Here is a 56,032-nt window from a genome sequence, read left to right on the forward strand (position 1 = left end):
GTGATGAACACCGACAACATGACGATTTCGGGCGAGACCATCGATTTTGGGCCTTGCGCCTTTCTCGACGAATACGACCCGATGAAGGTGTTTTCCTCGATAGACCAGGGCGGCCGTTACGCCTATCGCAACCAGCCGGGCATCGGCCAATGGAACATCGCGCGGCTGGCGGAATGCCTGCTGCCGCTATTGGACGAGGACGAGGAAAAGGCCGTGGAAGCGGCAAATGCCGTGCTGAAGGCGTTCGGCGAGCGGTTCCAGAAAGAGTGGATCGGCGTTTTCCGGGCAAAGATCGGCCTTGCAACCGAGGCTGACGGCGATGGCGACCTGATCCAGGCGCTGCTGGCGACCATGCACGAGGGGCAGGCGGATTTCACGCTGGCTTTCCGGCGGCTTGCCGATGCGGCGGAGGGCGGGGAAGAGGCGTTCCTCAAGTGTTTTGCCGATGCCGACAAGGCGCAGGTCTGGCTTGCGGACTGGCGCAAGCGGTTGACCACGGAGGCACGGCCGGCCGGCGAATTGGCTGCCGCCCTGCGCTCGGTCAACCCGGCGGTCATTCCCCGCAACCACAAGGTCCAGGAAGCCCTTTCGGCCGCCAATTACGGCGACTTCAGTTTCTTCGAACGGTTGCTGGAGGCCCTGGAAAAGCCATTCGAGGAGCGGCCGGAATTCTTGGGCTACATGCAGCCGCCGAAGCCTGAGGAGCGGGTGACGCAGACGTTCTGCGGGACGTGATCCGCCCGTAAATTAACTTTTGCTAATTAGGAAAATAGTCCTTGACGGCGTGACGGTTGTTTGGTAGGTTCTAGGCACAGTCGAAGAATTGCGCCGGTGGATAGCCGGTGGCAAGGCTTCCAGTCAAATTGGCCCGGTCCCAAAGCCGGGCCTTCTTTTTATCTCGACAATCGGCAGCGGGGACGCGCAGCGACCAGAAACGGACGCGGCGGGATTTTCTGCGCCGAATTTTTGGCCCTCATTTGGCTCCTGTTTTGGCCCCCGGGGATATCCCAGATGGATGAATTCGAGACGTTCGATCCGGCGCTTTTCGGGCTCTGGACGGAGGCGCCCGTCTATGGCGACGCGGTCGTTATGGACGATTCGGCGTTGGTCGACGCGGTGCGCGGCGTGCTGCTGGAGATCAAGTCGGCCGAGGGCGCATTCTCTCCCGGCGAGGAACTGCGGCGGCTCTTGAACGAGATGACCGTCGAGATGCGCGACCAGTTTTCAACCTTTCGGCGGATGCGCACCTCGGCGGAGGTGGCGCTCACAGATGGCGACGACGCCGCCCAGAAACTGGCGCGTGCCGATGTGAAGGCCGCGACCGACGCCATGTCTCTGATCGTCCGCACGCTCGAAAAGGTCGACAGCCTGCAGCGCCAGCTCGCCCGCGACCGCGACGAGGCCGCCGAGCGCGATGCGGATGAGGGTGGGTATGAGGAGGCCAAGGTCCGCTTCCTGAAAATGATCGAGGATCGCGCCAATGAAAACGCCTATCGGCTTTTCGAAGCATGGAAGCGGGATGGACCGCCGCCCCTCGTCTTGGAGAGGTTTGGACATGCGTCCTCCGAGCCAACGGACCTTGCTGCGAGCGCAGGAGAAGATCGCGGTCAAGGCCTCGAAGGGGGCGTCGGGGTTGAACCGGGGCTTGTGGACAATCACGGCTGCGCGTGAGGAATATCGCGAAGCCATTACGAAAAGCACGGCCTTGAGCAATGCGATTGGGCAAGGGAACGCCGGGCGCGGCAAACGCCCTCTGATCTCCCCCCTTGAGGGGGAGATGTCACCAAAGGTGACAGAGGGGGGTGGCGCCGCGAACTCAACTGCCGAAGAGTGTGCCGCAGCACCCCCCTCTGCCCTGCCGGGCATCTCCCCCTCAAGGGGGGAGATCGGTATGCCGCACGGGTCTGCTCCTGTAAGCGAGCACGCTCCGGAGCGGAATGACGATTCAGACACCTCTCTGATCGGCTTTACACCCGCTCATGAACGCGACTGGGATATAAAGGGCCGTCCCGACCAAAAGCCGCCGGCTGGCGACTGGCGCACCTGGCTGATCATGGGTGGACGCGGCTCGGGCAAGACGCGAGCAGGCGCGGAATGGATCCATGGGCTCGCCTCGGTCGGCAGCAGGTCGGATCTCAGGATCGCGCTGGTGGCGGAAACGCTGGGCGATGCCCGCGAGGTGATGATCGACGGGGTGTCCGGCATCTGCCAGATTGCACGAAAGAACCGGCCGGATTTCGAGATTTCGCGCCGGAGGCTGGTCTGGCCGAACGGAGCGATCGCGCAGATCTTTTCCTCGGAAGATCCGGAGAGCCTGCGCGGCCCACAGTTTCATTTCGCCTGGTGCGACGAGCTCGCCAAATGGCGGCATGCGGAGGAAACCTTCGACATGCTGCAGTTCGGGCTCCGGCTCGGGGCCGATCCGCGCCAGCTGGTGACGACGACGCCGCGGCCGGTGCCGATCCTGAAACGGCTGATCGCCGATCCCGGCACGCAGCTGGTCCGGATCTCGACCCAGGCCAATGCCGGCAATCTTTCTCCCGGCTTCATTTCGGCGCTGGAGGCACGTTACGGAGGAACGAGGCTCGGACGGCAGGAACTGGCCGGCGAGCTGATCGAGGACCGCGAGGACGCGCTGTGGAAACGGGTCGACCTCGAAGCCTTCACGATCCGCTTTACCGGAGCGCTCAGGCGCATCGTGGTCGCCGTCGATCCCCCTTCGGGTTCGGGCGAACATTCCTGCTGCGGCATCGTCGTGGCCGGCCTGGAGGCGAGCGGCCGGGCGGTGGTGCTGGCCGATTGTTCGGTCGAAGGCAAAACCCCGGCGGGCTGGGCGAACGCGGTGGCGCGCGCCTATGCGCGCTTCCAGGCGGACCGGGTGGTGGCCGAGGTGAACCAGGGCGGCGAGATGGTGACGGCGATGCTGAAAAGCGTCGACGCAGGCCTGCCGGTGACGATGGTACGGGCAACGCGCGGAAAATTCCTGCGCGCCGAGCCGGTGGCTGCCCTCTACGAACAGGGGCGGGTGGCGCATGCCGGCCGGTTTGCCGAACTCGAAGACCAGATGTGCGATTTCGGTCCGGACGGCCTGTCTTCAGGCCGCTCGCCCGACCGGCTCGATGCGCTGGTCTGGGCGCTGACGGCGCTGATGCTGGAAGGTCATGGAGAGCCGCGCGTGCGCGGTGTTTGAGCGCGGCTCGCGCTTCAGGTGATGATGATCAGCGCGGGGTAACCGGCTTCGGCTGGGCGCTTTCGCGCATCTGCTTCCACTCGGATTCGATCCGCTCGACGACATGCTGCGGGATCGGCTTGGAAGGGGCGGCCGGTGCGGGCTGCTGCATCATCATGATCTCCTGTTGTTTAGAAAGCCGACAAGAACGTCGTGTGGAGCCGTTGGTTCCACATCATTAGAAAAAAGTAAACTGCCGCCTAAGGGCTTAAAACGATTTAGTTTTTCTAAACCGATTGAAACCCGGTAGCGCGGTATGGGAGTAGGCTCCAGATGGCTCACAACCGGCATGCTTTCTTTGATTTGGTACGCACGAAGCTCTTCAAGGGCCGGCTGGTCACCGGTCAGGTGGAGGGGCTGACAGTGATTCTCGACGCTTGGCAGGCAAGGGTCGGCCAGGGGGAGGCGCAGCCGCTCTCCTATGTGCTGGCGACCGCCTTTCACGAGACGGCCGCCACGATGCAGCCCGTTCGCGAGACCCTGGCTTCCAGCGACAGGTCGGCGATTGCGCGGCTGGACGAGGCTTTTGCCGCGGGCCGGCTCGGGTCGGTGAAGACGCCCTACTGGCGGCCGGACGCGGAAGGAAAAAGCTGGCTCGGCCGCGGACTGGTGCAACTCACCCACAGGCGGAACTACGAGGCGATGTCCGCTGTGACCGGGATCGACCTGGTGGCCGATCCGGGCCGGGCGATGGAAATGCCGGTCTCGGTGGCGATCCTGATCGAGGGCATGCGGCGCGGCAGTTTCACCGGCCGCAAGCTCGGCGATTATTTCGGGCAAGGGCGAGCCGACTGGGTGGGCGCCAGGAAAATCATCAACGGCAACGACCGGGCGGACCTGGTGGCGCGGCATGCGCGGGTGTTCGCCGAAGCGCTGCAATAGGCCGCGCAATAGGCCGCATTGTCGCCGGTGGCAGCCCGTGATAGCGAGGCCTCCGCTTTGCTGGAGGTTCCATGATACGCCACATCGTATTTTTCACGGCGCAAACGGGCGAGATCGAACGGGTACGGGCAGGTCTTTCCCTGCTGACCGGCAACCCGCATGCGCTGACCCTGGAGATCGGCACCAACGTGAAGAGCGACCAGCTCGGCAACGAGGTCGACCTGGTGGTCTACGGCGAATTCGAGGATGCGGCGGCGCTTGCCGCCTACAAGGCACATCCGGTCTATCAGGCCTCGATCGATATCGTCCGCCCGATCCGCGAAATGCGCATTGCGGCCGATTTCAACAGTCAAAGTGCGGTGAAATCGCCCCTGCCGCTTCCCTGAAGCGGGCCCTGGCGCCCGCGAGCGAAAAGGACAGTCACGATGAAATCTCCATTCCGGCGCCCGTGGTTTTCCACGGGTGGGCGACAGGCCGTGCCCGAAATCCAGGGAGCCGACACCCGAAGGGCCGAGACCAAGACGGCCTCCGGTTTCGCGATCGTGTCTGGCGAGGGAGCGGCGCAGTGGTCGGGGCGGTCCTATGCGGCGCTGGCGCGGGCAGGCTTCATGAAGAACCCGGTTGCCTATCGGGCGGTGCGGATGATCGCCGAAGCCGCCGCAGCCGTGCCGTGGCTTGCCTATGACGGGGCGACGGAGCTTGCCGAACATCCGGCGCTGGCGCTGTTGGCGCGGCCGAACGGCCGGCAGGGCGGGCCTGACTTTTTCGAGGCGCTCTACGGGCACCTGGCGCTTTCCGGCAATGCCTATGTCGAGCCGCTGTCGATCGGCGGGAGCTTACGCGAACTGCATCTGCTCCGGCCCGACCGGGTGAGCGTGGTCGAGGGCCGCGACGGCTGGGTGGCGGGTTACGATTATCGCGCCGGCGGCACCACGCGGCGGCTGCCGGCCGAGAGCGATGGTCTGGCGCTGCTGCATCTGAAACTGTTTCATCCGCTCGACGACCATTGCGGCTTTCCGCCGCTCGGGGCGGCGGGTGCGGCGCTCGACCTGCACAATGCGGCGGCGAGCTGGAACAAGGCGCTGCTCGACAATTCCGCAAGACCTTCCGGCGCGCTGGTCTACCAGCCGAAGGACGGCGGCAACTTGTCCGCCGACCAGTACGAGCGGCTGAAGGACGAGCTGGAGGCGGGTTATTCAGGCGCCGTCAATGCCGGGCGGCCGCTGCTGCTCGAAGGTGGGCTCGACTGGAAGGCGATGGGCCTGTCGCCAAAGGACATGGATTTCATCGAGGCCAAGAACGGCGCCGCCCGCGACATAGCGCTCGCCTTCGGCGTGCCGCCGATGCTGATCGGCATTCCCGGCGACAATACCTATGCCAATTACCAGGAAGCCAACCGCGCCTTCTACCGGCTCACCGTGCTGCCCTTGATTGCGCGAACGGCCGCGAGCTTTTCCGCCTGGTTGTCTGAAGCTTATGGGGGCAGGCTGCGGCTGGAACCGGACCTCGACCGGATCGCCGGCCTTTCCGCCGAGCGCGAGGCGCTGTGGGCGAGGGTCGGTGCGGCGGCGTTCCTGAGCGACGAAGAGAAGCGCGAGGCGGTGGGGTATTAATCCGTAAGCAACGGGTGTAGATTGTAATACGTCGTATTACAAATGGAGGCTCTGATGGCCAAGCCCGTTCTTTCAGACCCGATCACGCTGCGCCTGCCGCTCGACATCCTTGAGGACATCGAGAAGATCGCTGAGACAGCGGACAGAAGCCGATCCTGGGTGATCGTCCGGGCGCTGAAAGCCTACCTGACCACGGAGGGAAGCGAGCTTTTGGAAATTGCCGCGGCACGCCAGGACGTGCGCGACGGCAAGGTCATGGATATGGACGATCTTCTCGACGAACTGGATGGCTTGAATGCTGCGGATGAAAAATCCAGGACCGATGCCGCATGAAGAAAGTCCGCATCTCCACGATGGCTGCGGACTACATCAGGTCCGAGCGGACCTACCTCGGCAGGTTCAGCGCTCCGGCGGCGCGGGAACTGAACAGGAAATTGCGGAATGCCCGGTCGCTTCTGTCGCAGCATCCGGAGGTCGGCAAGGTCAAGCCGGGCTCCAATGGCGTCAGGGTCCTGGTCATTGCGCCCTATCTCATCGAGTACGAAGTCGATTCCGACGGCGTGCTGATCCTGATCGTCAGGCACGGCAGGCAGGATGATCGGCCCGATGAGGACGAGGACGTCTACGCGGAATAGACGGGCGGCTTGGCGTTTGCTCAACGCGTCTGTTGCCACTCACTCAACTTGCGAAGTGCCGGACTCAACTTGCCAGCAGGTAGCGCCAAGCGATTCTGAACATTCATGGAAACTGGATCCGCCGACCCTGGGTCGAGCACGGAACGGCTGGTGCATGGCTGCAGCGCCGTTCGGTCCATATGCGTGCATCATAAACAAGAGAGATTAAAAATGGCTGACCTCGGAAACGATCCGGGCGCCCTGGCCGGTATCTGGGCCGCCAAGGCGGTGGGAGCTACGGCGGGAGCCGGCGTGTCGCTGATCTATCTGTTGCCGAAGAGCCGCCGCGAGGCAGCGAGCCGGTTTCTGACGGGCTTGAGCTGCGGAATGATCTTCGGCGGGCCGACCGGGCTTTGGCTGGTAGAAAGGCTGGGGATCGGCGGGGAGCTTTCCGGCGCGGAAGTGATGCTGACGGGGTCGGCGGCGGCCAGTCTTTGTGCCTGGTGGGTGCTCGGCGCGCTAGCGAGGATCGCCGTCAGATATGGGGGACGGGGCGGCGGGACTTAACTTCGGTCTTCGCCCGGAGCCCCTCATCCGCCTGCCGGCACCTTCTCCCCGCATGCGGGGAGAAGGAAGTACGACGCGCCCGTTTCCCTCGTCTCTGACGCCGTTGGCATGCCAGGGCGTCACCGCGTGTTCCTTCTCCCCGTGACAACGGGGAGAAGGTGCTGGCAGGCGGATGAGGGGCTGGCTCCAATTCAATCGCTAGGAGAATACCGATGCACGCTTATCGCGGGCCGCGCCCGAACGCGCGCAAATTTGCCAATCTGGAACTCGCAGGCATTACCGGCGACGGGGTGTTTTCCGGTTATGCCAGCGTCTTCGGCGAGGTCGATCTCGGCAAGGATACGATCGAGCGCGGCGCCTTCCGCAATTGCCTCGTCGAGCGCGGGGCGATGGGGGTGCGGATGCTCTACCAGCACGATCCTTCCGAGCCGATCGGCGCCTGGCGGACGATCCGCGAGGATGCCCGCGGGCTTTATGTCGAAGGCATGCTGTCGCCGGGCGTCGCCCGCTCCCGCGAGGTGCTGGCGCTGATGAAATCGGGCGCGCTCGACGGGCTGTCGATCGGATTCCGTACGGTCAAGGCCCGCACGGACGCCAAGACGGGCGTGCGCAAAATTCTCGAGGCAGACCTTTGGGAAATCTCGGTGGTGACCTTTCCGATGCTGCCATCGGCTCGGGTCTCCAACGTCAAGCATGCGCGGTTCTTCCGCGACAGGGAAACCGAACTCGTCCGCCAGATGCGGCGGGCGGCGAAGATGATGATGAAATCAACCTTCAAAGGAAAAGCGATATGACGGAGCAGGCGAGAACGATGGCAAGCGTAGCGCCCGAAGTAAAAGCCGTGCCGGAAACGGTGACGGCGGCCTTCGACGAATTCATGGAGGCGTTCGAGGCCTTCAAGGAGGTCAACGACCGGCGCCTCGGCGAGATCGAGCAGAAGCTGACCGCCGACGTCGTGACCCGCGACAAGATGGACCGCATCAACCGTGCCGTCGACGACCAGAAGAAGGTGCTCGACCAGCTGGTGCTGAAGAAGGCGAGGCCGCAACTCGGCCGCGGCGGTTCGGAGCTTTCGGCAGAGGCCGTGGAGCACAAGACGGCTTTCGACGCCTATGTGCGGCGCGGCGAGGAAAACGGTCTGCGCGAACTGGAGGCCAAGGCGTTTTCGGCTGGCAGCGGTGCCGACGGCGGTTATCTCGTGCCGCCGGAAACCGACACGGAAATCGGCCGGCGGATTTCGGCGGTCTCGCCGATGCGGGCGCTCTCGACCGTGCGCACGGTATCTTCCGCCGTGCTGAAAAAGCCGTTTGCGGCGGCCGGCCTTTCCACCGGCTGGGTGGCGGAGACCACGGCGCGGCCGCAGACCAATACGCCGCAGCTCACCGAACTCTCGTTCCCGACCATGGAGCTCTACGCCATGCCGGCGGCGACGCAGTCGCTGCTGGACGACTCGGCGGTCGATATCGAGGCCTGGATCGCCGGCGAGGTGGACATCGTATTTGCCGAGCAGGAGGGCGACGCCTTCATCCGCGGCGACGGCACCAACAAGCCGAAAGGATTTCTGTCCTATCCGACGGTGGCGGAAGGCTCCTGGAGCTGGGGCAATATCGGCCATATCGCCACCGGCGTTGCGGGCGGCTGGAAAACGACAGGTCCTTCGGACACGCTGATCGAGCTCGTTTATGCGCTGAAGGCCGGCCATCGCCAGAACGGCACGTTCATGATGAACCGCAAGGCGCAGGGCGATATCCGCAAGTTCAAGGACGGCGACGGCAACTATCTCTGGCACCCGCCGGTATCGGCCGGCCAGCCGGCCTCGCTGATGGGCTTTCCGATCGCCGAGGCCGAAGAGATGCCCGACGTGGCGGAGAATTCGCTCTCGATCGCGTTCGGCGATTTCCGCTCCGGTTATCTCGTCGTCGACCGGGCGGGCGTGCGCATCCTGCGCGATCCCTATTCGGCGAAACCCTATGTGCTCTTCTACACCACCAAGCGCGTCGGCGGCGGCGTGCAGAATTTCGAGGCGATCAAGGTGGTGAAGTTTGCGGCGGCATAATTCTGCCTCCGTCATCCTCGGGCTTGACCCGAGGATCCCTCCTTTCTAGCGTGGCGCCTCTCCGCATTGATACCCATCGGGCTCGGCCTGGATCCTCGGGTCGAGCCCGAGGATGACGGAGTATGCGGAGCCGGCGTCGGCCAAGCTCACCCCGGGATCCCCATGACCTACGCCCAAACCACTCCGCCTTCCGCGGAGCCGCTGACGCTTGCCGAGGTGAAGGCGCATCTGCGTCTCGATGGAAGCGATGAGGATGCGCTGCTGGCCTCGCTGATCAGCACCGCCCGCGAACACCTGGAGCGGGAGACCGGGCTTTGCCTGATCTCTCAAGCCTGGCGGCTCTATCTTGACCGCTGGCCAGCGGACGGGGTGATCCGGATTTCGAGATCGCCGGTGCAAGAGATTCAGAACGTTACGGTTTACAACGCTGACGGCACGGCGCTTGAAGTTCCACTGGAAGATCATCTGCTCGATGGCAAGGGCCGGCCGGCGCGACTGTGGCTGAGGCACCCGCCGGCGCCGGGCAGGTCGGTCAACGGCATCGAGATCGACTTTTCGGCCGGTTTCGGCGAGGCGGGCACCGATGTGCCGGACACGCTGAAACGGGCGATGTCGATCCATATCGGCCACATGTTCGCCTTCCGCGGCGTCGTTTCGCCGGAGAACCAGCCGGCCGGCATTCCCGACGGCTACGAGCGGCTGATCGCACCCTTTCGGATGCGGAGGCTCTGATGGTCCTGTTCTTCGATCCCGGGCTGATGACCGCAAGGCTCGACCTCGAGGCGCCGCAGGCGGTGCCGGACGGGCAGGGCGGCGCGACGGTGGCCTGGGAGGTGACGCTCTCGCTGTGGGCACGGATCGAGCCGGTTTCGTTCGTGGTAGCCGAACAGGCGGCCGCAGAGACCGGCACCATCAGCCACCGCATCTGGGTGCGGTTTCGCGATGGCATTTCAGCCGGGCAGCGGTTTCGCAAGGGCGCGCGGACCTTCCTGGTGAAGCTGGTGCACGATCCGGACGAGACGCGGCGTTATCTCGTCTGCCAATGCGAGGAGGAAACGCGATGACGGCGGGAAACGCGCTTCTGCAGGCGATCCATCAGACGCTTGCCAATGATGCGGCGCTGACCGCGATCGTCGGTGCCGACGGCATCCGCGACCGGCTGCTGCCGCGGGCAAAGCTGCCCTGCGTGGTGTTCGGCGAGATGGAGACACAGGATTTTTCGACCGCCAGCGAGGCCGGCGAGGAACATCTTCTGGTTCTGGAAATCTGGTCGGATGGCGAGGGACGGCGGCAGGCACAGGAGATCGCCGGCCTGCTGCACGCCCTGCTGCACGATGCGGCGCTGGCGCTGGAGGGCGCGGTGCTGGTGAACCTGCTGCAAGTGGGCACGAGGACGCGGCGAGAGCCGAAGACGAAGTTCTATCTGGCGGAGATGCGGTTTCGCGCGGTGACGGAATAATGAAAGCCTGATCATTGAATATTTCGCCGGAGATGTATATACAATGTATGTGCATTGAGGTGATGGCAATGGTAGCCCTTCGGAAAAGCGAAACGATCAATTTGAGGATTGATGCCGGCACGCGGGACGTGATTGCCCGGGCCGCCGAGATTTCCGGCAAGTCGCTGACCGCATTCATGACCGAAGCGGCCTTTGCAACAGCCCAAAAGGAGCTTTTGGATCAGCGGTTCATTGGTGTCGACGCGACTGTCTTCGATGCCGTCGAGGATCTGCTTGGCGAGCCTGCTCAGGTCAATGAGAAGCTCTCGGCTCTGCTGAAATCGAACCGGAAATGGCTCGACTGAGCCCATGTATCGCAAACCGGCCCCGCTGAGTGAACAGCATCAGCTTGGAGAGTTCGATAGCGGCAAGCCGGTTCTCGATGTTTTCCTGAAGGAGATGGCGCTTCACAATCAGGCGAAGGGTTACACACGGACCTTTGTGATTGCCGACGCCGATTTTCGGATGGTCGGTTATCACTCGCTTTGCGCCGGCATGATTTCGCGTGAAAAAGCGCCCCCTCAGGTAAAGGGCCATCAGGCGCCAGGCGAAATTCCGGTGGCATTGCTGGCCTGGCTTGCCGTGGATCGGCGGCACCATGGGCAGGGGCTGGGTGGCGAACTACTGAAGAACGCTCTTCTGGCGGTGGTCGCGACCTCCGAAGTGGTGGCGTTCCGGGCAGTGATGGTTCATGCGCTCGACGATGAGGCAACAAGGTTTTACCTCAGATACGGTTTCCGCCAGGCCAAGGGGCTGGATCGGACCTTGCTGTTGCCGGTCAAGGATATCATCGCGTCAATCAGCGATTAAGCGGCCGCCCGCGCATTCGCCCGCCGCACCAGCCCCACCAGCATCAGCACCAATACCAGCGAGATTGCCGAGAGCACGGCGCCGGTCACCAGCGCCGCGGTGACGCCGGCACGGTCGAGGATGGCGGTGAAGATGACCGGCGCGGCGGCAGTGGCAAGGTTCTGCGGCAGCGACAGGCGGGCCGATTGCAGGCCGAATTCGCGCGGTGAGAAGAGCGACAGCGGCAGGAGTGCACGGGCGACTGCAAGCACGCCGGTGCCAAAGCTGTAGAGCAGCATGAAGACCACCAAGACCGGGGCAGAGGACGTGACGGTCGCGGTAAGCAGGAAGCTGAAGAGGATCAGGCCGGTGCCGACAAGCGAGGTGAGCAGCGCATTGCCGCGTCTGCCGAGAGCCATGTCGACGAAGCGGGCGGAAACGCCGATCGCGCCCCGCGCCGAGCCGAGCTGCAGCGCAAGCGCCGGCGAGGCGCCGGCCTGTTGCAGCAGGGCCAGCAGCGAGGGCGACAGGCCGAAACTGATGAACGAACTGATCGCGGTTGCCGCCGCCACCAGGAAAAAGGCGCGACGGCGTTCCGGCGGCGTGAAATCGACAGGGGCCGTATCCGTGGCTTGGGTCTGCTCGTTGCGGTCGATCGGTTCGGGAAGGCCGAACAGATAGAGCGGCAGGCAGATGAAGAGCTGCAGCATGGCTGAAAATACGAACGTCATCCGCCAGCCGACGAGATCGTTCATCAGCGCCAGGAGTGGCCAGAAAATGGTCGCCGAAAGCCCCGTGAACAGCATCAGGATGGCGATGATGCGCTTGCCGTCCAGCCCCTCCCGCTCGACGACCGCCGTATAGGCCGGCGCCGACAGGCCGAGCGCACCGCCGATGCCGATGACGATCCAGGCGAGGCCGTATACCAGGATTTCGTGGGCGCTCGCGAGCAGCAGCAGGCCGATCGCGAAGATGACGGATGCGCCGGCCATGACTTTTGCGGCACCATGGCGGCCGAGCAGCCGCCCGGTCGCGGGACCGGCAAGCGCACTCACCAGCATCATGATCGACAGGCCGAAGAAGACGACCTCGTTCGGAAGGTCAAGTTCCGGTGCGACGATGCGGCCCATGACCCCGAGCATATCGAAGGTCGTGCCCCAGGAAATGATCTGGGTGACGGCGAGCACGGCGATCGTCTGCGCCGAGCGCAGCGGGAGAATTTTGGGCATGGCGGCGGAAGGCATTCGCGAAAGGGATGGTTGAGCGCCCGATGCTCTAGCACCGCTTTTTACGGTGCGGAAGCGACAAACGGATAACAGCGGAAAGGACTTCCACATGGTGGCGCAGAAGGGCAAGGCCCTGCTCTTGAAGATCGACAATGACGGCGCGTTCCTGACGGTGGCGGGGTTGCGCTCGAAGCGGCTCGCCTTCAATGCCGAGACCGTCGATATCACCGATGCCGAAAGCGCCGGACGCTGGCGTGAGCTTCTGGGCGGCGCCGGCGTGCAGCGCGCTTCTCTGACCGGCGCCGGCATTTTCAAGGACCAGGAAAGCGATGCGCTGGTACGGGCTGCGTTTTTTGCCGGCGGCATTCTGGCCTGGCAGATCCTGATCCCCGCCTTCGGCACGTTGACCGGACCATTCCAGGTGACGGCGCTCGAATATTCCGGCGAGCACAACGGCGAGATCCGCTTTGAACTGGCCCTGGAATCGGCCGGCAGCCTGACCTTCGGAGTGCTGTGATGGCGGGCGGACACGCAAACCGCAGGCGCGGCGAGGTGGAGGCGGTGATCGATGGCGACCGCCGCATTCTCTGCCTGACGCTCGGCGCATTGGCGGAACTGGAAACGGCGTTTTCCGTCAGCGACCTCAACGGGCTGGCGGACCGGTTTTCCTCCGGGCGGCTGAAGGCGGCGGACATGATCCGGCTGATCGGTGCCGGCCTGAGAGGCGGCGGCAATCTCTTCTCCGACGACGAGGTGGCGGCGATGAGCGTCGAGGGCGGAATTTTAGGCTACGCGCGGATTGTCGGCGGCCTGCTGGCGGCGACGTTTGGCGCTCCGGGCGGCGAGGCCGCGGCAAACCCTTGAGTGCCGCAGCGGGAATCGGAGCAGTCGCAGGAGGAACTTCGAGTGGGTTCTCTGCCGCAACTGCGATCGAAGAGGCGAGGCGACCGTTTCCGTGGGATGCGGTGATGCATGCCGGCCTCTGCCTGCTGCGGCTTCCGCCAAGGGATTTCTGGGCGCTGACGCCGACCGAGTTTTCTGCCATGGCCGGCGGGCTGAGGGGACGTGGCGCGGGTCTGGAGAAGGTGGGGTTGGAAGCGCTGATGCGGGCGTTTCCGGACGCTTGAGTTAGGGCCGCGGCGACAAAAGGGAGTTCACCATGGAAGACGACAATAGTTTGGCCGGCACCCTGTCCGGTGCGGAGGCGCTGACCGGCGTGATGGCGGATCTCGAAGTCCGCTCGCAGCGGTTCGGGGCGGCGCTGACCGGGGCGCTCAGGTCCGCGACGACAGGCGGGCGCGGGCTCGAGGACGTACTCAAGGGGCTCGGCAACCGGCTTTCGGACATCGCGCTGGCCGCCGGCCTGAGGCCGCTGGAAAACATGCTGGGCAATGCGATCGGCGGGCTTGTTGGATCGGTGACGCCATTTGCCGACGGTGGTGTCGTGCGTTCTCCGAGCTTCTTTCCGATGGGCGGCGATATGGGCCTGATGGGCGAGGCGGGGGCGGAAGCGATCCTGCCGCTTCGACGCGGGCCGGACGGCGCGCTCGGCGTTGCGGCGGCGGGTGGGGCCACGCAGCAGATCGTCTTCAACGTGACGGCGAGCGATGCCGCGAGCTTTCGGAAAAGCGAAGGGCAGATTTCCGCCATGCTGGCGCGCAGCGTCTCGCGCGGACGGCGTGGTTTGTGACGATGATGTTGCGAGGATGAGATGAGCAGTTTTCACGAGGTTAGGTTTCCGTTGCGCCTGGCGCTCGGGGCAACCGGCGGGCCGGTGCGGCGCACCGATATCGTCAATCTTTCCAACGGGCGCGAGCAGCGTAACCAGCGCTGGCGGGATTCAAGGCGCAGCTATGATGCCGGTTCGGGAGTGAAATCGCTCACCGATCTTTATGCGGTGCTGGAATTTTTCGAGGCGCGGGGCGGGCAGCTTTACGGCTTTCGGTTCCGCGATCCCGTCGACTGGAAATCCTGCGCGCCGGGCGAGATGGTATCGGCGACCGACCAATCGATCGGCACGGGCGACGGGGAGACCATGGCATTCCAGCTCGTCAAGACCTATGCGGATGGCGCGGGGAGCTGGACGAGGCGGATCGCCAAGCCGGTCACTGGCTCGATCGTGGTGTCGGTGGACGGCGTCGCAGTACCGGCGGAGGCCTGGTCCGTCGATGCGGCGACGGGGATTGTCACCTTTGCCGCCGGGCATGTTCCGCCGCTCGGGGCGGCGGTGCGGGCGGGTTACGAATTTGACGTGCCGGTGCGGTTCGACACCGACCGGATCGACGTCAACCTCGCGCATTTCGATGCCGGGCATATTCCGACCATTCCGCTAACGGAGGTTTTGGCATGAAAACGGTACCGGCTGATCTGGCCGAACATCTGGCGCAGGAGACGACAACTACCTGCCATGCATGGCGGGTGACGCGGCGTGACGGGGCGGTGCTGGGATTTACCGAACACGACCATGACCTGACATTTGACGACACGACCTTCCTGGCGGCGAGTGGCTTTTCGGCAAGCGAGGCAGAAGCGGCAACAGGGCTTTCGGCGGGTGCCGACGAGGTGGCCGGCGGGTTTTCGAATGCGGCGATCCGCGAGCGAGATCTGGCGACCGGCAGGTATGACGGTGCGCGGGTGGAGCTGTTTCTCGTCAACTGGGCGGCGCCGGACCAGCATGTGCTCTTGAACGTGCGGGAGATAGGCGAGGTTTCCCGCGCCGGCGGGCAGTTTCGCGCTGAGCTGCGCAGTCTGGCGCATCGGCTGAGCCAGCCGCAGGGACGCGTCTATAACCGGCGCTGTGACGCAAGCCTTGGGGATGCCCGTTGTGGTGTAAACCTGGATCTGTGGCGCGGCGAGGGGGCGGTGATCGCGGTGAAGGACGCGAGCCAGATTGTCGTCTCGGGCCTCGGCGGTTTCGCGAGCGATTTCTTTCGGCAGGGCGTGCTGACGTTTGCGGGCGGCGTGGCGGTCGATGTCGACTCGCACGAAAAGAGCGCGGACGGTTCGGTGGAACTGGCTTTCTGGTTGCCGCTGGAGGAACCGGTTGCGGCGGGCGACACGTTCACGGTCACCGCGGGTTGCGACAAGTCGTTTGCTACCTGCAAGAGGCGCTTTGCGAACCATCTGAATTTTCGCGGCTTTCCACATGTCCCGGGCGCCGATTTCGCCTATTCCTATGCCGACGGGGAGCGGGTCCACGACGGAGGCCCGATCTTCCAATGAGCGGCCATAGCGAGCGGGTCGTGGCGCTGGCCGAGGGATGGATCGGAACGCCCTACCGGCATCAGGGCGCAACGAGGGGCGTCGGCTGCGATTGCATCGGGCTGATCCGCGGGATCTGGCGCGAGCTTTACGGTGAGGAGCCGGAGACGGTGCCCGCCTATGCGCCCGATTGGGCGGAGCGGAGCGGTGAGGACCGGCTGATGGATGCGGCCTTGCGGCTGTTCGGGCCGGCAATGCAGATGAGTGAGGCAGAGCCTGGCGACGTCGTGCTGTTCCGCTGGCGGCCGGATTGTGCGGCCAAACATGCCGGGGTATTGGCTGGGCCGCGACATTTTATCCATGCCTATGAGCAATCGGCGGTGACGCGTTCCGCGATGGTACCATCCTGGCGGCGGCGGGTTGCGGGCGTCTATCGGTTTCCCTCGGCGTCTCATTGAAAAGAAATGCCGTTTGGAGTATCGTTCTGGAGTGGTGAGCGGGAGTACCAATCCCGCCCACCGTTTTGCTTATCTGTTGAAATTGATCCGGACGGAGAGAGACCAGCCCGTCCGGGTCACCTTCAAAATAAGCGTAATGCCAATCGGCCTGAGCCTCATAACATTACCTCCATTTTCGAGAGCAAGGCCCTTGCCTGGGTCGGCGCGGCCTATCCTCGCCGATACGCCGGCTGGCGCGGCGCGTGCTGCTTCTGCTCCCGAATTTTCTGACGCTATCACAATCTGAGCGAGCATCCAGTGGCAGCGCTGGGCGGCGGCGAGGTATTTCCATGGCCACTATCCTTTTCCAGGCGGCGGGTGCGGCGCTCGGCAGCGTGTTCGGTCCGGTCGGTGCGATCATCGGGCGGGCGGCGGGGGCGCTGGCCGGCAGCATGGTCGATCGGGCGCTGATCGGCGGCAGCGGCACGACTATCTCCGGGCCTCGTCTTGCGACTGCACGCATTCCGGGTGCGGACGAGGGTACGGTGATCAACCGCATCTACGGGACCGCACGGATCGGCGGCACGCTGATCTGGGCGACGCGTTTCGAGGAAGAGGTGACGCGCGAGCGCTCCGGCGGCAAGGCGACGAGCGGGCCGCGGGTGGAGACGTTCCGCTATTTCGCAAACCTCGCTGTCGGGCTCTGCGAGGGGCCGATCGCCGGCGTGCGGCGGGTCTGGGCCGATGGGCGTGCAGTCGATCTGACGGCGATCGAGATGCGGGTCTATCGTGGCGACGGCGAGCAATTGCCCGATCCGCTGATCGAGGCGAAGCAGGGCGAGGGCAATGCGCCGGCCTATCGCGGGTTGGCCTACGTCGTGTTCGAGCGTCTGCCGCTCGACAGTTTCGGCAATCGCATCCCGCTCCTGCAGTTCGAGGTGCTGCGGCCGGTGGGCAGGCTCGAACATCAGATACGCGCCGTGACGATCACTCCGGGCGCGACCGAACATGGTTATGCGACTGTGCCGGTGACGGAGAAGACCGGCGAGGGCAGCGCGCGCATTCTCAATCGCCACACGCTGGCATCCGGAACCGATTGGCAAGCGTCGCTCGACGAGCTGCAGGCGCTCTGCCCGAACCTCGAGCGGGTGGCCCTGGTGGTCTCCTGGTTCGGGACGGACCTCAGGGCAGGGCATTGCCGGATCGTGCCGGGTGTCGAGGTGCCCGAGCGGTGGGAGGAAAGCGCGGAGTGGTCCGTGGCCGGGATTTCGCGCGGCGGCGCGCATCTGGTGAGCCAACTCACTGGGCCGGCTTTCGGCGGCACGCCGAGCGATGCGAGCGTGGCGCAGGCGATTACCGACCTTAAGGCGCGTGGGCTGAAGGTCTATCTCTATCCGTTCGTGATGATGGATATCCCGCCCGGCAATGGCCGGCCGGATCCCTATGGCGGAGTGGAGCAGGCGGCCTTTCCCTGGCGCGGGCGGATCACCTGCTTTCCGTTGTCGGCGGACAAGACTGCGGAAGCGCGGGCGCAGGTGCAGGCTTTCAGCGCGGGTTCCGAGGGATACCGGAGCATGGTGCTGCATTATGCCGGCCTGGCGGCGGCCACGGGCGGGGTCGATGGTTTCATCCTCGGCTCGGAGCTGCGCGGGCTGACGCAATTGCGCGACGAGACGGGGATCTTTCCTTTTGTGCAGGAACTGGTTCGGCTTGCGGCGAATGTGCGGGCGATCATCGGGACGGGGACGAAGCTCACCTACGGCGCCGATTGGAGCGAATATTTCGGCTATCACCCGCAGGACGGTTCGGGCGAGGTGCATTTCCATCTCGATCCGCTCTGGGCTTCGGCGGATATCGATGCGGTCGGCATCGACAACTACATGCCGCTCGGCGATTGGCGCGACGAAGATCTTGTCGCGGAAAATCCGGATGGCTTTCGGCTTGCGGATGATGCCCGAGCGATGGCGGCGCAGATCGCTACCGGCGAGGGTTTCGACTGGTATTATGCGAGCGATGCGGACCGGCGAAACCGGCTGCGATTGCCAATTTCGGATGGGCTGGCGGGCAAGCCGTGGGTCTATCGTTACAAGGATCTCTTGGGATGGTGGTCGAACCGGCATCATGACCGTGTGGGCGGTGCCGAGACTGCAATGCCCACGGCCTGGGTGCCCGGCATGAAGCCGATCTGGTTTACCGAACTCGGGTGCCCGGCGGTCGACAAGGGCGCCAACCAGCCGAATGTCTTTACCGACCCGAAATCGGCCGAAAGCGCGCTGCCCTATTTTTCGAGCGGCGGGCGGTCGGACAGCATGCAGCGGCGGTTCCTGGAAGCGCATCATGGCTGGTGGCAGGGCCATGCGGCGCCGGCCGGCATGGTCGATCGGGACCACGTCTTCGTCTGGACCTGGGATGCCCGGCCTGTTCCGGCCTTTCCCGGCGATCTTTCGGCCTGGAGCGATGGCGGCAACTGGCGCACGGGCCATTGGCTCAATGGCCGGCTGGGAGGAACCACGCTTGCCGATGCGATCGCAGCGATCCTGACCGAGCATGGTTTTGAAGATTTCGACGTTTCGGAAGCGAGCGGCGACCTGACCGGCTACGTGCAGGGCGAGGTGACTTCCGCGAGGGCGCTTCTGGAGCCGCTGCTCGAGGTCTTTCAGGTGGATGTCGCCGAAGACGGCGGCAGACTGCGCTTCCGGTCGCGGCTGACGGCGAGCCTGGCGGCCAAGGAGATCGCCGTCATTGCCGATATCGAGGATGAGCCGCTGTGGTCGGAAAACCGCGGGCATGACAGCGATTTTGCGGCGGAGGCGGTGCTGACCTCCTACAATCCGAGCCTGGACTACGAACAGGCGGGTGTGCGATCGCGGCGGGCGCGGGCGGAAAGCCAGCGCATCCTGAGTTACGACCTGCCAGCCGTGCTGCCGGAGGAAACGTCGCTCGGTGCGGTCGAGACGCTGCTGCGCACGCACAGGGTCGCGAGGCGGTCGTTGAGTTTTGCGCTTTCGCCGGCGGAGATTGCCGTCGAGCCCGGCGATGCGGTGCGGCTGGCTCTGCCGGATGCCGCTGGCCCGGAGGGGACGTTTATCGTCGAACGGATCGAAGAGGGCGCAGCGCGGCGGATCGAGGCGCGGCACCACGCGCCGCTTGCGCCTTTGAACTATGTTGTCGGCGAGGGGCACAGGAATGGCGGCAGCGCCGTCTCCGACGCCTTTGCGCCTGTACTGCACTTTCTCGATCTGCCGCGGTTTGCGCCCGGCGAGGCGGCGAACTTCGCCCGCGTTGCGGGTTTCTGCCGACCGTGGCGGCGGATGGCGTTATCCTCCTCCGTGACGACGGAAGGGTATCGCACGCGCTCAGTGCTCGACCGGCCGGCAAGGGTCGGCATTCTGGTGGCGCCGCTTTCGGACGGCGCGATCGGGCGCTTCGATCGTGGTCTGACCATGAAGATCGAACTGTTTTTCGGTGGCCTGTCGTCGGCGGACGAGCAGGCGGTGTTGAATGGCGAAAACCGTGTTGCCGTGAAAGCGCATAACGGCGCCTGGGAAGTGCTCGGCTTTGCTGCAGCCGAAGAGACCAGCCCGAATCGCTGGTCGCTGTCGAACCTGTTGCGCGGGCTGGCGGGGACCGAGGATGCCATGTTGGCGGGCGCCGCAGCGGGTGCAGCCGTCGTCGTGCTCGACGAGGCGGTTGTGCCGCTGGGACTGTCGGCGGAGGAGCGCGGTTTGGCCATGAACTGGCTGGCGGAAAGCCTGGGGCAGGCCGGCGGACGTTCCGGCCCGCATGGCTTTGCGGGCGGCATGCGCGCCGAGACGCCGCTTTCGCCGGTCCATATCCGCGGCGAGCGGCAGGTCGGCGGCAATGCCCGGTTGACCTGGGTGAGGCGTGGCAGGGTCGAGGCGGACAATTGGGACGGGATCGAAATTCCCCTGGACGAGCCTGAGGAGCGCTATCGGCTCGAGGTGCTGGACGGGCCCGTCGTCAGGCGCATGGTCGAGGTGACGGAACCCACCTTCATCTATCCGGCGGCCGACGAGATTGCCGATTTCGGCGGTATCCAATCGAGCCTTTCGTTGCGGGTCCGGCAGATGGGCCGGGCGGTCCCGCTCGGCGTCCCGGCCGAGGCGGTCGTTGTATTCTAGGTTGAAACAAGGAGATAAACATGGATGGCATGAAGGTGTGGTATCAGTCGAAAACGGTCTGGGGCGGGTTGATTGCGGTCGCCGCCTCGCTTCTGCAAGTCACGGGTATTCAGCTCGGAGCAGATGTCCAGGCAGACCTCGCAGAGCTTGCGGTGACGCTGGCGGGGGCTGCCGGCGGGTTTTTCGCGATCTACGGTCGTATCGCGGCCCAGACCGGAATCAGGGGAAAATAGTCCCATGAAGGAAAGCATTACGGACCATTCATTTGCCATTCAGCCGCCTTTGGCTACATAATCCATCACATGCTTTGACATGAATCCTGTTTGTCTTGTGAGTGGAAATTGTAACCATGGCGCGACTGCCAATCATCGCGATATTGACCGCCGGCCTTGCCGGTTTCGCCGGCTTTTTGCCGGAAAAGGTCTCTGCGAGTGATTATCTCGTCCTCGTCGCAGGCGATTGCGGTTCGGCGGCGTCGCGCGTGGTGCGCGAAACCGGCGGGCGGCTTCTTTCCGCTCAGCCCTCCTCCGATGGCCAGACCTGTGTCGTGACGGTGCTCGTCCAAGGCGATGGCAATCAAAGACCGCGCAAGGTGACCGTCAGGGTTCCGATGTAAAGCGGCTCCGGCGGTGATCAGCTGCCGGCATATCATTCGAGGGGCGGTGCATGCGCATTCTGGTGGTCGAAGACGACGTCAATCTCAATCGGCAGCTTTCCGACGCCCTGAAGGAGTCGGGTTATGTGGTCGACCAGGCCTTCGACGGCGAGGAAGGCCATTATCTGGGCGAAACCGAGCCTTATGACGCGGTGATCCTCGATATCGGCCTGCCGGTCATGGACGGCATCACCGTCGTCGAGAAATGGCGTGCCGGAGGCAAGGGCATGCCGGTTCTGATGCTGACGGCCCGCGACCGCTGGAGCGACAAGGTGGCAGGCATCGATGCCGGTGCCGACGACTATGTCGCAAAACCCTTCCATGTGGAGGAAGTGCTTGCCCGCGTTCGGGCGCTGATCCGCCGGGCGGCGGGGCATTCATCCTCCGAAATCGTCTGCGGGCCTGTGCGGCTCGATACCAAGGCTTCCAAGGCGAGCGTCGAAGGCGTCGCCCTGAAGCTCACCTCGCACGAATTCAGGCTGCTGTCCTACCTGATGCATCACATGGGGCAGGTCGTTTCCCGCACCGAGCTTGTGGAGCATATGTATGATCAGGATTTCGACCGCGATTCCAATACGATCGAAGTTTTCGTGGGCCGGCTTCGCAAGAAGCTCGGTGTCGACCTCATCGAGACGGTCCGCGGACTCGGCTACAGGATGCAAGCGCCAAACGATGCGCCCTAAATTCCGGATGATCGGACCAAGATCGCTGACTGCCCGCGTGCTGCTTCTGGCCACGTTGTGGTCGGCGCTGGCTCTGGTGGTCATTTCGATCGTCATCTCGCAGCTCTACCGGCAGTCGGCCGAACGCGCCTTCACCGACCTTCTGCGCGCCCAGCTTTATAACGTCATCAACTCGATCACGATCGGTGACGACAACAAGCTCGCCGGCAGCCCTCAGCTCGGCGACCTGCGCTTCTCGCAGCCCGAGACCGGCTGGTACTGGATCATCGAGCCGCTCGGCACCTTTGCGGCCACGCCGCTGTCCTCCTCCTCGCTCGGCACCTCGAATATCAGCGTTCCCTCGATCCTGGCGGTACCCTTCAACAATCGCTACGAGCGCTTCTACCCCGCGATCGACGCCTACAAGAACCATGTTCTGGTCGCTGAAACCGAAGTCGTACTCGATGGCGAAGGCCGCGCCGCGCGCTTCCGCGTGTCGGGCAATCTCGCGGTTGTCGAGGAGGATATCCAGGCCTTTACCCGCAGTCTCTATATCGCCCTTGCCGTCTTCGGTTTCGGCAGTCTGGTCGTCAACGGTCTGGCGATTCTTTACGGGCTGCAGCCACTCGACGGCGCGCGGCGCTCGCTCGAAAAGGTGCGGCGCGGCGAGGCAGAGCGGCTGGAAGGCGAGTTTCCGCGCGAAATCATGCCGCTTGCGAGCGACATCAACGCGCTGATCGAAAGCAATCGCCGCATCGTCGAGCGGGCACGCATGCAGGTCGGCAATCTCGCCCATTCGCTGAAGACGCCGATCGCGGTTCTGCTCAACGAATCGCGTGCCGTCGAAAAGGTGCAGTCGGACATGGTGCGGTCGCAGGCGGAGGGAATGCAGGCGCAGGTGCAATCCTACCTGAACCGCGCGCGCATCGCCGCCCAGCGCGAATCGCTGCTTGCCCGGACCGAGCTCGAGCCGGCGCTGGAACGCCTGGTCAGGGTGATGCGACGGCTCAATCCGGAAAAGGAGTTCCACCTGTCGGTCTTTCCGCCGGGCGTGGCGCTTGCCATGGAACAGCAGGACGTCGAGGAGACGGTCGGCAACCTGCTCGAAAATGCCGCGCGCTTCTGCGAAACCGGCGTCTGGATCACCGCGACGCCGACATCAGGACCTCAATCCGGCGAAGGCGAAACCGCCCGACGCTCTTGGGTCGAGGTCGCTGTCGAAGACGATGGCCCGGGACTGGAGCCGGATCAGATCCATGAAGCGATGAAACGCGGCAGGCGCCTCGACGAGAGCAAGCCAGGCGCCGGGCTCGGACTGTCGATCGTGCGCGAGATCACCGGCGAATATCAGGGTTCGGTCGAGCTGACGCGCGGGGCGCGGGGTGGCCTGAGGGCGCAACTTCTGCTTCCGGGCATCGCCAAGGAAGGTCCGTGATCGTCCGTTATTCACAACACGGTCCAGCATGACTGTGGCGTAAGGGCAACATCGGCCTATTCCCTGCCGTTGCTTATGGACGGATGGATCGCCTGCTATATCTTTGTCGGAAGAGACATTTCTATATGTCTGCTAATATGCGGGGAGACTGAAAGATCGTCGGATTTGTGTGTTTTCCCAATGACGCCATAATGATGCCATGCCGGGACCGGACCAGTCTCGGCGAGATTTCCGAAGAAAACGAGCCGCGACCGGTTTCCGACACGATGCGATTATTGAGCCTTCGAAATACCGTTTCATCGCTTGTGGTTGCCGGCCTGCTGGCAGGCTGCGGCACGTCTTCAGGAGCGGGGACCGGCGGCACGCGCGGCCTGCTGACACCGCGGCCCTCGCCATCCACATCCTATATTTCCGCGCTGCAGGGCGGCATCGTCGGCCGCAGCGGCGCAACGCTTTCGTCAAGCGACCGTTCCCGCGCCCTCGAGGCGGAATATCGCGCCCTGGAAGGGGCGGCGGGCGGCGAGGTAATCACCTGGAAGGGTGACGACGCGAACGGCCAGGTGATCGCCAACGCCCCCTATCAGGTAGGCACCCAGAACTGCCGTCAGTATCGCCATACGGTAACCATGAATGGCCGCGACATGACGGCGCGGGGCGCTGCCTGCCGCAATTCCAACGGCACCTGGACGCCGCTCACCTGATTTCCTCCGCGGCCGTTTGACATGGGTCATGGCCGCCAGATCGGATCGGCCCCATATGCAGGCTTGAACTTGCGGCCAAAGGCCTCAAATTCGCGTCAACGCCGGCTGCGCTGTTGGAAAGCGCGGGCCGTTGCAGTATTGGGCCACTATGGTTTTATGGATCATCCTCGCAGCTCTGACGGCGGCCGTTGCGGCAATCCTCATCCTGCCTTTCGCCCGAGCCACCAAAACAGCGTCTGCTGACCGTGCCGGAGAGGTCGCCGTCTATCGCGACCAGTTGGCCGAACTGGACCGCGACCGGGCCCAAGGCCTGATCAACGCGGAGGAAGCGGAATACGCCCGCGCCGAAATCGGCCGCCGGCTGCTGGCCGCGGCCGGTGCCGGGGAGGGCAAGGAGATCGCCGCTCCGAAGGCGCGAAAATATGCGCTCGCCACCACTGTGGTCACGCTGGTTCCGCCCATCGTTGGGCTCTGTCTTTACCTGGCGCTCGGCAATCCCGGGCTGCCGGACCAGCCGCTTGAAGCGCGGCTTGCCAATCCCGGCAACAATGTCGCGCTGCTGGTCGCCAAGGCGGAGCGGCATCTGGCCGAAAATCCCAATGACGGCGCCGGCTGGGATCTGCTTGCGCCGATCTATTTCCGCTCCATGCGGCTTGGCGACGCCGAGATGGCCTATCGCAATGCGATCCGCATTCTCGGCCCCAATCCCGTCAGGCTCGCGGGGCTCGGCGAAACGCTGGTCGCATCGAACGACGGGATCGTCACCGAGGACGCGCGTTCCGCCTTCGAGCAGGCGGTGAAGCTCGATCCGGACAATCCCCGTTCACGTTTCTATGTCGGCCTCGGCTTCGAACAGGCCGGCAGGGCGGCAGAGGCGAGAGCGCAGTTCGAGACGATTGCCAAGGGCTCGCCGGCCGATGCACCGTGGATGCAGCTTATCAACCAGCATATCGTCAAGAACGGCGGCACCATCGTGACGGGACGGGACACGGCGCAGGTGCCCGGCAATCCGTCCCAGGCAGACGTCGCGGCGGCCGCAAACATGTCGCAGGGCGATCGGCAGGCGATGATCCGCGGCATGGTCGACAGCCTTGCGGAACGGCTGAAGCAGGACCCGAACAATCTCGAAGGCTGGGTGAGGCTGGTGCGCTCCTATTCCGTGTTAGGCGACAAATCCAGGGCCGAGGACGCCTTGAAGAGCGGCCTCAAGCAGTTCCCGTCATCGGGCGAGTTGGTGGCGCTCGCCAACGAGATGGGGATCACGGTCGAAGGAGTGGCGCAATGACGCGCAAACAGAAACGGCTGGCGGTGATCGCGGGCGGCATGAGCTTCATCCTCGTCGCAGTGCTGCTCGTCATGTTCGCCTTCAGCCAGTCGGTCGCCTATTTCTTCATGCCGGCCGATCTCGCCAAGGCCGATGTCAAGCCCGGCACTCGCATCAGGCTCGGCGGGTTGGTGGCCGAAGGATCGGTGAAGCGCGGCCAGGGTTCGACCGTGAGCTTTACGGTGACCGACGGAACCGGCAGCGTGCCGGTCACCTATACGGGCATCCTGCCGGACCTGTTTCGCGAAGGCCAGGGCGTGGTGACCGAAGGCGCGTTCGATGCGGCATCGCACGGTTTCGTGGCCGACAGCGTGCTCGCCAAGCACGACGAGAACTACATGCCCAAGGAAGTCGCGGACCGGCTGAAGGCGCAGGGTGTCTGGAACGAGGGCGAAGGCAACCAGAGCCAGCCCGATGGCGCCAAGGGGACGGCAACGAGATGATCATCGAGATCGGCCATTATGCACTTGTTCTGGCGCTCGCAACCGCGCTGATCGTTTCGGTTCTGCCGGTCGTCGGCGCTCGGCGCGGCGATGCCGCGATGATGGCGCTGGCCCCGACCGGCTCGCTGGTGCTGTTCGCGCTCGTGGCCTTTTCCTTTGGCGTGCTGACCTGGGCCTACATGGTCTCGGATTTCTCGGTTGCGAATGTCTGGGAGAATTCCCACTCGCTAATGCCGCTGATCTACAAATTCTCGGGCGTCTGGGGCAATCACGAAGGGTCGATGCTGCTCTGGCTGCTGATCCTGGTGTTCTTCAGCGCGCTCGTCGCTGTCTTCGGCCGCAATCTGCCGGATACGCTGAGGGCCAATGTTCTGGCCGTTCAGGCCTGGATCTCGACCGCCTTCCTGTTCTTCGTCCTCCTGACCTCCAATCCGTTCCTGCGCCTCGATCCGGCGCCGGCCGAGGGACAGGACCTCAATCCGGTGCTGCAGGATCTCGGCCTGGCGGTTCATCCGCCGCTTCTCTACCTCGGTTATGTGGGCTTTTCGGTCTGCTTCTCGTTCGCCGTCGCGGCGCTCCTGGAAGGCCGTATCGATGCCGCCTGGGCCCGCTGGGTGCGGCCGTGGACGCTCGCCGCCTGGACCTTCCTGACCGCTGGCATCGCCATGGGTTCCTACTGGGCCTATTACGAGCTGGGCTGGGGCGGCTGGTGGTTCTGGGATCCGGTCGAGAACGCCTCCTTCATGCCCTGGCTCGCGGGCACCGCGCTCCTCCATTCGGCGCTGGTCATGGAAAAGCGCGAGGCGCTGAAGATCTGGACCGTGCTTCTGGCGATCATGACCTTTTCGCTGTCGCTGCTCGGCACCTTCCTGGTGCGCTCGGGCGTGCTGACTTCGGTGCATTCGTTTGCGACCGATCCGACCCGCGGCATCTTCATCCTCTGCATTCTCGGCATCTTCATCGGCGGCGCCTTCGCGCTGTTTGCCTGGCGGGCGCCGATGCTGAAGGCAGGCGGCATTTTCGCGCCGATCTCGCGCGAGGGCGCGCTGGTGCTCAACAACCTGATCCTGACGGTGGCGACGGCAACGGTGCTGACCGGCACGCTCTATCCGCTCGTCCTCGAAACACTGACCGGCGAAAAGATCTCGGTCGGCGCACCGTTCTTCAACATGACCTTCGGCCTGCTGATGCTGCCGCTCCTGGTCGCCGCGCCGTTCGGGCCGGTGCTTGCCTGGAAGCGCGGCGATCTCCTGGGCGCCCTGCAGCGGCTCTATGTCTTCGCCGGACTGGCGCTGGCTGCAGGCCTTGCCTTCTTCTACATCCAGAATGGCGGGCCGGTTCTGGCGATCTTCGGCCTGGTGCTCGGCTTCTGGGGCATGATCGGTGCATTCGCCGATCTCTGGTATCGCGCCAATTTTGCCAAGGTCGGGCTGTCTGTCGGGCTGAGGCGCCTGGCTGGTCTGCCGCGTTCGGTGTTCGGCACGGCGATCGCCCATTTCGGGCTTGGCGTCACGGTGCTCGGTATCTTTGCTGCGACGACCTTCGGCACCGAGACGGTGGTCGAGATGAAGCAGGGTGCCTCCGTCGACGCCGGCGGTTATTCGCTGACCTATGACGGGCTGCGCGATGCGGTCGGCCCGAATTATACCGAGAGCCGCGGACATTTCGCCGTCAGCCGCGGCGGGGTCCAGGTGGCGGACGTCTGGTCGTCAAAACGGCTCTATACGGCGCGGCGCATGCCGACGACGGAGGCCGGCATCCTCACCTTCGGGCTCAGCCAGCTCTATGTCTCGCTCGGCGACCCGATGGAAAGCGGCGGCATGGTCGTGCGCATCTGGTGGAAGCCGTTCATTCTCTGCATCTGGGGCGGCGCTCTGGTGATGATGGTCGGCGGGTTTGTCTCGCTTTCGGACCGGAGACTGCGCGTGGGCGCGCCGAGCCGGAAGGCGAAGCCGGTCAAGGCCAGGTTGGAGGCGGCGGAGTGAACGTGTTTCAGCAGGCCGGTGCAGCAACCTCCCTCTTCTCCCCAGCGGGGAGAAGTGCCGAGCGTATGCGAGGCGATGAGGGGGCCTCACGGCACAAGTTATATGATTGGGTATCGATGGCTATGCCCCCCTCATCCGACCCTTCGGGCCACCTTCTCCCCGCGGGGGAGAAGAGGGGAGGATGCCGGTCCGCCGGCGCTCTTTTCCGATCCTTCCTACTTCTCTTGGCTCTCCTCGCCCCCCTCCCGGCTTTTGCCGTCAACCCCGACGAAGTGCTCTCCAACCCCGTGCTCGAGCAGCGTGCCCGAAATCTTTCGGCGCAGTTGCGCTGCATGGTGTGCCAGAACCAATCGATCGACGACTCCAATGCGGAGCTTGCCCGCGACCTGCGCGTGCTTGTGCGCGAACGGCTGGCGAACGGCGACACGGACGATCAGGTGATCGACTATGTCGTGTCCCGCTACGGCGAGTTCGTGCTCCTGAAGCCGCGGCTCAGCGCCAAGACGATGATCCTGTGGGCCACTCCCGTCCTGCTACTGCTGGTCAGTGGCGTGGCGATCCTGGTCTTCGTCCGTACGCGTCCCAGCCAACGCGCGGTTGCGGCGCTCTCCGCCGAGGAACAGGCTCGCATCGAAGAGCTTTTGAAAAAATAGGCGGCGCAAACATTACCAATATTTCATTCGTCCGCCACCTGCAGTTAACCTGCGAGCGCCTATATCTCTTGTCATCCACCGCCTGGCTGACCTCCGGCCAAAATGACTGAAGAGAAGAAGGTAGCTTAAAACATGCGCAATATCGGACGTCCCTCTCTGAAGACCGTCTTGAAGACCACCACGGTTGCTGGTCTTGCCGCGGTCATGCTCTCGAGCGGCATCCCGGCTCAGGTCACGCAGTCCCTTGCTGCTCCGGTCAGCGTCACCGCACCGCAGGCCCCGAGCTTTGCCGATGTCGTTTCGGCCGTTTCCCCCGCCGTCGTTTCCGTGCGCGTCCAGTCTGACGCCCAGCCCGTTTCCGATGACACCAGTTCCTTCAGTTTCGGCGGCCGCGGTTTCGACCAGCTTCCCGACGACCATCCGCTGAAGCGGTTCTTCCGTGAATTCGGCGGCCAGGTGCCGGGCGCTCCCGGTGCTCCGGGCGACCGCAACAACCGCAACCAGGATCGCGCCGACCGCAACGGCCCGCGGGGCCAGGACGGCAACCGTCCTCACCGCCTGCGCCCGGCGGCACAGGGCTCCGGGTTCTTCATCTCCGAAGACGGTTATGTCGTCACCAACAACCACGTCGTTTCGGACGGTTCCGCCTACACGGTCGTTTTGAACGATGGCACGGAACTCGAAGCCAAGCTGGTCGGCAAGGACAGCCGTACCGATCTCGCCGTGCTCAAGGTCGACGCCACCAGCCGCAAGTTCACCTATGTCAACTTTGCGGACGACTCGAAGGTCCGTGTCGGCGACTGGGTGGTTGCCGTGGGCAACCCGTTCGGCCTTGGCGGTACGGTCACCGCAGGCATCGTTTCGGCCCGCGGCCGAGACATCGGCTCCGGTCCCTATGACGATTATATCCAAGTGGATGCGGCCGTGAATCGCGGCAATTCCGGCGGCCCGACCTTCAACCTCTCCGGCGAAGTGGTCGGCATCAACACCGCGATCTTCTCGCCGTCGGGCGGCAATGTCGGCATCGCGTTTGCGATCCCGTCTTCCACCGCCAAGGACGTCGTTGCCGACCTGATGAAGGACGGCAAGGTGGATCGCGGCTGGCTCGGCGTGCAGATCCAGCCGGTCACCCAGGACATCGCCGATTCGCTCGGCCTGAAGGAAGCGTCCGGCGCTCTCGTCGTCGCTCCGCAGGAAGGCTCTCCGGGCCAGAAGGCCGGCATCAAGGAAGGCGACGTCATCACCGCCGTCAACGGCCAGCCGATCAAGGATGCCCGTGATCTCGCCAAGCGCGTCGCCGCCTTCGGCCCCAACACCAAGGTCGATGTCGACCTGTGGCGCGATGGCAAGGCGCAGAAGATCCCGGTCACGCTCGGCAATCTCCAGAGCGACGAAGCCGCCGCGGCCACGCCGAAGCAGCCCGACGCCCCGGCGCCCTCCAGCGACAAGGCGCTTGCCAGCCTTGGCATCACCGTCGCTCCGGCGGAAGATGGTTCCGGTCTCTCGGTCACCGACGTCGATCCGGATAGCGAAGCCGCTGCCCGCGGCCTGAAGACCGGGGAAAAGATCGTCTCGGTCAACAACCGCAAGGTCACCAGCGCCGCCGATGTCGGCAAGGTTCTCGACCAGGCCCGCAAGGATGGCCGCACCCGCGCGCTGTTCCAGGTGGCTGGTGAAAACAATACCAGCCGCTTTGTCGCCCTGCCGATCAACGAAGGCTGATTTCCCAAATAGGTCGCAAGGTCAGGGGCGCCGCCGGCAACGGTCGGCGCCCTTCTTCTTTCCATGGAGCGAGTGATGGAGACGGATACCCGATATTCTGCCGGCACCGCAGATTCCCGTAGTGCAAAGACAGGCGCGGACGCTATTGTCCCGCACATGAAGATTCTGGTGATAGAAGACGACTTGGAGGCGGCAGCCTACATGACCAAGGCCTTTCGCGAGGCCGGGATAGTGGTCGACCATGCAAGCGACGGCGAGAGCGGTCTGTTCATGGGGACCGAGAATTCCTACGACGTGATGGTCATCGACCGCATGCTCCCGCGCCGCGACGGGCTGTCCGTCATCAGCGAACTGAGAAAGCGCGGCGTCAATGCGCCCGTGCTGATCCTTTCGGCGCTCGGCCAGGTGGACGACCGCGTGACCGGCCTGCGCGCCGGTGGCGACGACTACCTGCCGAAGCCGTATGCATTCTCCGAGCTTCTCGCCCGCGTCGAAGTGCTCGGTCGCCGCAAGGGGACGCCGGAACAGGACATGGTCTACCGGGTCGGTGATCTGGAGCTTGATCGGCTGTCGCACGAAGTGAAGCGCGCCGGCAAGGAAGTGCTGCTGCAGCCGCGCGAATTTCGCCTGCTCGAATATCTGATGAAGAATGCCGGCCAGGTGGTGACCCGCACCATGCTGCTCGAAAACGTCTGGGACTATCACTTCGATCCCCAGACCAATGTCATCGACGTGCATGTCTCGCGGCTGAGATCGAAGATCGAGAAGGATTTCGAAAAGCCGCTTCTGAAGACGATCCGCGGTGCCGGTTACATGATCAAGGACGAGGGGTAAGCCGAGTTGCTGGCACGCGCCCGCCTGATGTTCCGCTCGACGGCCGTGCGGCTGTCGGCGCTCTATATCCTGCTCTTCGCCTTGTGTGCGGCATTCCTGGTCATTTACGTGACGGCGATGTCCGAACGGCTGCTGGCGCAGCAGACCCGCCAGTCGCTGCAGGAGGAAGTGCAGGAGATACAGCGCGCCTATGAACGGGGCGGCGTCAGCCTTCTCCTGCGGATGATGGAGCGACGGGCCCGCCAGCCGGGCGCTAACCTCTATGTCATCGCCGGTCCCAACGGCGAAATGCTCGCCGGCAACGTCGCCGCGGTGCAGCCGGGCGTGCTCGACGAGCAGGGCTGGACGGACATCCCCTTCACCTATGAACCCTATACGGAAGTGGACCGCCGCGGCCGGCATCTGGCGACCGCCAACGTCATCCGCCTCGACAACGGTCTGCGGCTGCTGGTCGGCCGCGATCTCGGCGATCCGAGCCGGTTCCGTGGCATTGTGCGCCGGGCGCTGATGGTGGCATTGGCCATCATGGGCGTCGGAGCGCTGGTGATCTGGTTCGGCATCGGCCGCAATGCATTGAAACGCATCGACCGCATGTCGGCGGCGAGCCAGAAGATCATGGCGGGCGATCTTTCGCAGCGTCTGCCGGTCGGCAAGTCCGGCGACGAATTCGACCGGCTGTCGGATTCGCTGAACGCCATGCTCGGACGCATCGAGAAGCTGAACGAAGGTCTGCGCCAGGTTTCCGACAACATCGCCCACGACCTGAAGACGCCGCTGACGAGATTGCGCAACAAGGCGGCCGATGCGCTGGGCGAGGATCGCGCGGATGTGCGCCGCACAGCGCTCGAAGGCATCATCGCCGAATCGGACCAGCTTATCCGCACCTTCAACGCGCTGCTGATGATCTCCCGTGTCGAGGCGGGCTCGATTGCTGCGGAAATGTCCGATGTCGATCTGTCGGCGATCTCCGCCGACAGTGCCGAACTCTACGAGCCGGCGGCGGAGGAGGCGGGACTTTCGCTCACCACCGAGCTCGAACCGGGTCTCGTCGTCACCGGCAACCGGGAGCTCATCGGCCAGGCGATCTTCAATCTCCTCGACAATGCGATCAAATATGCTTCCGAGGGAAGCCAGACGCCGAAGATCGGCGTGAAGCTCGCCAGGAGCGACGGCACGCTCAGGCTCTCCGTCTGCGACAACGGCCCCGGCATTCCGGCCAACAAGCGGGGCGAAGTGACCAAGCGGTTCTTTCGCCTGGACGAAAGCCGCTCCAAACCTGGCACCGGCCTTGGCCTCTCGCTGGTCGAAGCGGTGATGGAGCTGCACGGCGGGTCGCTGGAATTCTCCGCCACCGACGAGACGAATGCCGCAGCACCCGGCCTGACGGTCACCATGGTCTTTCCCGTGCCGAAGCCCTAAGTTTCGCCAGGGAAGAATCACGGGAGGTGCCAGTGTCGGAGACCGGAAATCGGCTCGATACGGTGAAGGCGGAGGTGATCCGCCCGCTGAACCAGACGGAAACCAAGGCGGCAATGGCGGCCTTGAAGGATATCGGCAAGTCCGAGCCTTCCGTCGCGGAACTGCTTGGCAAGGATAGCGCGCTCAAGGATTTCATCGTCGCTGCCTTCACCCTCTCGCCTTACCTGCGCGATACTGCGGTCATCACGCCAAGGCTGTTGACGATCGCAATCACCGAGCCGCTGGAGCCGACGCTGGAGCGTTTGGTGGATACGGCCCGCCGGGCCTGGCAGAAGACGGACGGCAAGGCGCCCTCCGAAAACGAGGTGATGACCGCGCTGCGTGCCGGCAAGCGGGCCTTGAGCTTCCTTGTCGCGCTCGCCGATCTCGCCCGTATCTTTTCCGCCAGGGACACGACGCGCTGGCTGAGTTTGTTTGCCGAAGCCTCCGTCGCGGCGGCGATCGACCACCTTCTGGTCTCCGGTCATGAGAGCGGTAAACTGAAGCTCGCCGACCTCGAAGAACCGAGCAAGGGCTCGGGCCTCATCGTACTCGGCATGGGCAAGCTCGGCGGCCGCGAGCTCAACTATTCCTCCGACATCGATATCGTCGTCTTCTTCGACCCTGAAGCGGGCATCCTTGCCGATCCGCTCGACGGGTCGGAAGTCTACGGCCGGATGATGCGGCGGCTGATCCGCATCCTGCAGGAACGCACGGCGGACGGCTATGTGTTCCGCACCGACCTGCGCCTGCGTCCCGACCCCGGTTCGACGCCGCTCGCCGTCTCGCTCGATGCGGCGCTGATCTACTACGAGGGCCGCGGTCAGAATTGGGAGCGGGCGGCCTTCATCAAGGCGCGGCCGATCGCCGGCGATATCGCCGCCGGCGAAAATTTCATGCGGCTGCTGACCCCCTTCGTGTTTCGCAAATATCTTGATTATGCGGCGATCGCCGACATCCATTCGATCAAGCGGCAGATCCACGTGCACAAGGGCCACGGCGCGATCGCCGTGAAGGGCCATGACGTCAAGCTCGGTCGCGGCGGCATCCGCGAGATCGAGTTCTTCGCCCAGACCCAGCAGCTGATCGCCGGCGGCCGCATGCCGCCCCTGCGGGCGCGCGAGACGGAAGTGGCGCTGAAGGCGCTCGCCGAGGCGCGGTGGATCGCGCCTGACATCGCCGCCGAATTGACCGAGGCCTACTGGTTCCTGCGCGATGTCGAACACCGCATCCAGATGGTCCACGACGAACAGACCCATAACCTGCCGCAAACCGAGCCCGAACTGAAGCGCATCGCCTTCATGCTCGGTTTTGCCGATACCGCCAGCTTTTCCGCCAGGCTGGAATATGTGCTGAAGACCGTCGAAAAACGGTATGCCCGGCTGTTCGAACAGGAGGCAAAACTGTCCGGCGGCGACGGCAATCTCGTCTTCACCGGCCAGCAGGACGATCCGGGCACGCTGAAGACGCTCGCCTCGCTCGGCTTCGAGCGCCCGGCCGACATTTCCCGCGTCATCCGCACCTGGCATTATGGCCGCTACCGCGCCACCCAATCGGCAGAGGCGCGCGAGCGGCTGACCGAGCTGATGCCGGCGCTGCTGATGGCATTCGGCGAGAGCAAACGTGCCGACGAGGCGCTGCTGCGGTTCGACAGTTTTCTGAGGGGGCTGCCGGCCGGCATCCAGCTCTTCTCGCTGATCGGCAACAACCCACCGCTGCTGGCGCTGATCGTCACGATCATGTCCTCGGCGCCGCGGCTTGCCGATATCATCGCCTCCAAGCCGCATGTCTTCGACGGCATGCTGGATCCCGGCCTGATGGCCGAATTGCCGACCCGAGATTATCTCTCCTATCGCCTGGCGGCATTCCTGACCGCCGGCCGGCACTACGAGGAAAAGCTCGACCGGTTGCGTATCTTTGCCGCCGAGCAGCGTTTCCTGATCGGCATCCGGCTGCTGACGGGGGCGATCTCGGGTGCCCAGGCGGCACGCGCCTTCACCCATCTCGCCGACCTTTTGATCGACGCCGCTCTGAAGGCGGTGACGGCGGAGATCCGCAGCGCCCATGGCCTCTATCCGGGCGGCCGCGTCGCCGTCATGGGCATGGGCAAGCTCGGCAGTTTCGAACTGACTGCCGGTTCCGACGTCGATCTCATCCTTCTCTATGATTACGATAGCGAGGCGACGGAAAGCGAGGGCGACAAGCGGCTCGATTCCAGCCGTTATTTTACCCGCCTGACGCAGCGGCTGGTCGCAGCGCTTTCGGCGCCGATGGCCGAGGGAGTGATCTTCGAGGTCGATCTGCGCTTGAGGCCGTCGGGCAACAAGGGGCCGGTCGCCACCCGCATCAACGCATTCGGCAAATACCAGCGCCAGGAGGCCTGGACCTGGGAACACATGGCGCTCACCCGGGCCCGGCTGATCTGCGGCGAGGAAAGCCTCGTCGACGAGGCAAAGGGCCTGATCCGCGAGGTGCTGTCGACCAAGCCCGATATCGCCAAGATCGCAAACGACGTGACCGAGATGCGGGAGCTGATCGAGAAGGAAAAGCCGCCGCGCGATATCTGGGATTTCAAGCTGGTCCCCGGCGGTCTGATCGATATCGAGTTCATCGCCCAGTATCTGCGGCTGATAGCGCCGACCAGGGGCGTGACGCTCGATACCTATGGTTTCAGCACCGAGGAAGCCCTGAAGGCGCTCGGCGAAAAGCTGATGAAGCCTGCCGATCTCGATACCTGCGTCGAGGCGCTACGGCTTTTCACCGAGCTTTCGCAGATCGTCCGGCTCTGCGTCGACGGACCGTTCGATCCGGGCGAGGCGCCCGCAGGGCTCGTCGAGCGCGTCTGCCGGGCAGGGGATTGCCCGGATATCCGCACGCTGGAGGGCGAGGTAAAGCGGCTCTCGAAGGCGGTGCGGGGAATATTCCAGTCGGCCGTCCGGAAGTGAGGGCGCCTCCGCCCTTCATCCGGTTTCGCGGTCGATCTCAGGCCACCCGCTTGCGACCGACCAGCATCGGCTGATCGGGGATAAGCAGCGAGACGACGGTGCCTTCGCCGACCCGCGAACGGATCCGCATCTTGCCGCCGTGCAGGCCGATCAGCGAGCGGGAAATGGCAAGCCCCAATCCCGAGCCGCCCTTGCTCTTGGCATACTGGCTCTGCACCTGCTCGAACGGCTGGCCGATCTTGTTGAGCGCTTCCAGCGGAATGCCGATGCCGGTGTCGGCGATCGTCAGCAGCACCCCTTTTTCCATCTTGCGGGCACGCAGTTCGATCCGGCCGCCGTGGTTGGTGAACTTGACCGCGTTGGAGAGTATGTTGAGCATGACCTGCTTCAGTGCGCGGCGATCGGCCATCATGTTGAGGCTGTCACACAGGCGCTGATGGATGGCGATCTGCTTATCCTGGGCCGAGATCGAGGTGAGGCGCAGGCTTTCCTCGATCAGCGGCTTCAGGTCGACCGCCTCGCACTGGATGCGCATGTGGCCTGCCTCGATCTTCGACATGTCGAGGATGTCGTTGATGACGTTGAGGAGATGTTTGCCGCTGTCGTGGATGTCCTTCGAATATTCCGAATATTTCGGCGAGCCGAGCGGTCCGAACATACCGTTCGTCAGGATTTCCGAGAAGCCGAGGATCGCGTTGAGCGGGGTCCTGAGTTCATGCGACATGTTGGCGAGGAATTCCGACTTGGCCTTGTTGGCGGCCTCCGCACGGTCCTTTTCCGCCTGATAATTGGCGTTGGCGATCGAAAGCTCGGACTTCTGGCGCTCCAGCTTCTTCTGCGAGGAGGAAAGATCGCCGATCGTCGCCATCAGCCGGCGCTCGCTGTCGCGCAGCCGTTCCTGGTGGCGCTTCAGCAGCGTGATGTCTGTGCCGACCGAGACCAGGCCGCCATCGCGAGTGCGGCGCTCGTTGATCTGCAGCCAGCGCTCATCGGCGAGCTGCACTTCCGTGGTGCGCGAAAGGCCGCTGCCGTCCGGATCGGCGACACGGCGCTCGATGACCGGGCGCGCTGCGGCGGCGTTGACCGCGTGACGCTCGGTGCCGGGCACCAGCACGCTGTCTGGCAGGCCGTAAGCCTGCTGGAAATGGGTGTTGCACATCACCAGGCGGTCGTTCTTGTCCCAGAGAACGAAGGCTTCGGACGTGCATTCGATCGCGTCCGCAAGACGCTGGTCGGCTTCCGCATAACGCTGGGCAAGGCGATGCTGCTCCGTGACGTCCATGGCGATGCCGATGACGTGGGTACGCCCCTGGCTGGTCTTCACCAACTGGGCGCGGGCGCGCATCCAGACGTAGTGGCCGGCCGCATGGCGCATGCGAAAAACCTGGTCGACCTGCTTGGCATTGCCACGGCTGATGGCGCGAGCGAGCGCATAGATATTGCCGTCGGTCGGATGCATCATCCGTGCGGCATCGGTAAACGAGATCACGTTGCCCGCAGGCGGCAGGCCGAGCATCTCGTACATCGAACCCGACCAGAACAGGCGCCGGTTGCTGACGTCGAAATCCCAAAGCCCGCAACGACCGCGCGACAGCGCCGTCTCGATGCGCAGATTGGATTCGACGAAGGTTTCGTCGGCCTCTCGGGCGCGTTTCACCTGCATGTAATAGGCGTAGAGGATGACCAGCAGGATCGCCGAAATGCCGGTGAAGAGCGTGACGTTGAGGGAGACGTCGTGACGCCAGGCCAGATTGATGCTCTCCAGCGAGTAGGCTGCCACGATCAGCGCGCCTTCGCTGCCGACCATCTCGATCGCCGCATAGTGCGGAATTTCGCCGAAATAGGTCTCGATCACGCCGCTCTCGTCGCCGAACCGCCGCAGTGCCGCGGTTTCCGGCAGGACGGAGGTCAGGCGCCTGCCGACATAGCTGGCGGCCTGCTTGGTACCGCCGAAGATCCGGCCGGTTTCGTCGACGAAGAGGAAGAAGGCCTCGGCCTCCAGGCGTTCCTGCGGCAGAAAGGTCCCAAGGCGTTTTTCCGCGGCGGCGCGGTCCCGACCGATGAGTGCCGTTGCGTCGCCTGAGAAGGCAGCACTCGCCGCGGCTGCCATCAGCGCGGTTGCCTGCCGTGCGGCATCTTCCATCCGCGTGTATTCAGAGACGATGCCGAGAATGCGCGACGCGGCTACGACGGTGAGGAAGGCGATGATAAGAAGGGGGATCGAACGCTTGAGAACGAGTTCCACCCGCGGCATCTGCCGCGCGATGGGCTTGACGGAGAGTCGGGCCTCATCCGGGATGACCCGCCGCAAACTTCCAAGGCTTGGAAATTTTAGACGCAGCCGCCCCTCGGCCGCGGTTGCCCGCCGCACGTCCGACATGGTTTTCATGGTATCCCTCATGGTGATTCGGCGCGCCGCTCGCCCGAATCTGCCTTAATGAATCATTAGTGATTCTTCGTGTCCAGAGGCTTGCTAAGATTTTTTTAACGATTTGATTCAATTGCGAATCGGAAGAGTCCCGCGGGGGCGGCAAACCGGCTGTCTCAGGAGACGGCCGGGCTTTCGGAAAGGTTGGTGCGTGTGGCCGCGATCGAAATCACCGCCAGCGTGATGATTGCACCGCCATAAACATACGCGGCATTGGAGAGGCCGAGTGTAGGGGCGATCAGTCCTGCGGCTATCGCGGGGATCGAGAACGCGAGGTAGCTCTCGACCAGGAAGGCTGCGAACAGGCCGGCGCGTTCGTGGCTTTCGGCAAGCGGTAGGACGACCTTCAGAATATTCGAGAAGATCGATCCGAAGCCGAGACCGGCGGCTGCCGTGCCGAGGAAGAGAAGCCCGACGGCCTCAAGGTATACGCCGGAGAGCGTGATCAGGACGCCGATTATCAGCGTGGCCCCGCCGGTGAAGAGAACCCGCTGTGGCGCCCATGTGCGGAAGATGAAGACCGAGGCGGTGGCGCTGAGCATCAGCGTGGCGACGACCGTGCCGCCGACGAAGGGCGAGGTGACGCCGGTCGCAACGGCGACTAACGTCGGCATCAGCGACAGATAGAAGCCCGCGAGCGCCCAGCCGGCGATATTGACCGGCGTGACCTTGAGAAGCGTCGCGCGGGCCTGCCGCGGTACGCTGATATGCGGGCGCATGGCGGCGAGCGCGCCCGGCCGTCCGGTGATGGTCTCCGGCATGAAGGCAAGCGCGATGATACCGGCCACCGTCACGATGAAAAGAAGCGCGTAGATGAGGTGCGTCGGCGCGGGTGCGAAAGCGACGAGCGTGCCGCCAGCAAGCGTGCCGACCATCAGGCCGAGAAAGGCGGTGATGCTGTTGAGCGTCGGCCCTCTGCGCTTGTCGGTATCGAGGATCGTCGCCCCGAAGGTCGGGAAGGCGATGCCGGTCGCGAAACCCTGGACGATACGGCCGACGAGCAGCATCGTGCCCGATTCAGCCAGCATGAAGACGATCAGCGCCGCGGCGTTGAAGATCAGTGCCAGCAGGATCAGCGGGCGGCGCCCGAGATAGTCCGAAAGCCCGCCGACGGTCAGAAGCGCTGCGAGCAGCGCGAAGGAATAGGAACCGAAGATCAGGGTGATCATCGCCGGCGAGAGATGAAAAAGTTCCTGGTAGAGATGGTAGAGCGGCGTCGGTGCGCTGCTGGTCGCGGAGATCAGCATTGCGAATATGAAACTGTAGACCGTCATCCGGAAAGCGGACGGGGAATTGGGCGAGGGGAGGATGCTGCTCATGGCGGTTCACCTTAACGCAAATTATTAGCGTTAGCCGCATGTAGTTGCATTGCCGGATTAATGCAATATCTTTGCGTTAAGGAACTTCATATCTCCGGCACGTGCCGGCAAGGAGAACAGATTGGCCAGGGAAATGGTGCGCCAGGGTGGGCGCAGTGCCCGCATACAGTCGGAGGTGCATCGCACGGTACGGGATATGCTGAAGACCATGGATCGCGGCGAGATCACCGTGCCGATGATTGCGGAAAAATCCGGCGTGACGCCGTCGACCATCTATCGCCGCTGGGGGGATCTGTCGGAACTCCTGGCAGATGTCGCGGTCGCGCGCATGCGGCCGGTTGCCGACCCGGAAGATACCGGCGCGATGGGGTCCGACCTCGAAACCTTCATTCTTCAATATGCGGAGGAGATGTCGTCGAAGGTCGGACGTTCGATGCTGGCGGATGTGCTCGGCAGCATGGAGGGCAATGCGGCGGGCCGCTGCTGCCAATTTACCTATGATCACCTGGAGACGTTGCGCGAGCGCGCCTTGACGAGGGGCGAGACGGGCTTCGACGTGAGCGAAGCGATCGACGTCGTCGTCGCGCCGATCATCTATCACATCCTGTTCGGTGATCGCGAGCTGACGACCGACTATTGCCGCTCGCTGGTTTCCAGCTTCCTGGAAAAATGCGCCGGCGCTTGAAGCCGGCGCATTAGGCTCAGCCTTTCAGCATCCGCTCGACGATGTCTCGCACGTCGGTCGAAAGCGTTGCCGCCTGTTCGATCGTGGTCAACGCCCCGCGGGCATGGTCGGCGCGCTGGGGTTCCAGCGATCGCCATGAACGCATCGAGGTGAGGATACGGGCCGCAAGCTGCGGATTGCGCGGATCGATCGCCAGGATCTGCTCGGCCAGGAACCGGTAACCTTCGCCATCGGCGCGGTTGAAGCCGGTCGGATTGCCGAAGGCGAACGTGCCGATCAGCGAGCGCACCCGGTTCGGATTGCTGGCGATAAAGCGCGGGTTTTCCATCAGCGCCCTGACGCGGGCAAGCGCGCCGGCACCCGGAATGGTCGCCTGGGCCGAGAACCACTTGTCGACGACAAGGGCATTGCCGTCGAAGCGCGCGAGGAACGTGGCGAGCGCGTCTGTCGTTTCCGGCGCGTCCGGGAAACGATGGGCGAGCACCGCCAACGCCTGGGCGAGATCGGTCATGTTGTCGGCGGATGCGAAGGCTGCGGCCGCGCGGGCTGGCGTTCCTTCCGCGTAGGTCAGGTAGGACAGCGCGGTGTTGCGCAGCGAGCGCTTGCCCGCACTTGCCGCATCCGGCGTAAAGGCGCCCTTGACCTTCATGTCCTCGAACAGGCGCAGGAAGGTTCTGGTGCCGGCCTTGGCAATTTCCGAAAGAATCGCGTTGCGGCCGGCATGGATCGCATCCGGGTCATTGTTGCCGCCGAGTTCGCGGGCAATGTCTGCCTCGCTCGGCAGCGTGAGCGCCTGGGCGCGGAAGGCGGGCTCCAGCGTCTCGTCGCCGGCGGCTTCGAGAAGTGCTGCGACGAAAGCTGGGTCGCAGGTGATTTTTTTGCCGTCCCGCGCGTTGCGCGCCGCCTGCATCAGGTTCGGCAGAGCAAGATCGGTCAGCGCCTGCCAGCGGGCGAAGAGGTCGGTGTCGTGGCGGGCGATATGGGCAAGATCGGCCGGCGTCTGGTCGAGATGCAGGTTGATCGGTGCCGAGAACGAACGGTTGAGCGACAGGACGGGACGGGAGGAAATCCCCGAGAAGGTGAAGGTCTGCCGGCGTTCGGTCAGATGCAGCACGTCGCCGGTGACTTCGCCACCAGCGACCTTGGTCGGCACTGCCGCCGAGCCGTTGTCGAGGATGAGCGCGAAGGAGAGCGGGATGTGCATCGGCTCCTTGGCCGTCTGGCCGGGGGTCGCCGGGATCATCTGCTCGAGCGACAGCTTGAAGGTGCCGCTTGCCTGGTCGTAGTCGCTCGACACAGTGACCAGAGGCGTGCCGGCCTGGTGATACCAGAGCGAGAATTGCGTAAGGTCGCGGCCGCTCGCATCCTCGAACGACTTGACGAAATCCTCGACCGTCGCGGCCTGTCCGTCGTGGCGCTCGAAATAGAGGTCCATGCCCGCCTTGAAATCGTCACGGCCGAGAAGCGTGGCGATCATGCGGGTGACTTCCGAGCCCTTTTCGTAGACGGTGGTCGTGTAGAAGTTGTTGATCTCGCGGTATTTGGTCGGGCGGACCGGATGCGCGAGCGGACCGGCATCTTCCGGGAACTGCTCCGATTTCAGGTGCCGCACCTCGGCGATGCGCTTCACCGCGCGCGAACGCTGGTCGGCGGAAAACTCGTGGTCGCGATAGACCGTCAGGCCTTCCTTGAGGCAGAGCTGGAACCAGTCGCGGCAGGTGATGCGGTTGCCGGTCCAGTTGTGGAAATATTCGTGGGCGATGATCGCCTCGATATTGGCGTAGTCCTGGTCGGTCGCGGTTTCCGGGTCGGCGAGAACGTATTTGTCGTTGAAGACGTTGAGGCCCTTGTTCTCCATGGCCCCCATGTTGAAGTCCGACACGGCGACGATCATGAAGATGTCGAGGTCGTATTCGCGGCCGAACCGCTCCTCGTCCCACTTCATCGAGCGCTTCAGCGCGTCCATGGCATAAGCCGCGCGTGCCTCCTTGCCATGCTCCACATAAATCTTCAGCGTCACCTCGCGCTCGGACATGGTGACGAACGTGTCCTCGACAACCCCGAGATCGCCGGCGACCAGCGCGAAGAGATAGCTAGGCTTCGGATGCGGGTCGAACCAGGCGGCAAACGCGCGGCCCTCGTCGTAACCGGCGCCGCCGAGGAAATTGCCGTTCGACAGCATGACCGGATTGGCGGCCTTGTCGCCGATGATGGTGATCGTATAGGGCGCCAGCACATCCGGCCGGTCCGGGAAATAGGTGATGCGGCGGAAGCCTTCCGCCTCGCACTGGGTGCAATAGATGCCGTTGGTCCGATAGAGGCCCATCAGCTGGGTGTTGGCTTCCGGATTGATGAAGGTGGTGACGGTGATTTCGAAGGGAGCGTCGGCGGGCAGATCGCGGATCGTCAGGCTTTCCGGCGTCGCATCGTATTGCGCCGCGGGCACTTCGTTCTGGTCGAGCAGCAGTCCGGACAGCGTCAGTTCGTCGCCATCCAGCACCAGCGGCGCCGAAGGGTCGACACCTTGGCGCCGGTGGAAGATCAGCCGCGCATCAACCTTGGTGTTGGTTGGGTCGAGCTCGAAGGTCAGATCGACGCGTTCCAGGACGAAGTCGGTGGGGCGGTAATCTGCCAGATGAACGATCTGGCCCGTATCTGTTCGCATGTTGCTTCCTGAACCGGCTCTTCAAATTGGTGTCGGGAGCTTCGCAGCACTCCCTCGAACTGGCACACACACCCGTCGCCGCGGGGATAATTGCACGCAATGCTAAACGATTGTTGAAACTTTGGCTAAAATAAAGCGTGATTTTGATCCGCTGCATTTCGCGCAATCTTTCACAAGGTCACGGATATTGATCGACCTATCATCAGTTTTGATCCCCCTCACGGCACTTTTCCGTTACTTTGCCGTCAAACTGAATCTTCCCCGATCGTTTCTCCAAAACGCCCTGTCCGTGCGGACTGGATTTCCACCGAAAATCCCCCAAGAATCCCCATGAGTTGTTGATGGCCGCCGATGCCCTGAATCCCCTGCGCGGGATCATGTTCAAAGTCACCTCCGTGGTGATCTTCGTGATGATGCAGACCTGTATCAAATCCGCAGGTCCCGATATCCCGGCAGGCCAGATCACCTTCTATCGTTCCGCCTTCGCGCTTGTGCCGATCATGGTCTATCTCGCCTTCCAGGGCGAGTTGCGCGGCGCCTTCCACACGAACAGCCTGACCGGCCATGTGAAACGCGGTTTTCTCGGCATTCTCTCGATGGTCTTCGGCTTTTACGGCCTGGTGCACCTGCCGATGCCGGATGCGATCGCGATCGGTTATTCCTCGCCGCTGCTGGCGGTCGTCTTCGCCGCGGTCTTCCTGAAGGAGACGGTGCGTATCTATCGCTGGAGCGCGGTCATGGTCGGCATGGTCGGCGTGGTGATCATCTCCTGGCCGAAACTCACCATGTTCGAACAGGGCGGAATGGGCTCGGAGCAGGCGATGGGCGCCGCCTCCGTCATCCTCTCGGCGGTGCTGGCCGGCTTTGCGATGATCCAGACGCGACAGCTCGTGCGCACCGAGAAGACGGCGACGATCGTGCTCTATTTCTCGCTGTCGGGCGCTCTGTTTTCACTGCTCAGCTTGCCCTTCGGCTGGGCAGAGCTGACGATGCCGGAGAAGCTTTTCCTGATCGGTTCCGGATTTTGCGGCGGCGTCGGCCAGATTTTGCTGACCGAAAGCTACCGCAATGCGGATGTCTCGACGGTGGCGCCGTTCGAATACACCTCGATCCTTCTCGGGATCTGCATCGCCTATGTTCTGTTCGGGGATGTGCCGACGGCGGCCATGCTGGTCGGGACGGCGATCACGGTATCGGCGGGGATTTTCATCATCTACCGCGAGCATCAATTGGGGCTCGAGCGGAAGGCGGCGCGCAAGGCTTCGCCGCCGGGGGCTTGACCCCCGGGGCTTGAAAAGCCGGATGCTTAAAGCGGGATGGCCGCGGCGACCGGGTTGGTCGCTTCGGCGGAGGCGCGCACAGCACCGGCGCGGCTGTATTCGCGCGATGCGTTCACGGCAGCGCCGATGTGAGAAAAGTTCTCACGCAGCGTGCGGATCGGGTGGAGGATGGCCGTCATGGCTGATGCTTCCTTGGGTCGCGCGATCAACGTTCGCGGAAATCGGCGAAGACCGAAGCCGGACGAGTGACGCCGACCGTGCGCGCCATGGCGCAGGAGGTGAGCTGCTCGTTCGTCGCGGAGCCGAAATGGTGATAGCCCTTCGTCGAGCGCGGCGACAGGCCGGCGATGCGAAGAGTTTCGAAACCCGAATGGATCGGGCGGAAGCGGGTCGTCATTGGCCTTGGTTCCTTAAACCTAGAATTCCTCCCAAGACACAGGCCTAATATTGCAATGCAGCATCGATTCTGCAATGCAGCAAAACGCTGCACTGCCATGCGCCGGTTGCATGGCATTTTTCATATTTCCGTAACTTTACTGAAATTAGGGTTCAATTTGCCTGAAATGCGGGCAATCACTGCGCCGACAAACGCATTTTGAACATCAAAAGGTCCTGCCAAGCGAGCGCCTTGTTGGCAGGGGCCGCGAGCAGTTCCTGCGGATGCAGGGTGGCGATCGCCGAAAGCGTCACGCCGCCGAAACCAATGTCCCGCCATTCGCCACGCATCGAATGGATCGTCCCATTGCCGCCGAAGAAGAAACGGGCCGGGAAATTGCCGAGCAGCAGCAGGAGTTTCGGCTCGGCGAGCGCCACCTGACGCTCCAGGAACGGCCGGCAGATATCCATCTCCGCCTGCGACGGCATGCGGTTGCCCGGAGGCCGCCAGGGGATGACGTTGGTGAGCAGAACGCCGTCGCGGGAAAGCCCGATCGCGCCGAGCATGCGGTCGAGCAACTGTCCCTGGCGTCCGGAAAAGGGAATGCCGTCGCGGTCGTCGTCCGCATTCGGCATCGGGCCGATCACCATGATGCCGGAAGCGGGATTGCCGCTCGCAAATACCGTGTTGCGCGCGCCGTTCTTCAGGTTGCAGCCGTTGAAGGCCTCGAGCGCCGTCTTCAGTTCGTCGAGCGAACGGGCGCTTTCGGCCGCAAACCGTGCCGAGGCGACCGCCTGTTCGTCCGGTACCGATACGGGCGCGGAGGCGGGTGGAGGTGCTGACGCGCGGGCCGTCGGGGCTGTGCGTTTCGGCGTTGCCGCGGCTGCCTGGGAGGTCGGCGCCTGCTCATAGTTCGTCGGCTGCTGCTGCCGGGCAGACGCGGGCGCCCTGGCATCGGCCTGCGCCGCCTTCTGGGCCGCAAATTGCGCGAGCCGGTCCACCGGCTCATCCTCGACAAGCCACTCCACGCCCGCATCCGCATAGAAATGCAGAAGGGCGGCGAGCTCGGAGGCGTCCATGTCTTTGGCGAGGTTCATCTGATTCACACTACAGCATGTCGCGTGCGAGAGGGAACCGGTTTTGGGCTCGAACGGGCGTTGGCATGTGGACGGCGGCGGAGCGGCAGTCTCCCGTTAATCTCCCCACTTGAGGGGGAGATGTCACCGAAGGTGACAGAGGGGGGTAGCGACGGTTCGGCAAATGCAGTGGCAGAAGAGTGTGCCGCGGCATCCCCCTCTGCCCTGCCGGGCATCTCCCCCTCATGGGGGGAGATCGGCTGGGCGCACGGCCGTCGCCCACGCGCGGAACTCCGCAGATAGTGGCATGCAACGGAGAAAACGCCCTCAAGCCGCCCATTGCGCGACATTGTCGCTCTCGCCGATCAATGCCAATCCGTGGGCGATCGACAGCAGTTCGCCGCCGGTCTCGATCTTGCCGGCATCGAATCGCTGGGTGAAAATCCGCCGCACCGCCGGCACGAAGGAGGTGCCGCCGGTCAGGAACACCTTGTCGATCTCGGAAGGCGCGGTGCCGGTCTTTTGCAGCACCTCGTCGAGCGCACCTTCGATGCGGCCGAGGTCCTCGGCGATCCAGCCTTCGAAATCGGTGCGCTTCACCATTTTCCGGCCGGCACGCCCAAGCGGCGCGAAGTTGAATTCCGCTTCCTCGGCTCCCGACAGCGCCATCTTGGTCGCCGAAATCGCCTGGTAGAGCGGGTAACCTTCGTCATGGTCGACGAGATCGACGAACAGTTCGAGCTTTTCCGGCTCCAGCGCCGAGCGCACAAGCGATTTCAGGTCGGTGAATTCGCGGCTGGTCTTGAAGATCGACAACTGGTTCCAGCGGCCGAAATTGACGTAATAGCCGGCCGGCACGTCCAGCACCTTGTCGAAACTCTTGAACTTGCTGCCCTTGCCGATTTCCGGGGACACCAGGTTGTCGATCATCCGGTAATCGAAATGGTCGCCCGCGACGCCGACGCCTGAATGGCCGATTGGGGTGGCGGTCAGCTTGCCGGCCTTGGTTTCGAAGCGGATCAGCGAATAGTCGGTCGTGCCGCCGCCGAAATCGGCGACGAGAACGGTGGCGTCGCTCTTCAGCGTCTGGGCAAAGTAATAGGCGGCGGCGACCGGTTCGTAGACATAGTGGATTTCCGGAAAACCGAGCCGCGTCAGCGCCTCGTTGTAGCGCTCGGTCGCCAGCTTCGGATCCGGATTGGCGCCGGCGAAATGCACCGGCCGTCCGGCGATCACCCGCGACACGTCGGTCGGCCAGTTGTCGTCGGCGTAGATCTTCAGGCGCTTCAGGAAGATCTCCATCAGGTCCTCGAAGACGTGCCGGCGGGCAAAGACCAGCGTGCCCTGGAACAGAGCGCTGGCCGCAAACGTCTTGATCGACTGCAGGAAGCGACAGTCGCCGGGATTGTCGATGAACTGGCGGATCGCCGCCTGTCCGGCCTCGACCTTCAGCGCCTGCGCCCCCATCACCGGATCCTTCATGAAGGAGAGCGCGGTGCGCATCGAATCGCTCTCGCCGGCGCTGCTGGAAAAACGCATCGAATGCGTGGCGCTGCCGCCATCCGCCAGTGCCAGAACCGTATTGGTCGTGCCGAAATCAAGCCCGAGCGCCCGTGCCATCGCCGTGCTCCTTTTACCCATCGAAGATCATTGAACCGAAGCCCCCGGCAATGCGCCGGCAGGTTCCGAATGCGAAAAGGGCGCTTCTGGCGCCCCGGAATTTTTGAGAGGGCGGGTGATCGCACAAGGCGGCCGGGATGGCAACCCCGAAGACCCTAGATTTCCAGCTGCCGGCGCGTCTCCGCCGCCTGCTGCGCAAGCCAGTTCCTGAACATTTCCATGGCCGGCGTCACGGTGCGGGATTTGAGCCGGGTCAGCCAGTAGCTGCCCTTGGAAATATAGATTGGAAATGGCTGTTCGATCATGCCGGCCGCAAGCTGGCGGGAGAACATCAGGGGAGGGGCGAGCGCCACGCCGCCCCCTTGCATCGCCGCTTCGACCATCAGCACGGAACTGTCGAACACCAGCCCGCGGATCTGCGGCGGGGCGACATGCGCCGCCTCGAACCAGGCCGGCCATTCGTCGGCGCGGTAGGAGCGCAGCAGCACCTGGTGCGCGACGTCCTCCGGGGTCTTGATCTGCCTTGCGATCGGCGGAATGCAGAGAACGGACAGCGGCGCCTCGAACAGCGGTTCCGCCTCGATATCGTGCCAGGCGCCGTTGCCGAACTTGATCGTGTAGTCGAGGCCCTCGGCGGCGATGTCGACGCGGTTGTTGTTGGTGGAAAGCCTCAGATCGATGAACGGGTATTTTTCCCGGAAGTCGGAAAGCCGCGGCAGCAGCCAGCCGACCGCCAGCGTGCCGACCGCACCGAGCTTCAGTACCTCGCGCACATGCCCGTCTTCGAAGCGCTCCAGCATGGCGGCCATGCGGTCGAAACTGTCCTGCAGCGCCGGTAGCAGCGCCAACCCTTCCTCGGTGATCATCAGCCCGCGCGGCAGGCGGCGGAACAGCGTCACGCCGAGCCGCTGTTCGAGCAGCTTTACCTGATGGCTGACGGCGGCCTGGGTGACGCAGAGCTCGATCGACGCGCGGGTGAAGGAGAGATGCCGCGCGGCCGCCTCGAAGGCCCGCAGCGCGTTCAGCGGCAAATATGGTCGAACCATGGCCATGCCCTAATTTGATTCATGCCTGACCGCAGATATCATCGTTTGATTAGGGCTTACAAGCCGACCTAGAAAAGCCGTGTCACCCCATTTGGAGCACCGCGATGGCTTTCAGAAATTCTTTTCTTCTTGCATTTTCCCTCGGAATTACCGCGACTTTTCTCGATTGCACCTCCGCCGGTGCCGCAGATCCGATCCGCTGCACCGTCATCATCGACGAGGCGAGCGGCGATGCGCTTTACCGCCAGGGCACCTGTGATCAGGGCTTTTATCCCCAGTCGACCTTCAAACTGCCTTTGGCCATGATGGGCTACGACGCTGGCATCCTGACCGACGCCCAGAACCCGCGCTGGAAATACCAGGCGAAGTTCAAGGGGCCGGAGCGGGTGAAGAAGGATGTCGATCCGCTGATCTGGGAAAAGGAGTCGATCGTCTGGTATTCGCAGGAAATTGCCCGCAAGCTCGGCAAGCCCAAGTTTGCGGACTACATCCAGCGCTTTGGCTACGGCAACCGCGACATCGCCGGCGGTCCGGGCAATACCGACGGCCTGACCGAATCCTGGCTGATGTCGTCCCTGAAGATTTCGGCCGACCAGCAGGTCCAGTTCCTGCGCCGTTTCCTCAATGGCGGCCTGCCGATCTCCGAACATGCGGTCGACATGACGCTGGCGATCGTGCCGCATTTCGAGGCCGGCGACGGCTGGGACATCCAGGGCAAGACCGGTTCCGGCTGGCTGCGCGACAAGGCCGGCAAGGTGGATTACGACCGCCCGCTCGGCTGGTTCGTCGGCTGGGCTATGAAGGACGAACGGCGCGTCATATTCGCAAGGCTGCTGGTCGATACCAAGCGCTACCCGAACGAGCCGATCAGCTTCGTGGTGCGGGATTCGCTGATCAAGGATTTGCCGAAACTGGCGGAGCGATTCTAGGTCCTTCGCCTGAAACTGAAAGCGGCCGGGCGACCCCCAAGCCCGACCGCCGCAGCGCGTACGCAGTACTACGCTGCACGATTTATAAGAAGCTTTAGCGGTGGCTAATGCAAACGGAGTCCGTTGTTCAGGTTATCGATTAAGGTTACCTGCATTGACGCCTGCCCGCCAGCCCGTTCAGGCGGCGGGCAGAGGGCGTCACTCGGCCGCAATTGCCGTCGGCACGTCGTCGTTCGCCTCGTGCAGGTCCTTGTCCTTCCTCGTCCAAAGCCTCCCGAGGAAGCGGCCAAACCGATCCATCTCCACGAAGATGACCGGCGTGATGAACAGCGTCAGCGCCTGGGAAACGATCAGCCCGCCAACGACAGCGATGCCCAGCGGTTGGCGAAGCTCGGAAGAGGCGCCGGTGCCGAGGGCGATCGGCAGCGCCCCGAGCAAGGCGCAGAAGGTCGTCATCATGATCGGCCGGAAGCGCCGCACGCAGGCCTCGTGGATTGCGACTGCCGCCGTTTCCCCCTTCGAGCGCATCGTCTCCACCGCCACGTCGATCATCATGATCGCGTTCTTCTTGACAATGCCGATCAGCATCAAAAGCCCGATCAGCGCGATGATCGAAAGGTCGAAACCGAACAGTTTCAGCGCCAGCAACGCTCCGAGGGCCGCTGCCGGCAGGCCCGACAGGATGGTCAGCGGGTGGATGAAGCTCTCGTAGAGCACACCGAGCACCACGTAGATGGTGAGCACCGCAGCCAGAATCAGCATCGGCGTATTGCCCTGGCTCTGCTGAAAGATCTGCGCCGTGCCGCCATAGGAGGTGAACACGTCGTTCGGCATCTGCAGGTTCGCCTTGATCTGGTCGACCGCCGCCGTCGCATCGGAGAGCGAGACGCCGGCCGGCAGGTTGAACGACACGGTCGTCGAGACCAGCTGGCCGGTCTGGTTGATGGTGACCGGTGCGGTCTGGCGCACCACCGTCGCGAAATTCGAGAGCGGCACCAGCGAGCCGTTCGAGGACAGCACCCTGACACCCTGCAGCATCTGGTCGTTCCACTGCTGGGTATTGTCGAACTCGGTGATCACGTCGTAGCTGTCGCCGGTCGACTGGATTTCGGCGGCCGTATAACCACCGAACGCCATCTGCAGCGTCTTGCGCAACTCGTCGTCGGTAATGCCGAAGGACGCTGCCTTTTCCGGATCCACCTTGATATTGGCCTCGATCGCCTCGTTCTGGGCGTCGGAGGTGACATCGGTGAAATGTGCCCGGTCGGCGCGCATCGCAGTCTGGATCCTGTCCGACCATTCGGTGGTCTGCGAGGCATTCAGCGCCTGGACGACGAGCTGGTATTGGCTGGCCGTCGCGCGGCCGCCGAAGCGCAGGCTCTGCTGCGGCGTGATGAAGGTCTTCATGCCGGCGAACCCGGATGTCGCCTGCCGGAGTTCGCGCAGCGTCTGGTCGAGCGGCGGACGCTGGTCGCGATCCTTCAGCTCCACCCAGATCGTGCCGTTGTTGAGCGAACTGCGGCCGTTGCTGCCGACGATCGAGGTGACGTGGTTTACCGCGGGGTTCTTCTGCACGGCGGCGGCAACCTGCGCCTGCAGGTCGCGCATCGCCGGATAGGAAATGTCCTCGCGGGCCTGCGTCGAGATCGTCAGCCGGCCGATATCCTCCTGCGGAAAGAAGCTCGTGGGCAACGTCCAGAACAGATAGACCGAGGCGCCGACCGAGGCGAGGAAGACGAGAAGGATGACCGCCCGGTTCCTCAGGCACCAGCCGACCGCCCGGTCATAGCCGTTGAGCGTGCGGCTGAAGCCGGCGTCGAAGATACGCACCATCAGGCCCGGGTGATGTTCGGCGCCGGATAGACGCGATCCGAGCATCGGCGTCACCGTCAGCGAGACGACCGCCGAGGCGACGATGGCGAGCGCCACCACCATGCCGAATTCGTTGAACAGCCGCCCGACCACCCCGCCCATCAACAGGATCGGGATGAACACGGCGATCAGCGACACCGACATGGAAATGATCGTCGAACTGACTTCGCCGGCTCCCTGCAGGGCCGCCTGCATCGGCGCCATGCCGTCCTCGACATGCCGCATGATGTTTTCCAGCATGACGATCGCATCGTCCACCACCAGTCCGACCGCAAGCGTCAGCCCGAGCAGCGAGATGTTGTCGATACTGTAGCCGAGCACATACATGGCGCCGAACGTGGTGATCAGCGACAGCGGCACCGCAAGCCCCGGAACGAGGGTGGCGGTGATCCGGCCGAGGAAGAGATAGATGACCAGCACGACAAGGCCGATCGTCAGCATCAGCGTGAACTGCACGTCCGAGATCGAGGCACGGATCGCCGTCGAAGAATCGTTCATGACGTTGATCGACACGGCGGCCGGCAGCTCGGCCGACAGTCCGGGCAGTTTTGCGCGCACCGCATCGACGACATCGACCGTATTGGCATCGGGCTGGCGCTGGATGGCGAGGATGATCGACTGGTTGCCGTCATACCAGCTTCCCGCGTCGAGATTGGCGACGCTATCCTGAACGTTGGCGACGTCGCCGAGATGGACGGGGGCGCCGTTCGGACTGGCGATCACCAGCGAACGAAACTGGTCGGCATTGGTGCGCTGGGTATCCGCATTGATGGTCAGCCGCTGGCTGATGTTCTCGAGCGAACCGACCGGCGCCTGGCTGTTGGCGGTGGAGATCGCATTGGTGACGTTGTCGACGCCGAGATTGCGCGCCTGCAGCTTGTTGGGGTCGACCTCGACGCGCACCGCATAGGTCTGGGCGCCGAAGATCGATACTTCCGCGACGCCGGGAAGCGTGGAGAGCGAGGGGGAGAGCACGTCCTCGGCGATCTCGTCGATCTTGCTGCGCGGCATCGTATCGCTGCGGATCGACAGGAGCAGGACCGGCGCGTCGGCCGGGTTGGTCTTGCGGTAGCTCGGTGGCGTCGTCATGTTGTCCGGCAGCTGCCGGGTCGCATGCGAGATCGCCGCCTGCACGTCGGCCGCCGCCGCGTCGATATCGCGGTTGAGATCGAACTGCAGCACGATCGAGGTATTGCCGAGCGAGTTGGTGGCGCTGATCTCGCTGATCCCGGGGATCGTCTCGAATTGCTTGATCAGCGGCGTCGAGACCGCCGTCGCCATCGTCTGTGGCGAGGCGCCGGTCAGCTGCGCGGAGACGTTGATGGTCGGGAAGTCGACCTGCGGCAGGGCGGCGACCGGCAGCAGCTGATAGCCGGCAAGGCCGGCGAGCACGGCGCCGATGGCAAGCAGCGTGGTGGCGACCGGGCGGCGGATGCAGAATTGCGGGATCATTGCGCTGCCCCCACTTCGACTGGCTGGTCATTGCCCTTGGCGTCAGTCGTCTTCTGGCCGTTGCCGAACTGCTCGACGACGGTGGCGCCATCGACGAGCTGCACCTGGCCTTCGACCACCACATGCGCGCCTTCGGTCAACCCACTGGCAATCGCCGTGTCGGGACCGTTGGAGCGCGCCACCTTCACCGGCGTCACGTGCACCTTACTGTCGTCGCCAATCGCGTAGACGAACGGGCTGTTGACGCCCGGATTGACCGCCACCGTCGGCACCACGATGTCCTTGTCGTCGCTCTCAAAATGCACGGTGACATTCAGCGATTGCCCCGGCCACAGCATTCCGGACGGATTGTCGAATCGCGCCTTGGCAAGGATCGTGCCGGAAGCCGGATCGACCGAGTTGTCGAAGAAGCTCAAGGTTCCCTTGGCCGAAGTGCCGCCGCCCTGCGGTACGGCATCGACCGCTACCGCCTTCGCCGTTGAACCCTGCTTGAGCTGGCCGAGATAGGCTTCGGGAAGGTGGAATTTCACGTAGATCGGATCGTATTTGGCGATCGTCACCACCGCCGAGCCGGCGCTGAGATAGGCGCCGGTGCTGATGTCGATATCGCCGAGCCTGCCGTCGAAGGGCGCGCGGATATCGGTATGGTCGAGGTCGATCTGGTCGGCGGCGATCGCCGCGTTGTCGCTCTGCACGGTGGCGGCAGCGGTGTCCTGCGCTGCCTTCGCCTGGTCGACGGTCTGCTGGGTGCCGGCATTGCCGCGCAGCAGGTCGTTGGCGCGGGCAAACGCCGTCTGGGCCTGGGTGAGCGTCGCCTGGTCGCGGGCGAGCAGCGCCTTGTCCTTATCGAGCGCGGCCTTGGCCGTGCGGTCGTCGAGCTTGGCGATCAGGTCGCCCGTCTTGACGAATGTGCCGTCGGTTGCCGCGATGCTGACCACGATACCCGGTTGCTGGGCGGCGATCGTGGTATTCTCGTCCGCATTGGCCGCGCCCGAGGCGGTGACGTCCATCGGCAGGGCGGTGCGGGTGGCGGCGACGGTCCTGACCGCTGGCGGTGGACCGCCTGCGCCGCGCCGGCGCGCGCCCTGCGGCTGGCCTTCGCCGGGTACGGCCGAGGCCTGCTGGCTGAGGGATGAAAGAAAGGGAAGCCGATCGCGGAACTCCCAGCCCGCAACGCCGGCAACGACAAGAATGCCGGCAAAAATCCAGATCTTCTTCATGGGTGACCGCTCGCCTGTGGTTGTGCTCGATGGTATCGGCCCATCGAACCGCCCCTATTGCGGCGCAAAAAAGACAAGTTTTTTACCGGCCGGCTCACGAACCGGTGAAAGCGGATTAAAGGTTTGTAATGAAGGGCTTAGATGAACTGGAGTTAATCTTCTTCGCCTTTTGGCTGCGCAGGAGAAGCGCGCCCAACCGGACTAGCGCAGGAACCGCCGGGCGCCCCAGATGACGGCAAGGCCGATGATCGCGACGCCGGCGCCCCTGATGATCCAAGGAGTCTGGTTGATCATGAAACTGCTGGCAGGATAGGGGAAGGCGCCGGTGCCCTGGCCGATCCAGATGAGGCCGATCACCACCATCAGGACGCCGATGACCGAAAGCGCAAGTCGAGTGAATTTCATGGAAGAATCTCCGAGGGCAGGGTCTGGAGATCATAGGCGTGGGCGGGTGCTCCCGCGAGACGCGTTTGCGTGATGTCGGGTCGTCCGGAAATGTCTCCGGTCAGACGTCTTCGTAATAGGTGGCGATCAGCGACCGCGGTGCCGGTTCTTCGCCGTCGGCCAGGAAGAAACTGCCGGCGATCCGGCTCGAAGGCGACAGGCTGTCGAGAAGATTGCGGACCACGACATCGTCCACGGCCTCGAGGCTTCGCGCATGCATGTTTCCCGATCGGCCGGAGATCGCCGAGGTCTCGGCCGCGTGCCGGGTTGCTGCTTCCCAGGTGCCGGCATAGGTCGCGACCTGCCCGGCCGCAAGTGTTGCCGAGATCGAGGCTGCCGAGGAGGCAGCGGAAGGCGCCGTGGCGTGAGGCACGGCTGGGGGTGCACTGGGCGGGGTAGCCTCGGTCGCCCCCGAAACACTTTCGATCATGCCGGCGATCCTTTAATTTTGGGGGCCGGCTTGCCTCTTAGCTCAGGCGAATTGAGATACCGCCAACAGCGGCACCCCAATTCGATTTAATGTTTAACGACCTGGATTTAACCCTCTTTCGCAAACCTCAGATCGATCGCGACGCGCCGCCGTCGACCCGGAGCATCGTGCCGGTGACATAGCTTGCCGGGACCGAGCAGAGGAACGCACCGGCGGCCGCGAATTCCTCGACCTTGCCGAGCCGGCCGGCGGGAATGGTCTTCAGCGAGGCAGAGCGGATTTCCTCCACCGACTTGCCGGTGCGCTTGGCATTGGCGCCGTCGAGTTCGTCGATGCGGTCGGTGTGAATGCGGCCGGGAAGCAGCATGTTGCAGGTAATGCCGAAACCTGCCACTTCGGTCGCGATCGTCTTGTTCCAGCCGACCAGCGCCGAGCGCAGCGTGTTGGAAAGCGCCAGATTGGCGATCGGCTCGAAGACGCCGGAGGAGGCGACGGTCAGGATGCGGCCGAAACCCTGTTCCTTCATCTGCGGCAGGAGGGCGTTGGTGAGGGTGATGACGCGCAGCACCATGGACTGGAAGAAGGTGTCGAGCTTGTCGGCGGTCATGTCTTCTGTCGTGCCCGGCGTCGGGCCGCCGGTATTGTTGACCAGGATGTCGATTCCGCCGAGCTTCTCCTTGACCGCGGCCTTCATCGCCTCGACGAAATTCTCCTCGGAAAGGTCGCCCCAGACCCAGTCCGCCTTACCCTTGCCTTCGGCATTGATTGCCTTGCAATTGTCCGCCAGCCGCTCGCCGGAGCGGCCGACGAGGAGAACGTGGGCGCCTTCGCTCGCAAGCGCCTTGGCGATACCGAGGCCAAGCCCGCGGGACGAGGCGAGCACGAGAGCGCGTTTGCCGTTGAGACCGAGATCCATGATTCTATTCCTTCCCCAATTCCTGTGATCGGTTGTCGGGCCTTTATAGCAGCGGCAGAAGGCTGCGAAAGGCCGATCTTGCTTTCTGCGGTTCGGTACCTATAACTGACGTGTACGTAAACGTAATATGAGAAAACCGAAACGCCATTTGCGCGAATGACAAGGCGGAGGACGTTTTCCCGCCTCGACAAGCCGGGGCGGTTTTGTCAAACAGGTTGCCTGAATAAAGCCGGAAGGGGCCGGCGAGCGGAGTTGGATATGAGCGAGCAAGAACTGCCAGAACGCGAGAGCATGGAATTCGACGTGGTGATCGTCGGCGCGGGTCCTGCGGGACTTTCGGCTGCGATCCGCCTGAAGCAGGTCAATCCGGACCTGACCGTCGTGGTGCTCGAAAAGGGTTCGGAAGTCGGCGCCCATATCCTGTCCGGCGCGGTCGTCGATCCGTCGGGCATCGATGCGCTGCTGCCCGGCTGGCGCGAGGAGGACGGTCATCCGTTCAAGCAGCCGGTCACCGCCGACCATTTTCTGTTTTTAGGCCCGGCAGGCTCGATCCGGCTTCCGAACTTCATGATGCCGCCGCTGATGAACAATCACGGCAACTATATCGTATCGCTTGGGCTTGTCTGTCGCTGGCTGGCCGAAAAGGCCGAAGCGCTGGGCGTCGAGATCTATCCGGGCTTTGCCGCCACCGAAGTGCTCTATGACGAGAACGGCGCGGTCAAGGGCGTGGCGACCGGCGACATGGGCGTCGAGCGCAACGGCGAGCCCGGCCCGGCCTTTACCCGCGGCATGGAACTGCACGGCAAGTACACGCTGATCGGCGAGGGTGTGCGCGGATCGCTCGCCAAGCAGTTGATCCTGCGGTTCGACCTGCAGAAGGATCGCGAGCCCCAGAAATACGGCATCGGCCTCAAGGAACTCTGGCAGGTGAAGCCGGAACACCACCGGCCGGGCCTGGTGCAGCACTCGTTCGGTTGGCCGCTCGGCTTGTCTACCGGCGGTGGTTCCTTCCTTTATCACCTGGAGGACAATCTCGTCGCCGTCGGCTTCGTGGTGCACCTGAACTACAAGAACCCGTATCTCTACCCGTTCGAGGAGTTCCAGCGCTTCAAGACCCACCAGGCGATCCGTGGAACGTTCGAAGGCGCGAAGCGCCTCTCCTACGGCGCCCGCGCCATCACCGAGGGCGGGTACCAGTCGGTG

The 56,032-nt window shown here is 63.8% G+C and carries 56 protein-coding genes (1 of these 56 cut by a window edge); 41 read left to right on the forward strand and 15 right to left on the reverse strand.

What is annotated here, in order from left to right; genetic code table 11:
- The 3 genes from C5J24_RS22245 to C5J24_RS22260 all read left to right on the forward strand — a co-directional run.
- The coding region (locus tag C5J24_RS22245; protein ID WP_205836967.1) for a protein adenylyltransferase SelO family protein at positions 1-735 on the forward strand (735 nt) is incomplete at its 5' end.
- Between the two features lie 276 nt (positions 736-1,011).
- Positions 1,012-1,671 carry a hypothetical protein gene (locus C5J24_RS22250; RefSeq protein ID WP_205836968.1) on the forward strand — a complete coding sequence of 220 codons (660 nt, stop codon included), beginning with the start codon at positions 1,012-1,014 and terminating at the stop codon, positions 1,669-1,671.
- Positions 1,672-1,891: 220 nt separating this feature from the next.
- Positions 1,892-3,190 carry a DNA-packaging protein gene (locus C5J24_RS22260; RefSeq protein WP_105421063.1) on the forward strand — a complete coding sequence of 433 codons (1,299 nt, stop codon included), beginning with the start codon at positions 1,892-1,894 and terminating at the stop codon, positions 3,188-3,190.
- Between the two features lie 28 nt (positions 3,191-3,218).
- On the opposite strand, the gene C5J24_RS32585 is transcribed toward C5J24_RS22260, so the two are convergent.
- Positions 3,219-3,344: a hypothetical protein gene (locus C5J24_RS32585; protein WP_256384740.1), complete on the reverse strand. Its 126-nt coding sequence runs from the start codon at positions 3,342-3,344 to the stop codon at positions 3,219-3,221.
- Between the two features lie 158 nt (positions 3,345-3,502).
- Here C5J24_RS32585 and C5J24_RS22265 point away from each other — a divergent pair, with 158 nt between their 5' ends.
- The 13 genes from C5J24_RS22265 to C5J24_RS22330 all read left to right on the forward strand — a co-directional run bounded on the left by C5J24_RS22265 (position 3,503) and on the right by C5J24_RS22330 (position 11,269).
- Entirely contained in the window at positions 3,503-4,111 is a 609-nt protein-coding gene (locus C5J24_RS22265; protein ID WP_105421065.1) for a hypothetical protein, read from the forward strand.
- Positions 4,112-4,182: 71 nt separating this feature from the next.
- Positions 4,183-4,497, forward strand: a complete 315-nt coding sequence (locus C5J24_RS22270) for a Dabb family protein (protein ID WP_105421067.1) — start codon at positions 4,183-4,185, stop codon at positions 4,495-4,497.
- A 39-nt stretch (positions 4,498-4,536) separates the two neighbouring features.
- Entirely contained in the window at positions 4,537-5,724 is a 1,188-nt protein-coding gene (locus C5J24_RS22275) for a phage portal protein (protein ID WP_105421069.1), read from the forward strand.
- 54 nt (positions 5,725-5,778) lie between these two features.
- On the forward strand, positions 5,779-6,057 hold the full coding sequence (locus C5J24_RS22280; protein ID WP_105405091.1) for a CopG family ribbon-helix-helix protein: 279 nt from the start codon (positions 5,779-5,781) through the stop codon (positions 6,055-6,057).
- Positions 6,054-6,359: a type II toxin-antitoxin system RelE/ParE family toxin gene (locus C5J24_RS22285; protein ID WP_105421071.1), complete on the forward strand. Its 306-nt coding sequence runs from the start codon at positions 6,054-6,056 to the stop codon at positions 6,357-6,359. Before C5J24_RS22280 ends, C5J24_RS22285 begins: the two co-directional genes overlap by 4 nt.
- A 210-nt stretch (positions 6,360-6,569) precedes the next feature.
- Positions 6,570-6,905 (forward strand): DUF6107 family protein, encoded by a 336-nt coding sequence (locus C5J24_RS22290; protein WP_105421073.1) that lies wholly within the window; start codon positions 6,570-6,572, stop codon positions 6,903-6,905.
- Positions 6,906-7,117: 212 nt separating this feature from the next.
- Positions 7,118-7,699 (forward strand): HK97 family phage prohead protease, encoded by a 582-nt coding sequence (locus tag C5J24_RS22300; protein WP_046607690.1) that lies wholly within the window; start codon positions 7,118-7,120, stop codon positions 7,697-7,699.
- Positions 7,696-8,961, forward strand: a complete 1,266-nt coding sequence (locus C5J24_RS22305) for a phage major capsid protein (RefSeq protein WP_105421077.1) — start codon at positions 7,696-7,698, stop codon at positions 8,959-8,961. Before C5J24_RS22300 ends, C5J24_RS22305 begins: the two co-directional genes overlap by 4 nt.
- A 162-nt stretch (positions 8,962-9,123) precedes the next feature.
- On the forward strand, positions 9,124-9,693 hold the full coding sequence (locus C5J24_RS22310) for a head-tail connector protein (RefSeq protein WP_105421079.1): 570 nt from the start codon (positions 9,124-9,126) through the stop codon (positions 9,691-9,693).
- Positions 9,693-10,025, forward strand: a complete 333-nt coding sequence (locus C5J24_RS22315) for a phage head closure protein (protein WP_371674740.1) — start codon at positions 9,693-9,695, stop codon at positions 10,023-10,025. Before C5J24_RS22310 ends, C5J24_RS22315 begins: the two co-directional genes overlap by 1 nt.
- Entirely contained in the window at positions 10,022-10,420 is a 399-nt protein-coding gene (locus tag C5J24_RS22320) for a DUF3168 domain-containing protein (protein ID WP_105421081.1), read from the forward strand. Before C5J24_RS22315 ends, C5J24_RS22320 begins: the two co-directional genes overlap by 4 nt.
- Positions 10,421-10,434: 14 nt before the next feature.
- Positions 10,435-10,764 (forward strand): DUF1778 domain-containing protein, encoded by a 330-nt coding sequence (locus tag C5J24_RS22325; RefSeq protein ID WP_172724100.1) that lies wholly within the window; start codon positions 10,435-10,437, stop codon positions 10,762-10,764.
- 4 nt (positions 10,765-10,768) lie between these two features.
- Positions 10,769-11,269 (forward strand): GNAT family N-acetyltransferase, encoded by a 501-nt coding sequence (locus C5J24_RS22330; RefSeq protein WP_105421085.1) that lies wholly within the window; start codon positions 10,769-10,771, stop codon positions 11,267-11,269.
- On the opposite strand, the gene C5J24_RS22335 is transcribed toward C5J24_RS22330, so the two are convergent.
- Entirely contained in the window at positions 11,266-12,477 is a 1,212-nt protein-coding gene (locus C5J24_RS22335; RefSeq protein ID WP_245446759.1) for an MFS transporter, read from the reverse strand. The genes C5J24_RS22330 and C5J24_RS22335 overlap by 4 nt on opposite strands.
- 106 nt (positions 12,478-12,583) lie before the next feature.
- On the opposite strand from C5J24_RS22335, the gene C5J24_RS22340 reads away from it, so the two are divergent.
- The 21 genes from C5J24_RS22340 (at position 12,584) to C5J24_RS22440 (ending at position 35,071) form a co-directional block, all read left to right on the forward strand.
- Complete coding sequence (locus tag C5J24_RS22340) at positions 12,584-12,991, forward strand: phage major tail protein, TP901-1 family (RefSeq protein WP_105421089.1); 408 nt, start codon at positions 12,584-12,586, stop codon at positions 12,989-12,991.
- A complete protein-coding gene (locus C5J24_RS22345; RefSeq protein ID WP_105421091.1) occupies positions 12,991-13,338 on the forward strand; it encodes a gene transfer agent family protein in 348 nt (115 codons plus the stop codon). The genes C5J24_RS22340 and C5J24_RS22345 overlap by 1 nt, the downstream gene beginning before the upstream one ends.
- A 104-nt stretch (positions 13,339-13,442) precedes the next feature.
- Entirely contained in the window at positions 13,443-13,601 is a 159-nt protein-coding gene (locus tag C5J24_RS22350) for a rcc01693 family protein (RefSeq protein ID WP_105421093.1), read from the forward strand.
- Positions 13,602-13,633: 32 nt separating this feature from the next.
- Positions 13,634-14,164: a phage tail tape measure protein gene (locus C5J24_RS22355; protein WP_105421095.1), complete on the forward strand. Its 531-nt coding sequence runs from the start codon at positions 13,634-13,636 to the stop codon at positions 14,162-14,164.
- Positions 14,165-14,185: 21 nt separating this feature from the next.
- Complete coding sequence (locus tag C5J24_RS22360) at positions 14,186-14,824, forward strand: DUF2460 domain-containing protein (RefSeq protein ID WP_105421097.1); 639 nt, start codon at positions 14,186-14,188, stop codon at positions 14,822-14,824.
- Positions 14,821-15,696: a DUF2163 domain-containing protein gene (locus C5J24_RS22365; protein ID WP_105421099.1), complete on the forward strand. Its 876-nt coding sequence runs from the start codon at positions 14,821-14,823 to the stop codon at positions 15,694-15,696. Before C5J24_RS22360 ends, C5J24_RS22365 begins: the two co-directional genes overlap by 4 nt.
- Positions 15,693-16,133 (forward strand): NlpC/P60 family protein, encoded by a 441-nt coding sequence (locus C5J24_RS22370; RefSeq protein WP_105421101.1) that lies wholly within the window; start codon positions 15,693-15,695, stop codon positions 16,131-16,133. Before C5J24_RS22365 ends, C5J24_RS22370 begins: the two co-directional genes overlap by 4 nt.
- A gap of 329 nt (positions 16,134-16,462) precedes the next feature.
- Positions 16,463-20,254 carry a glycoside hydrolase/phage tail family protein gene (locus C5J24_RS22375; protein ID WP_105421102.1) on the forward strand — a complete coding sequence of 1,264 codons (3,792 nt, stop codon included), beginning with the start codon at positions 16,463-16,465 and terminating at the stop codon, positions 20,252-20,254.
- A 20-nt stretch (positions 20,255-20,274) separates the two neighbouring features.
- On the forward strand, positions 20,275-20,487 hold the full coding sequence (locus C5J24_RS22380) for a hypothetical protein (RefSeq protein WP_046637563.1): 213 nt from the start codon (positions 20,275-20,277) through the stop codon (positions 20,485-20,487).
- Between the two features lie 116 nt (positions 20,488-20,603).
- A complete protein-coding gene (locus tag C5J24_RS22385; protein WP_105405477.1) occupies positions 20,604-20,870 on the forward strand; it encodes a hypothetical protein in 267 nt (88 codons plus the stop codon).
- Between the two features lie 50 nt (positions 20,871-20,920).
- Positions 20,921-21,592, forward strand: coding sequence for a response regulator transcription factor (locus C5J24_RS22390; protein ID WP_046628321.1), 672 nt, complete (start codon positions 20,921-20,923; stop codon positions 21,590-21,592).
- Positions 21,582-23,006 carry an ATP-binding protein gene (locus C5J24_RS22395; RefSeq protein WP_371674744.1) on the forward strand — a complete coding sequence of 475 codons (1,425 nt, stop codon included), beginning with the start codon at positions 21,582-21,584 and terminating at the stop codon, positions 23,004-23,006. The genes C5J24_RS22390 and C5J24_RS22395 overlap by 11 nt, the downstream gene beginning before the upstream one ends.
- A gap of 266 nt (positions 23,007-23,272) precedes the next feature.
- Complete coding sequence (locus C5J24_RS22400; protein ID WP_105421427.1) at positions 23,273-23,707, forward strand: hypothetical protein; 435 nt, start codon at positions 23,273-23,275, stop codon at positions 23,705-23,707.
- A 148-nt stretch (positions 23,708-23,855) separates the two neighbouring features.
- Positions 23,856-24,992: a c-type cytochrome biogenesis protein CcmI gene (gene ccmI, locus C5J24_RS22405; RefSeq protein WP_105421104.1), complete on the forward strand. Its 1,137-nt coding sequence runs from the start codon at positions 23,856-23,858 to the stop codon at positions 24,990-24,992.
- Positions 24,989-25,474 (forward strand): cytochrome c maturation protein CcmE, encoded by a 486-nt coding sequence (gene ccmE / locus C5J24_RS22410; RefSeq protein ID WP_105421106.1) that lies wholly within the window; start codon positions 24,989-24,991, stop codon positions 25,472-25,474. Before ccmI ends, ccmE begins: the two co-directional genes overlap by 4 nt.
- Positions 25,471-27,459 carry a heme lyase CcmF/NrfE family subunit gene (locus tag C5J24_RS22415; protein ID WP_105421108.1) on the forward strand — a complete coding sequence of 663 codons (1,989 nt, stop codon included), beginning with the start codon at positions 25,471-25,473 and terminating at the stop codon, positions 27,457-27,459. Before ccmE ends, C5J24_RS22415 begins: the two co-directional genes overlap by 4 nt.
- A 224-nt stretch (positions 27,460-27,683) precedes the next feature.
- Positions 27,684-28,112: a cytochrome c-type biogenesis protein gene (locus tag C5J24_RS22420; protein ID WP_105421110.1), complete on the forward strand. Its 429-nt coding sequence runs from the start codon at positions 27,684-27,686 to the stop codon at positions 28,110-28,112.
- A 132-nt stretch (positions 28,113-28,244) separates the two neighbouring features.
- Positions 28,245-29,834 (forward strand): Do family serine endopeptidase, encoded by a 1,590-nt coding sequence (locus tag C5J24_RS22425; protein ID WP_105421112.1) that lies wholly within the window; start codon positions 28,245-28,247, stop codon positions 29,832-29,834.
- Positions 29,835-29,990: 156 nt separating this feature from the next.
- The gene (locus C5J24_RS22430; protein ID WP_046628356.1) at positions 29,991-30,668 is read left to right on the forward strand and encodes a response regulator transcription factor; all 678 of its coding nucleotides are present in this window, start codon (positions 29,991-29,993) and stop codon (positions 30,666-30,668) included.
- A gap of 27 nt (positions 30,669-30,695) precedes the next feature.
- Positions 30,696-32,087: an ATP-binding protein gene (locus tag C5J24_RS22435; protein WP_172724116.1), complete on the forward strand. Its 1,392-nt coding sequence runs from the start codon at positions 30,696-30,698 to the stop codon at positions 32,085-32,087.
- A 32-nt stretch (positions 32,088-32,119) separates the two neighbouring features.
- Positions 32,120-35,071 (forward strand): bifunctional [glutamine synthetase] adenylyltransferase/[glutamine synthetase]-adenylyl-L-tyrosine phosphorylase, encoded by a 2,952-nt coding sequence (locus C5J24_RS22440; RefSeq protein ID WP_105421114.1) that lies wholly within the window; start codon positions 32,120-32,122, stop codon positions 35,069-35,071.
- A 37-nt stretch (positions 35,072-35,108) separates the two neighbouring features.
- Here C5J24_RS22440 and C5J24_RS22445 read toward each other — a convergent pair whose 3' ends face one another.
- Positions 35,109-37,451 (reverse strand): PAS domain-containing sensor histidine kinase, encoded by a 2,343-nt coding sequence (locus C5J24_RS22445; RefSeq protein ID WP_105421431.1) that lies wholly within the window; start codon positions 37,449-37,451, stop codon positions 35,109-35,111.
- Positions 37,452-37,615: 164 nt separating this feature from the next.
- Complete coding sequence (locus C5J24_RS22450; protein ID WP_105421116.1) at positions 37,616-38,818, reverse strand: MFS transporter; 1,203 nt, start codon at positions 38,816-38,818, stop codon at positions 37,616-37,618.
- A 121-nt stretch (positions 38,819-38,939) separates the two neighbouring features.
- On the opposite strand from C5J24_RS22450, the gene C5J24_RS22455 reads away from it, so the two are divergent.
- The gene (locus C5J24_RS22455; RefSeq protein ID WP_105421118.1) at positions 38,940-39,503 is read left to right on the forward strand and encodes a TetR/AcrR family transcriptional regulator; all 564 of its coding nucleotides are present in this window, start codon (positions 38,940-38,942) and stop codon (positions 39,501-39,503) included.
- Between the two features lie 16 nt (positions 39,504-39,519).
- Here C5J24_RS22455 and pepN read toward each other — a convergent pair whose 3' ends face one another.
- Positions 39,520-42,168: an aminopeptidase N gene (gene pepN / locus C5J24_RS22460; protein ID WP_105421120.1), complete on the reverse strand. Its 2,649-nt coding sequence runs from the start codon at positions 42,166-42,168 to the stop codon at positions 39,520-39,522.
- 341 nt (positions 42,169-42,509) lie between these two features.
- Between pepN and C5J24_RS22465 the strand changes: the two genes are divergently transcribed.
- A complete protein-coding gene (locus C5J24_RS22465; RefSeq protein WP_105421121.1) occupies positions 42,510-43,448 on the forward strand; it encodes a DMT family transporter in 939 nt (312 codons plus the stop codon).
- A gap of 26 nt (positions 43,449-43,474) precedes the next feature.
- Here C5J24_RS22465 and C5J24_RS32010 read toward each other — a convergent pair whose 3' ends face one another.
- From C5J24_RS32010 to C5J24_RS22485, 5 genes are all read right to left on the reverse strand, one after another.
- Complete coding sequence (locus C5J24_RS32010; RefSeq protein ID WP_172724101.1) at positions 43,475-43,627, reverse strand: hypothetical protein; 153 nt, start codon at positions 43,625-43,627, stop codon at positions 43,475-43,477.
- Between the two features lie 26 nt (positions 43,628-43,653).
- A complete protein-coding gene (locus C5J24_RS22470; protein WP_046637552.1) occupies positions 43,654-43,845 on the reverse strand; it encodes a hypothetical protein in 192 nt (63 codons plus the stop codon).
- A gap of 176 nt (positions 43,846-44,021) precedes the next feature.
- On the reverse strand, positions 44,022-44,921 hold the full coding sequence (locus tag C5J24_RS22475) for a uracil-DNA glycosylase family protein (RefSeq protein ID WP_105402999.1): 900 nt from the start codon (positions 44,919-44,921) through the stop codon (positions 44,022-44,024).
- Positions 44,922-45,227: 306 nt separating this feature from the next.
- Positions 45,228-46,520: an Hsp70 family protein gene (locus tag C5J24_RS22480; RefSeq protein ID WP_105421123.1), complete on the reverse strand. Its 1,293-nt coding sequence runs from the start codon at positions 46,518-46,520 to the stop codon at positions 45,228-45,230.
- A gap of 155 nt (positions 46,521-46,675) precedes the next feature.
- A complete protein-coding gene (locus C5J24_RS22485; RefSeq protein ID WP_105421433.1) occupies positions 46,676-47,566 on the reverse strand; it encodes a LysR family transcriptional regulator in 891 nt (296 codons plus the stop codon).
- A gap of 104 nt (positions 47,567-47,670) precedes the next feature.
- Here C5J24_RS22485 and blaOXA point away from each other — a divergent pair, with 104 nt between their 5' ends.
- Entirely contained in the window at positions 47,671-48,495 is an 825-nt protein-coding gene (gene blaOXA / locus C5J24_RS22490; protein ID WP_105421125.1) for a class D beta-lactamase, read from the forward strand.
- A 198-nt stretch (positions 48,496-48,693) separates the two neighbouring features.
- Here the strand turns inward: blaOXA and C5J24_RS22495 are convergent, their stop codons facing one another.
- From C5J24_RS22495 to C5J24_RS22515, 5 genes are all read right to left on the reverse strand, one after another.
- Positions 48,694-51,819, reverse strand: coding sequence for an efflux RND transporter permease subunit (locus C5J24_RS22495; protein ID WP_105421127.1), 3,126 nt, complete (start codon positions 51,817-51,819; stop codon positions 48,694-48,696).
- Complete coding sequence (locus C5J24_RS22500; RefSeq protein WP_105421129.1) at positions 51,816-53,039, reverse strand: efflux RND transporter periplasmic adaptor subunit; 1,224 nt, start codon at positions 53,037-53,039, stop codon at positions 51,816-51,818. Before C5J24_RS22500 ends, C5J24_RS22495 begins: the two co-directional genes overlap by 4 nt.
- 201 nt (positions 53,040-53,240) lie before the next feature.
- A complete protein-coding gene (locus tag C5J24_RS22505) occupies positions 53,241-53,444 on the reverse strand; it encodes a hypothetical protein (protein ID WP_046637548.1) in 204 nt (67 codons plus the stop codon).
- Between the two features lie 100 nt (positions 53,445-53,544).
- Positions 53,545-53,913, reverse strand: a complete 369-nt coding sequence (locus C5J24_RS22510; RefSeq protein WP_172724102.1) for a hypothetical protein — start codon at positions 53,911-53,913, stop codon at positions 53,545-53,547.
- 127 nt (positions 53,914-54,040) lie between these two features.
- Entirely contained in the window at positions 54,041-54,829 is a 789-nt protein-coding gene (locus tag C5J24_RS22515) for an SDR family oxidoreductase (RefSeq protein ID WP_105421134.1), read from the reverse strand.
- Positions 54,830-55,087: 258 nt separating this feature from the next.
- Here C5J24_RS22515 and C5J24_RS22520 point away from each other — a divergent pair, with 258 nt between their 5' ends.
- Positions 55,088-56,032 carry the 5' portion of an electron transfer flavoprotein-ubiquinone oxidoreductase gene (locus C5J24_RS22520; protein WP_105421136.1) on the forward strand. 717 nt of this gene lie beyond the right edge of the window, so only the first 945 of its 1,662 coding nucleotides appear in the window; its start codon is at positions 55,088-55,090; its stop codon lies beyond the right edge, outside the window.

The sequence above is a fragment of the Neorhizobium sp. T25_27 genome (assembly GCF_002968565.1).
Classification (GTDB): domain Bacteria; phylum Pseudomonadota; class Alphaproteobacteria; order Rhizobiales; family Rhizobiaceae; genus Neorhizobium; species Neorhizobium tomejilense.

Excerpts from the sequence above, each read along its gene's own strand:
- C5J24_RS22415 (WP_105421108.1), top strand. The coding sequence starts at position 25,471 with ATGATCATCGAGATCGGCCATTATGCACTTGTTCTGGCGCTCGCAACC.
- C5J24_RS22430 (WP_046628356.1), top strand. The coding sequence starts at position 29,991 with ATGAAGATTCTGGTGATAGAAGACGACTTGGAGGCGGCAGCCTACATG.
- pepN (WP_105421120.1), bottom strand. The coding sequence starts at position 42,168 with ATGCGAACAGATACGGGCCAGATCGTTCATCTGGCAGATTACCGCCCC.
- C5J24_RS22300 (WP_046607690.1), top strand. The coding sequence starts at position 7,118 with ATGCACGCTTATCGCGGGCCGCGCCCGAACGCGCGCAAATTTGCCAAT.
- C5J24_RS32585 (WP_256384740.1), bottom strand. The coding sequence starts at position 3,344 with ATGATGCAGCAGCCCGCACCGGCCGCCCCTTCCAAGCCGATCCCGCAG.
- C5J24_RS22365 (WP_105421099.1), top strand. The coding sequence starts at position 14,821 with ATGAAAACGGTACCGGCTGATCTGGCCGAACATCTGGCGCAGGAGACG.
- C5J24_RS22400 (WP_105421427.1), top strand. The coding sequence starts at position 23,273 with ATGCGATTATTGAGCCTTCGAAATACCGTTTCATCGCTTGTGGTTGCC.
- C5J24_RS22370 (WP_105421101.1), top strand. The coding sequence starts at position 15,693 with ATGAGCGGCCATAGCGAGCGGGTCGTGGCGCTGGCCGAGGGATGGATC.
- C5J24_RS22340 (WP_105421089.1), top strand. The coding sequence starts at position 12,584 with ATGGTGGCGCAGAAGGGCAAGGCCCTGCTCTTGAAGATCGACAATGAC.
- C5J24_RS22290 (WP_105421073.1), top strand. The coding sequence starts at position 6,570 with ATGGCTGACCTCGGAAACGATCCGGGCGCCCTGGCCGGTATCTGGGCC.
- C5J24_RS22250 (WP_205836968.1), top strand. The coding sequence starts at position 1,012 with ATGGATGAATTCGAGACGTTCGATCCGGCGCTTTTCGGGCTCTGGACG.
- C5J24_RS22320 (WP_105421081.1), top strand. The coding sequence starts at position 10,022 with ATGACGGCGGGAAACGCGCTTCTGCAGGCGATCCATCAGACGCTTGCC.
- C5J24_RS32010 (WP_172724101.1), bottom strand. The coding sequence starts at position 43,627 with ATGACGGCCATCCTCCACCCGATCCGCACGCTGCGTGAGAACTTTTCT.
- C5J24_RS22435 (WP_172724116.1), top strand. The coding sequence starts at position 30,696 with ATGTTCCGCTCGACGGCCGTGCGGCTGTCGGCGCTCTATATCCTGCTC.
- C5J24_RS22305 (WP_105421077.1), top strand. The coding sequence starts at position 7,696 with ATGACGGAGCAGGCGAGAACGATGGCAAGCGTAGCGCCCGAAGTAAAA.
- C5J24_RS22360 (WP_105421097.1), top strand. The coding sequence starts at position 14,186 with ATGAGCAGTTTTCACGAGGTTAGGTTTCCGTTGCGCCTGGCGCTCGGG.
- C5J24_RS22485 (WP_105421433.1), bottom strand. The coding sequence starts at position 47,566 with ATGGTTCGACCATATTTGCCGCTGAACGCGCTGCGGGCCTTCGAGGCG.
- C5J24_RS22380 (WP_046637563.1), top strand. The coding sequence starts at position 20,275 with ATGGATGGCATGAAGGTGTGGTATCAGTCGAAAACGGTCTGGGGCGGG.
- C5J24_RS22270 (WP_105421067.1), top strand. The coding sequence starts at position 4,183 with ATGATACGCCACATCGTATTTTTCACGGCGCAAACGGGCGAGATCGAA.
- C5J24_RS22310 (WP_105421079.1), top strand. The coding sequence starts at position 9,124 with ATGACCTACGCCCAAACCACTCCGCCTTCCGCGGAGCCGCTGACGCTT.
- C5J24_RS22385 (WP_105405477.1), top strand. The coding sequence starts at position 20,604 with ATGGCGCGACTGCCAATCATCGCGATATTGACCGCCGGCCTTGCCGGT.
- ccmE (WP_105421106.1), top strand. The coding sequence starts at position 24,989 with ATGACGCGCAAACAGAAACGGCTGGCGGTGATCGCGGGCGGCATGAGC.
- C5J24_RS22465 (WP_105421121.1), top strand. The coding sequence starts at position 42,510 with ATGGCCGCCGATGCCCTGAATCCCCTGCGCGGGATCATGTTCAAAGTC.
- C5J24_RS22480 (WP_105421123.1), bottom strand. The coding sequence starts at position 46,520 with ATGGCACGGGCGCTCGGGCTTGATTTCGGCACGACCAATACGGTTCTG.
- C5J24_RS22345 (WP_105421091.1), top strand. The coding sequence starts at position 12,991 with ATGGCGGGCGGACACGCAAACCGCAGGCGCGGCGAGGTGGAGGCGGTG.
- C5J24_RS22335 (WP_245446759.1), bottom strand. The coding sequence starts at position 12,477 with ATGCCCAAAATTCTCCCGCTGCGCTCGGCGCAGACGATCGCCGTGCTC.
- C5J24_RS22265 (WP_105421065.1), top strand. The coding sequence starts at position 3,503 with ATGGCTCACAACCGGCATGCTTTCTTTGATTTGGTACGCACGAAGCTC.
- ccmI (WP_105421104.1), top strand. The coding sequence starts at position 23,856 with ATGGTTTTATGGATCATCCTCGCAGCTCTGACGGCGGCCGTTGCGGCA.
- C5J24_RS22515 (WP_105421134.1), bottom strand. The coding sequence starts at position 54,829 with ATGGATCTCGGTCTCAACGGCAAACGCGCTCTCGTGCTCGCCTCGTCC.
- C5J24_RS22275 (WP_105421069.1), top strand. The coding sequence starts at position 4,537 with ATGAAATCTCCATTCCGGCGCCCGTGGTTTTCCACGGGTGGGCGACAG.
- C5J24_RS22285 (WP_105421071.1), top strand. The coding sequence starts at position 6,054 with ATGAAGAAAGTCCGCATCTCCACGATGGCTGCGGACTACATCAGGTCC.
- C5J24_RS22355 (WP_105421095.1), top strand. The coding sequence starts at position 13,634 with ATGGAAGACGACAATAGTTTGGCCGGCACCCTGTCCGGTGCGGAGGCG.
- C5J24_RS22495 (WP_105421127.1), bottom strand. The coding sequence starts at position 51,819 with ATGATCCCGCAATTCTGCATCCGCCGCCCGGTCGCCACCACGCTGCTT.
- C5J24_RS22450 (WP_105421116.1), bottom strand. The coding sequence starts at position 38,818 with ATGAGCAGCATCCTCCCCTCGCCCAATTCCCCGTCCGCTTTCCGGATG.
- C5J24_RS22280 (WP_105405091.1), top strand. The coding sequence starts at position 5,779 with ATGGCCAAGCCCGTTCTTTCAGACCCGATCACGCTGCGCCTGCCGCTC.
- C5J24_RS22395 (WP_371674744.1), top strand. The coding sequence starts at position 21,582 with ATGCGCCCTAAATTCCGGATGATCGGACCAAGATCGCTGACTGCCCGC.
- C5J24_RS22315 (WP_371674740.1), top strand. The coding sequence starts at position 9,693 with ATGGTCCTGTTCTTCGATCCCGGGCTGATGACCGCAAGGCTCGACCTC.
- C5J24_RS22475 (WP_105402999.1), bottom strand. The coding sequence starts at position 44,921 with ATGAACCTCGCCAAAGACATGGACGCCTCCGAGCTCGCCGCCCTTCTG.
- C5J24_RS22500 (WP_105421129.1), bottom strand. The coding sequence starts at position 53,039 with ATGAAGAAGATCTGGATTTTTGCCGGCATTCTTGTCGTTGCCGGCGTT.
- C5J24_RS22470 (WP_046637552.1), bottom strand. The coding sequence starts at position 43,845 with ATGACGACCCGCTTCCGCCCGATCCATTCGGGTTTCGAAACTCTTCGC.
- C5J24_RS22375 (WP_105421102.1), top strand. The coding sequence starts at position 16,463 with ATGGCCACTATCCTTTTCCAGGCGGCGGGTGCGGCGCTCGGCAGCGTG.
- C5J24_RS22390 (WP_046628321.1), top strand. The coding sequence starts at position 20,921 with ATGCGCATTCTGGTGGTCGAAGACGACGTCAATCTCAATCGGCAGCTT.
- C5J24_RS22445 (WP_105421431.1), bottom strand. The coding sequence starts at position 37,451 with ATGTCGGACGTGCGGCGGGCAACCGCGGCCGAGGGGCGGCTGCGTCTA.
- blaOXA (WP_105421125.1), top strand. The coding sequence starts at position 47,671 with ATGGCTTTCAGAAATTCTTTTCTTCTTGCATTTTCCCTCGGAATTACC.
- C5J24_RS22330 (WP_105421085.1), top strand. The coding sequence starts at position 10,769 with ATGTATCGCAAACCGGCCCCGCTGAGTGAACAGCATCAGCTTGGAGAG.
- C5J24_RS22510 (WP_172724102.1), bottom strand. The coding sequence starts at position 53,913 with ATGATCGAAAGTGTTTCGGGGGCGACCGAGGCTACCCCGCCCAGTGCA.
- C5J24_RS22350 (WP_105421093.1), top strand. The coding sequence starts at position 13,443 with ATGCATGCCGGCCTCTGCCTGCTGCGGCTTCCGCCAAGGGATTTCTGG.
- C5J24_RS22505 (WP_046637548.1), bottom strand. The coding sequence starts at position 53,444 with ATGAAATTCACTCGACTTGCGCTTTCGGTCATCGGCGTCCTGATGGTG.
- C5J24_RS22260 (WP_105421063.1), top strand. The coding sequence starts at position 1,892 with ATGCCGCACGGGTCTGCTCCTGTAAGCGAGCACGCTCCGGAGCGGAAT.
- C5J24_RS22425 (WP_105421112.1), top strand. The coding sequence starts at position 28,245 with ATGCGCAATATCGGACGTCCCTCTCTGAAGACCGTCTTGAAGACCACC.